The organism is Proteus appendicitidis, from assembly GCF_030271835.1.
GTDB lineage: Bacteria > Pseudomonadota > Gammaproteobacteria > Enterobacterales > Enterobacteriaceae > Proteus > Proteus appendicitidis.
The window spans coordinates 3,569,877-3,627,547 of the sequence record NZ_CP127389.1 but is presented as its reverse complement, the minus strand read 5'-3'; the positions used below and the strand labels follow the sequence as shown (position 1 = coordinate 3,627,547).

Below are 57,671 nucleotides of genomic sequence, written 5' to 3'. Positions count from 1 at the left end.
AGGGAAACAAATGAGTATTGATGCTGATTTAAAATCCGGCATTATTACTAATGACGAAGTAAAAATAAGAAGAAAAGAGTTAGGCCAAGAAAGCCAATTATATGGATCTTTTGATGGTGCAATGAAATTTATTAAAGGTGATGCCATTGCGGGCATTGTCATTATTTTTGTTAACTTAATTGGCGGAATTTCTGTCGGTATGGCGCAAATGGATCTCTCAATTTCACAAGCGTTACATACTTATACACTTTTGACCATTGGTGATGGGCTTGTTGCCCAAATTCCTGCATTGCTGATTTCTATCAGTGCGGGTTTTATTGTCACGCGTGTTGGTGGTGAAAATAATAATCTTGGTTTTAGCATTATGAATGAATTGCTTGCTCAAGATTTTGCATTATTAGTAACTGCCATCCTTGCTTTTGTTATTGGCTTTTTACCTGGCTTTCCAACGCCTGTTTTCCTTATTTTATCGGTAATATTAGGAGGCTATTTCTTTAAAAAACAATGGAAAGGTAAGAAAAAAGAAGCCGCTACAGAAAATGAGGATGAAAAAAATGAAGATAATGCTTCCGATCCTGAAAGTAAAAAAGGTATTATTTCAAACCTATTTTCAAATAAAAATGAATTAGATGATGAAAATAGTTTATTAACTGAGAACATTACTTTATCTCAAGCAGAAACATTACCTTTAATTATTACCGTATCCTCAAAGAAGAAAGCGTATCTTTCAAAACTAGTTTTCGAAAAATGGTTGAAAAAAGAATTCATTTTACAATATGGTGTATTGCTTCCTGATATTGTTATTCATTACTCTGATAAAATTGATGAAAATAAAATTATTATTTTAATAAATGAAGTTAAGGCTGATGAATTTGATTGTCCTTTTCCCTTTGTTTATATTGAAAATCCTAATGATGAACTTTTTTCTTTAGATTTTAAAATATTAGAAATTAAGGATGATGATATTAGCCATTATTGGGTTAATAAAAATGAGTCGGATAAATTAACATCGTTAGATTATAAAGTAGAATTACCAGAAAGTTATTTCTATAGAAAATTCTCCAACTTGATTACATTAAATATTGTTGAATTTCTCGGAATACAAGAGACAAAAAATATCCTTGATAAAATAGAGGAAAATTCTCCAGAGCTATTAAAAGAGTGTTATAGACAAGTCTCTATTCAACGAATTAATGATGTTTTACAACGTTTAGTACAAGAAAAGATCCCTATTAGAAATATAAAAACAATTATTGGAGGATTAGTACAATGGGGAAGTAAAGAAAAAGATCCTGTGCTTTTAACGGAACATATCCGATCACTACTTTCACGTTATATTAGCCACTTTTTTTCAAAAGATGGAAAATTTGATGTGATTATTTTATCTCATAATGTAGAAGAGATTATTCGTGGTGGAATAAGACAGAGTTCTTCAGGGACATTTTTAAATTTAGAACCTGCAGAGCTTGATATGATAATAGAAAAAATATCTACCGCTATTGATGAGATTAAATATATTCAAGATTATGTCTTTTTAACAGCAATAGATATAAGACGATTTGTTAAAAAACTAATAGAAACACAATATCCACAGTTATCTGTATTGTCTTATGATGAAATTACATCTGACATTGAAATTAACGTTTTACAATCTATTTAGGAGAGATTATGTCTGTTGATCTAGCAAGTTTAATTATGGATGCTATGAATGTAATTGGGCGCAATGATTTATTTCCTGAGGGAAAATCTGTCGATAATCATTCAACAATAACAATTAGTTTAGGTGATATGCCTGATATTAATTTATTGGTTGTTGATGAGGTTCCTATGATCTGGTCTGTGCTTGGTGAATATGATGAAAACTTATTATCACAAAGCAGCACATCATTATTATTAACCAGTATTAATAATCAAATGGAGAGTTTTTATCCGGGACAGCCTGCTTTAGTGAAAGTAGAATCTGAATTAGAACTACGCGCCTCATTTATGCCTATTGCTCTACAAAATGGTGAGTCAATGGCAAAAGCGATTGATGAATATTTCCAAATGATGAATAGCGTTCATCAACAGTTTATTGGGTAAAAAATGAATAACGTATTTTCAATATTTCATCACGCAGCTCATCCTATGCGAATACAAGGTAATATTCTTGAAGTTACGCTGCGTGATGTATTTATTGGAGAAATTTGTCTATTAAAAGATTCAATCATTAATGGTCAAATTATTGGTGAAGCTATTGTGATTGGTTTCCGTAATGGTATTACGATTTTAAGTATGATGGGAAGCTCACAAGGTTATTCTTTGCAAATAATCGTAGTACCGACGGGAAATGCTTTTTCAGTCGCTTTAAGCCCCAATGTTTTAGGGAGTATGATTGATATTAAAGGTAACTATTTATTACGTTTTAGTAATAAAAAAATAGAAGAAGAAAACTTCTATTCATATTTACCTATTGATGGTCATCCTCCCTTATTTAGTGAAAGACGTCCTATCACCACAATTTTTGAATCAGGCGTTCGTGCCGTGGATGGATTATTAAGTTGTGGGTTAGGGCAGCGAATGGGAATTTTTGCCAGTGCAGGAACGGGTAAAACAATGCTTATGAATATGTTTATCCGTTTTTCTCAAGCCGATGTTTTTATTATCGGGTTAATTGGTGAAAGAGGACGTGAAATCACAGAGTTTGTCGAGGAATTAAAAGCAGATAAACGATGTGAAAAAACAGTATTAATTTGCTCAACCTCAGATCAACCCGCAATAGAGTGTTGTAATGCGGCATTAGTTGCCACGACCGTTGCTGAATACTTCCGAGAACAAGGCAAGAATGTCGTATTATTTATTGACTCAATGACACGTTATTGCCGAGCTTTAAGGGATGTTGCTCTTACGGCAGGCGAACTTCCTGTTCGCAAAGGTTATCCGGCTTCTGTTTTTGATAAATTGCCCGCGATCCTAGAAAGACCTGGAGTGACTCAAAAAGGTTCAATCACGGCATTTTACACTGTCTTGCTTGAAAGTGATGATGAGCCTGATGCTATAGGAGAAGAAATTCGTTCTATTTTAGATGGACATATTTATCTTTCACGAAAAATTGCCGCTTCAGGTCATTATCCAGCGATTGATATTTTAGGCAGTGTAAGCCGTATTTTTCAGCAAGTAACCCATGTTGAGCAACAAAAAGCAGCATTGAAAATAAGACAAATATTGATGCGTTTACAGGATATTAAATTATTACAAGAGGTGGGGGAATATCGTACAGGTGAAAATGAATTAAACGATCTTGCTGTAAATAAACAATCAGCAATAGAGGCTTTTCTTGTTCAATCTTTTAAAGAGAAAGCCGATTTTCAACAAACTTTAAATCAACTTTATGCGCTTACCTCTTAATCAACAGGTGTTGATGAATGCTATTGCTAAGCGCCAGCAAAGAATAGAAAGAGAGCAACAAAAGTATCAACAGTTAATAAAAGAAGCTGAAGTTAAGAAAAAAGAACAAATGCTATTAGCTTCTGCGCTAGAAAATGAAATCCCTATGTATGAAAAGGCAGGGCATTATTCTACTCTTTCATTAAATCAACAAAAACGTAAACAAGCTATTGTCTTAGCGTCATTGAATATTTCTATTACTCAAATTAAGGAAATAGAGTATCAATTAGAAAAATTAAAAAAAGGGAGCCTAAAGTTACAAAAAGAAAGGGAAGTGGTGATCAAAAAACAAAATAAAATAAAGCTTTATCTTGAAAGAAAAGCATTAGAGAAAGAGTTATATATTGAAAGATTAGAACAGAACGAAATACAGGAGATGGTATTGTATGATATTAATAAAGACAGATAATGTTATCTTGAATACAAATTTATCTAATGAAAAAAATAGTGAGAATAAGTCTTTTTTTTCTAAAAAATCATCACTTTCTTCTGCTGATTTGGAATTATTAATGTCTGATGATGAAAGTGTTTCCTCTAAAAATCTCAGTAAGATAAAACAAAAATTAGATGATTTTTATCATCTAAATCATCAGGGTGATATTGATCTAAAAAATCATCTAAAAATAAAATTCAATAAGATAAAATCTAAAGATGAAAAAGAAGAGATCGATTTTTTAAATTTAGAAGGATTATTATTAACACAAAGAAAAATATATTCACAAATTTGCGCTCATACAAAGAAAGTGAAAATAGAAAAAAAAACACTATTAAATTATGAAAGTAAAAAAATACCGATTTCTTCTAATATAACAGTGGCAAGTGATCTTAAATCAACTAAAGGCATAAGCATTAGTCCTTCTGATGGTAAAAAGGAAAGTAGATTAGATATTAATGAGTTAGGTTTAATTGGTGAAAGGAATGTCGTCAATCAGAAATTGGAAAGCGTAGAGAAAAAAAAAGACATCGATCCTAATCTAGTAGAAATAGATAACAAAATTAAAACGCATAAGGCTATCAAAAACAATGAAAAACAAGTAGAAAACAAAATAGAAAAGCAAGTAGAAAATAAACAGTACCCTTATGAAGGAAAACGCTCTTTTTCTGAAGGTAATACTGCATTTAAAATAAAAGAGAATACATCGGGTATTCATAATAATAGAATAGAAAAATTATATCATTCAGCCTATGAAAATAATCATTCAAGCAGTAAAGAAATAGAGAAAAATGATTTTTCATTTGATACTGCAAGACAAAAATTGAATATAGATAAATTGGATGAAAAAAAAGTACAAGAAGAAGTTAATGATATATCTATGTTCAATAATATAAAACCAGAGTATCAACAGAAAATACAAGAGCCTTTAATAGATAAAAAACTGCTTGATATACCCGCTTTAAGTCTTCTTTATAAAGAAGTATCAAAGATGACTCAACCTCCTAGCATTACTTATGTTTTTAAAAAATGGGGAAGTGAGCTTCATCAGATGAAAGTTAATTTTGATATTAATAAAAAGATCGAATTGATTGCTTCTACTGGACGTGTTTATCAATCCTCTTTAGACAATTTTAATCAATATCAAGGGCGATTAGCGCTTTCATTAGAAAATGATAATTCTCATTGGCAGATTAATGCAATTGATGCTTCCGATGATAAAGAAGATGAAAAATGATCTTATCAGATGTTAAAGAAAGTGTTAATCAGAACCAAAATAGCCAGGATCAAAATAGCGATTCAATGAGAATTCTATCTTCTTTATATGAAGCGCAATTACCTATCGCATCTGCTTATTATTTTAAAATAAAAGGTCAGAATACATTAGGTTTATTTACAGGGTTTGTTGCCGTTAACCAAGTCATGGATAACCTATATGCTGAAAAAAAAATAGATTGGGAAACGGTTCCAGAAGCTTATCTTCGTGTTCTATTTTCACAGAAATGTTCACAATTATTGTTTCCTTTTTCGAAAGAAGAGATGTCAGTAACTGTAGACAATATCTGTTTAGGAGAGCAAAAAAAAGTTAGTTATCCCGTTGTTAATACCTCAATAGGAGATGTATTTATTTGCTCTTTTGAGGGGCATTATGAATGGATGTTGTCCTCAAAAAATAAAATAAATGCTATTGCTCAATTCCAGCTCGGTAATAGCAAAATATCTGTTTCGTTATTAAAAACCCTTTATTTGGGCGATATTGTGTTGATTGATAGCATTGATTTTTCACTTATTATTGGTGAAAAAAAATGGATGCGTTATCAATGGCAAGAAGGAGAAAACGCGGTGGTTTTAGATGAAAAGTTACCGACTAATGAGGTAGAGAAAGAAGCATTAATAGACGATATTGATACAAACACAGCGACACAAGAAAATGAGGATTTAAAATCAATTGGTACTATTCCTATCACCTTATCTTTTTTACTCGCAAGTAAAATATTATCTATTGAAGAAATTGAAAAACTAGCCCCAGGACAACAAATTATATTACCTGATAATGCTTCGCGACAAATTACATTAGTTGTTAATGGTGTTCCTATTGCTCAAGGGGAATTAATTAAAGTGGGTGAGCGATTAGCTGTAGAAATTCAACATTCCCATTTACAGCAAGATTAAATATATGGAAAGCTCAACAACGCTCATTTTAACGTTAGCACTAGCAACATTAGCGCCCTTTATTATTGCTGCTGGAACCTGCTACTTAAAATTCTCTATCGTACTTGTTATGACTCGTAATGCTTTAGGTGTTCAGCAAGTGCCGTCTAATATGGTACTCAATGCGATTGCATTAATGATGGCTTTGTTTGTTATGACACCAATAGCAAAAAATACCTATCAATATCTTATTGAAAACCCAGTTGATATAACCTCTCCTGATTCTTTTGAGCGATTTTCTGACGATGCATTAGGGGAGTATAAACAATATTTGTACAAATATTCTGATCCTGAGTTATTAGATTTTTTTGAACAAGCACAAGGAAACCGACCTGATAGCTATGGCGAGAAAGAAAATATAGAAAAATCGTTGTTATCACTGCTTCCCGCGTATGCATTAAGTGAAATAAAGTCTGCTTTTATTATTGGTTTTTATCTTTATCTACCTTTTATTGTTATTGATTTAGTTGTTTCTTGTATTTTATTGGCGTTGGGGATGATGATGATGAGTCCAGTCACATTATCAGTGCCGTTAAAATTAATTTTATTTATCGCTATGGATGGTTGGACTCTTTTAGCTAAAGGACTAATTAATCAATATCTTGAACTCATGGCGGTAAGGTAATGGATATGGTTTATGCGGCCAATAAAGCCGTTTATTTAGTGATATTACTTTCAGCGGGACCTATTGCCATTGCGACATTTATTGGATTGGCAATTGGTTTATTACAGACCATTACACAAATACAAGAACAGACATTACCTTTTGGTGTAAAACTTGTTGGTGTTTTTGTTTGCTTATTAGTCACTATGGGGTGGATGGGCGATAAAATATTAGTGTATGCAAAAGAGATGATGACGTTAGGATTTGCAGGATAAATAATATGTTAATACTGCTAGGGTATATACAGACTTATTTAGTTGATCTTTTTTTACTTGTTGCAAGATTATTTCCTATCTTTCTTTTTATTCCTTTTTTAAATAGTCGAGTTCTTAATAGCCAATTATTAAAATATATCATTATTTTTTATATTGCTATGGGAATTAGACCCAGCATTATTATTACCGATGAAATAAGAAATATATGGGAAATTATATTATTAAGTGAATTACTTCTTGGCGTTTTAATAGGGCTTCTTTTTGCTACACCATTTTGGATCGCGTCTGCATTTGGCGAGTTTGTGGATAACCAACGGGGCGCTAGTATTGGGGATACTATCAATCCAACTACGGGAATTGAGTCTTCTGAATTTGCTTCATTAACGGGGTTATTTTGCGCTGCCTATTTTTTATCAACAGGTGGCCTAACTTTATTGATGAGTACGATAAAAGATAGCTATGACGTATTTCCTATTGGCTATTTTAACAAAGAAATTGGTTATTCTTTTATTGGGCACTGGCTAAATAATATGGTTCGTACGGCGCTTGTTTTGGTTTCACCTGTACTGATTATTATGTTTTTGAGCGAGGTGGCATTGGGCGTTTATTCTTTATTTTGTCCTCAACTAAATGCATTTTCACTATCATTATGTATAAAAGGAATTATTGCCTTTATATCATTACTTCTTTTCTTTACTTCGGCAATGACCACAGAGCTTTATGAATTTTTTAATAATAGATACTTTTATACGATTTTTATGAGTATTTATCATGGCTGAAAAAACAGAAAAACCTACCCAGAAAAAACTCGATGACTCTGCAAAAAAAGGGCAAAGTTTTAAGAGTAAAGAATTAACATCAGGGCTTGTTTATCTTATTGGTGTTATGTATTTATTTCATCAAGTTGATCTAAGTGAATTTAGTCGTTTTTATCAATCTCTTTTACTCCATCCAACGAATATCACGTTAAAAAGTTATGTCGATGTAATATCAAAACTATTCTTTGATATTGTTTTACCTATACTTGTTGTTGCTTTTTTATCTGGCGCGATCCCTTCTTTATTTAGTTCACGATTTAAGCTTGCGACTGAAGCTATTAGAATTGATATTAATCATATTAATCCAATCTCTGGATTTAAAAAAATATTTAGCATAAGAACAATAAAAGATCTGTTAAAAACATTATTATTTATAGTTATATTTTTAATTACTTGTTATGTTTTTATTATTTTACATGGTACGGAAATATTTATATTATACCGCTCGAATTTAAATATTATTGTTGATAAATGGTGTTCACTCGTCGTTAATTTTGTATTTGTGTTTTTTATTCTTTCAATACCTATTCTTATTTTAAATATTATTGCTGATTTCTTTATCTTTATGAAAGATATGATGATGGAAAAACATGAAGTTAAACAAGAAAACAAGAATATGGAAGGTGATCCTGAAATAAAATCAACTCGTCGGCAGTTCCATAAAGAATTGCTTGATGAACCTACGAAAAAAGTGATCCAAGATTCATCTGCCGTTATTGTCAATCCAACTCATGTGGCTGTTGGTATCTATTTCGATCCTGATAATGGCATTATGCCTTTAGTTTCATTGAGCTGTATGAATGAAAAAGCATTGGCAGTAAAAGCCTATGCTAAAAAAGTGGGAACACCTGTTGTTCGTTATCCTGAGCTTGCGAGAAAAATTTATCATAAATATCATTTATTTGATGTAATGATAGATCAAGATTTATTAGATGTTATGGATATTCTTATTTGGCTTAAGAGAATAGAAAATGAAGGATTATTAAGAGAAGAAATGGATTATATAAATTACTAATAAGTCATCCTAACGCATATATATTTTAATTATAAAAATAATATATTTGTTTTGATAAAAATAGGCGTGTGTTTTATTAAAGCAAATAATTAATAGTTAATTTAGAATTTCATTATTAATTATTCATCATAGATGAAAGGATTAACATCATGTCAGTATATGAAAAAATGTCAGAAAAAGAAATTGATCAATTAGCAAACTATATTGTTTCTATTGTTCAGAATGGGGCATCACTCAAGGATGAAGGCGCTATCCCAGAAGGATTTATGGAAGGAATCTATTCATTTGCTTATGACTTTTACCAGAAAGGAAAACTGGATGAAGCTGAAGCGATTTTCAAATTTTTGTGTCTCTACGATTTTTATAATGTTGATTACATTATGGGGCTTGCTGCTGTTAAGCAATTAAAAAAACAGTATCAAGCAGCAATTGATCTTTATGCTTTAGCTTATCTCAATGCGAAAAATGATTATCGACCTGTCTTTTATGCAGGACAATGTAATTTATCGCTGGGTGAAAAAGAAAAAGCCAAATATTGTTTTCATCAAGTTTCAGAAAATATTAATGATCAAGCTATAAAAGAAAGAGCCAATATTTATTTAGAATCATTAAAAGATATTCCCCTTGTTGTTCTTAATACAGATAAAGGAGATAAGGAAGAACAGTATGAATGATATTAAGAAAGTTAATGATAACATGGTATTTTCCACACCTTTACCTTCTAAGGAAGTGGAAAATGTCGTTAAAAAGACAACGCAACAAGCTCAAAGAATCAATACTGTAAATGAAAGTATTGTTTCTTCACAAATTAAAGATAAAGAAAATAAAGCTTCTGCACCTGCTCTTAGAGCGCCTATTGAGCAGAAAAAAAATAATCAAAGGATTAATATTCAGGATGATGTGCAGTATAAAATAAATACTTTCTCTCAACAAAATATAAAGACTAATAATAGAAATATATCTCAAGAACAACAATCATCACCAACCCCTTCTGTTATCATCTACTCCCCAAATAATAAATCAAGTAAAGAGTATGATTTTTTATACTTACAATTATCCTATCAAAATGTCATTCACCAAAATGTGTTAGATCAAATTAAAGATCCGGATAAACTCGATTATTATATAGATAAGCTAAATACCTTATCGAAAGGTGTTGATGGTTTAAGAGATAAATTTAAATCAGTGATCAATGAATTTAAAAATAATAAAGATGCTTATACTGATTATTGGATGGAGGTCTATAATCAAATAAAATCGAATAACTTTAAAACGAAATCTGAAGTTGAAAACTTTTTAAAAAACAATAATATTCCTAGCGCATTAATTAAAGGATTATTATCAGGAAAAATTAAATCTAAAAATGATATGGAAAAATCACTTGAAAAGATATTTCCATTTTTGAAATTACCTGATGATCTCTCTAAATTATCCTTAGATAATTTGGACAAATTATATAGTAGCCTATCTCAATTCTTTGATAATATTTTTAAAGTTATGCCCAATGTTTCTATCAGTGAAGATAGAATTAATACAATCACTTCACATAAAGATGAACTAAGAGCATTAATTAATAAAAAAGAAAATGAGTCAATAAAAGAAAAATTAGAGCAAATAAAAGAAGTATATCGAGCGCTTACGGCGAATCAAAGTACATTAGAACTTAAAATAATGTCAAATTCTTTATCTGGAATGGCGTTATTAACTTTTTTATTAGCGAAAACACGAGAATTAACATTAAAAGTGATGTTGCAGCGTTCTGAAAATGAGCAAAAACTCTTTGAGGAAATGCAAGAAGTGACGAAAAAATCACTTAAAGAAAAAATTGACGATCAAAAAGCCCAAATAAAAAAACAAGAAGAAATTCGATTTTGGTCAGGTATTGGGTTAAAACTGTTAGCTGGATTAATCGCCATCGTTGCGGGTGTTGCTTCTATTTTTACAGCAGGTGCATCCATGGCCTTAATGGCGGTTGCCGTTGTATTAATGGTCGCGGATGCCGCATTAACTATTGCAGATGAAGTGTACCAAGCGATACATGGCACATCGTTTATGGATGAATTAATGCAACCTATGAATGAAGCTTTGATGGAGGCTTTAGATAAGGTGGTCGATTTTCTAGCGGATGTGATTTATGGCTCTTTAGATGAATTAAAGAAATTAGGTATAGATAAAAAAATTATTGAGGATATAAAAAACTCAATACAAAATAAATTAAAAATGGGGCTTAAGGCTTTAATTACCGCGGTTTTATTTATTGCCGCAATTGCATTAAGTTTTGTTGCTGGTCCCGCCGTAAATGGTATAACAAATGTAGCGAAGAAAATAATTAATCAACAAGTCAGAGATCTATTGAAAAGAGTCTTCAATGAAGCACTTGAAATTATGATGGAAAAAATGATTAAAGAAATCATTATTCAAGCACTTGAAGAAGCGATGAAGAAAATTAATGCACTACTTGCTAAAGAGATCAGTCAGAAGGCAGGTGTGATGTTAAACAGAATCGTAGTTATTTCTAAGTTAGTTAATGCAACAGCAACAAATGTAGTTAATATTTATAGTAGTGTTCTTTCTGCAAAAATTATGCAATCTATCGCTGACAGTAAAAAATTAGATGCCATATTAAATCTTATTCAAAACTTAATGGATAAGATAATGGAAAGTTATCATGAGAATATCGATAGTATCACTGAAATTTTAAAAAATATGAGTGAAAAATCTTCTATAAGTAATCGAACTAAATCAGACATGATCAGAAATATATCTATTTAATCAAGTTTATCCTTAATAAGGTATTAATATGAAAATAAGTAATGATAATGTATCTAATGACTATAAGTCTAAATTCAATGAAATCATTGATAACAAAGTTATTATTAATGATAGTAAACTAAGTAAAGAGATTGATAATAAATTAAATAGCATTTTAGAAAAAACAAGAAATAAATCAAAACCAATTCTAGATGAACCAGAAGTAAAAACACCGGATATAAAAAAGATATTAAAATCACTCGAAGTTGATAATGATAATGATATTTATGATAATATAAAAACAGAAAAATTGGGTATGTTTAATTTCATCTCTACGGATATGATGAAATTAATCAACTTAATTGTTAAATATTTAGAGTCTATGATTAAAAAGTTCGAAGCATCTAGAGAAATGGGTGTGATGCTGATGAATATTGAATTAAATATCGCTGATCAAATAAAAGATAATCTTAATAAAAAAGCCAATATTATGATTGGTGCTGCAATTACGAGTGCCGGTATTTCAATGGCAGTTCATGGTATGGGGGCTTTTGTTTCAATTAAAGGGATGGGGAAAGATCTTATTGGTCATTCTAACCCAACGATGATCACCGGTAACTTAGTGACTTCAACTGCGGACCCTTTGGCACGAGTGGCAGACCAAACTTTGCAATCTCAAGGAATTGTACTTGATGGTAAGCAAAAAGTATTGGAAGCAAGAGGAAGCATTAATAACCATGTTATTAATAATAATAATGAGATGCAACGCGAAGTAACGGAAGTGATAAAAGCATTGTTACAAGCTATTGAAGCAATTATTCATGCGCAGCAGGATGCGGCTTCTGCAATTGGTTCGAATGTAAGAGGATAATTTATGGCTAAAGCTATTGATTCAGGGATGTCTAATATAGCAAGTCATTCGAAAATCTATTCTTCAGATAATGATGTTGTTTCTACATCTAAGAATGGGAAATACATTTTAGATGATATGAAAGAATTATTAATAAATATAAGGCGAGAAAAAAAAGATTTTGATCTTGATAACTGGATTAGTTGTAATAATTTAAAGGGAAAAACGGAGAGGGAAATATATGTTTCTCTCTCTGCACAATATGATAAAAATATTATTTCTCATAATCAATGCTTAAACATTATAAAAAAACTAGAGCCAATTATAAAAGATGAAATTGCGGATTCTGGTTATTCTACGGATTCATTGAGTGATTTTTTTTATGAAATTAAGCAATCAATAGTTGTGGGTAAAAATGATTATTTAGATGTTCTAAAAGATGTTTTTTCCAATTATATGGATTATGTAAGAGACTTAAGAGCGGCAATAACATCCATTATCCAATATACTAAAGCAGGTAAGAAAGATGGATGTATAGCAATTAATTATATTGAATTAAAAAAAACATTGGAGAATGTTAAAAAAGAGTATCAGGAAAAATTAGGAGAGAAATCATTTTTTCACAATACACTTTTATTTGAATATCAAAATGATGGAAATTACATTAGAAAAATAGGAAAACACTTAATAAGTTATAAAGATAAAGAGCAAATTCATCAATCATTAAATGCAATAGAAAAATTATTAACAGATATAAAAGGCATTAAGGTAAGAAAGGAAAATCACGCATCAGAAATAAAAAATGATATTGGATTAAATTTTATTGGCTATATTGATTTTGATGATCTTGATAATTTCCTGAGTAAAATAAATACGGATATCTCTATGGATGGCGTATTATCAGATGCTGAAATAGAGAAAAAAAGAAAACAACTACTTTATGATAATACATCTTTATTTGGTTTAGTTAGACCTGGTTTTGATATTGAAGAAGAGATGAGAAAAGTAAAAAAAGATAATGAAAATAAAAAAGAAGAAGTAAAATATAAAAATATTTTACAAACTGAATTTGATTTATTTAAAAAATCGCTTGATTCATTAGAAAAGAGAATGAATTCTAATCTTGATGAACTCTCTAAAAAATACAGCTCAGCAAATAGCAATTATGATAATTTTGTTAAAATAGTGAGTAGTACAATGAATACATTATTAGAAATGGCGAAAGGTTTTTTACAATTTTAATTTTTTATAGAGATTAAAAGTAAAGTTTATATTTTTAGAAAAAATAGCCCAACAGTGCTAACGTTTATGTGTTGTTTTAAGTTTTGTTAAAATATTAGTTTTATTTTTTTCTTGAAACAACTTCTTTTATTTTTATATAAAAGGTTAATGTTATGGCTACTGCTATTAATTTTGATGTACCTAAAAGTAATCATAAATCACATATAGAAAATAGGTTCTATAATGTGCAAGCACATAATCAAGGTGAATTTTTAAATAATTCAAGTTTTTTATTAGAAGACATAAAGCGAGAATACCAAGAACTTTATCTTAATGATGGTAAAGATGATAATAAATTTGAACATCTCTCTAGTAAAGAAAAAGGTTTTTACCTTGATGAACAATATGTAGAAAATAATATTAATCAAAAGAAAAGTTTAAATGACATTAGTTATGCTGCTGGTGCCATAGAAAATGCGCAATCAAATGACAGTTATCCAACAGATTCATTAAGTGATTTATTTGATGAAGTAAAACAATCCATTGTCGCGGGTAAAAATGATTATTTAGATGTTTTAAAAGATATTTTTTCTAAGTATATGGATTTTGTAAAAGAGTTAAGAGAGATATTATCTGAATTAAGTCAGGCAACAAAGGCTGGGAGTAAAGATGGATATATCAATGTAAATGTTGATGCTCTATACGATAGATTAAATTTATTAAAAATAAAATCACAAAGACCTGGTTTTTTTAGCTTAGGTATGACTTTTGTGAAAGAGGATGATGGTCGGTTTTATCGATTGATTAATGGAGAAAAGATATATTATCAAAGTAGTACTGAAGTAGATAGTGCGATTAATGCAGTAGAAAAATTACTTAGCCAAATTAAAGGTGTGAACTACAAAAAAACTGATAATTCGGGGGGGATTAGACCCAACATTGCTTTTTTATTTGAGGCTAGTTTGGATTTGTCAGGAATAGATAAATTACTTGATTATTTCGATAAAATGCCGAGAGGCGGGCATGATATTTTACAAACGGAGTTTGATTTATTAAAGAAAACATTAGATGCAGTTGAAAAAGGTGTTAATACTAATTTGGATGAATTATCAAAAAAATACAGTTCTGCAAATAGCAATTATGATAATTTCGTCAAAATAGTGAGTAGCACTATGAATACATTATTAGAAATGGCAAAGGGATTCTTACATTTTTAATTTTTTTAGAGTGATATTATGGAAAGTAACGTTATTTTAGGGATAAAAAAGAGCTGATATTAAAATAAATATCAGCTCTTAAATTTATTAATAATAATTTAAATTAGAATTTATACTCTAGGCCTAACCAGTAATTACGACCGTCTTCCATATAACCTTGAGTGTATTCATAAGATTTATCAAACAGGTTATTAATAGAAGCATTCGCAGAAACACCATAACCAAAGTCATAATCTAAACGAAGATCGGTTTTTGCATAGCCTGCGAGTTTGTCATCTTCATCAATACGGTTATAAGTCCAGCCTTGTGCTTCTTCCATAATGGTAAAGCGAACTTGTTCAACTGGAATAAACGTCATCCACATATAAGCTTTATGTTTTGGTAAGCCTTCAATATGTTCGATTTTTTTCGGGTCACTGTGAATATAGCTATAATTTACGCCAAGTTCTAGCCAATCAGTGACGTTGCCTTTCGTGCCTAAATCAAGACCCACGTAGTCAATGCGTCCACTATTTTGGTTTTGGAAGAACGCGTTGCCATTACGATAAACTGTGTGTGCCATAATTGCATCACTGACACGGTTGTAATAAATGCTGGTTTGGTAACCCCATTTATCGGTAATGTGCCCTTCATAGGTTAAGTCGAACGATAATGCACGTTCAGGATCTAAATCAGGATTAATAATCCCTTTTGATCCATCTTTCGGTTTCTCAGTGGTATAACGCTCTTTTTGTGTTGGGAAGCGACTACGATCAGACACCGAGAAGCGGACAGCATCATCATTGGCTAAAGAATATTTCGCCATCATTTCCCAGTTAAAAGCGGTTTGTTTGTTGTCATCAGCCCCTTTATCAGTATCAACACTGTCACGCCAGTCATAGCTAATGGCACCCACTAAATCGAGATCATTGGTGACAACCCATTGGTATTCTGTGGCTAAAGACCATGTTCTGTCTTTATAACGCATCCAATCACCGCCTTTCTCTTTTTGAGCGCGATGAACATCATCTTTCCAATGTGCAGCAAAAGAGAGTAGGTCACTGTCGCGTGTATCTATACCTAATTGCAATGCAGCGCCTGTGCTGTAGTCGTCATAGTGGCTATAGTCAGGAGTATCCCCTTTTTTTGGATACATATAGAGGGTATTTTCAAATTTATCGTGATAAGCACGGCTTTGTAGATTAATACCATCGGTGATTTGTGTTACACCGCTATAGTAATAGCTCTCTTTGTTGTAATCTGGCCACGCCCAATATTTAAATTTACCCTTACCTAATGTTGACGGTGGGCTATTTTTTTCACCGTCTTGTTTTACATAAGTCAGGGTATATTCGTCAGAAGCGCGTGGCGTCCAGCCTACTTTAATCATGCCGCGCTTATCGTCAGTTGCTGAATTATCACGACGTCCATGTGTACCGGCTGCTTGATTATTTTCGTCAGCCCCCGGAATTGGTGTAAAGCGTTGTTTTAATTGGCTACCACTGATTTGAATAAAACCTAAATCATTGCGAGCGCCTAAACGTGCACTCATGTTATGTGCATAATCAGCACCGCGAGCAAAACCTTGAGAATAAGCAATGCTTCCTTCTAAGGGTTTTTTCGGTGTCGCAGTGGTGATATTGATAGCGCCGCCCATTAAGTTAGGGCCTTGCAGTAATGAGGTATAGCCTTTGTTGACTTCGATGCTTGCCAGATCGTTAGTGGTAAAGCGCGCTAAGTCTAAGTTGCCATCATAAGGAACATACGTTGGAATACCATCAAAGAATACAGGTACTTGACGACTATCAAAGCCACGCACTTTGATGGTGTATTCATTACGGTTGCCCGATTTTTGCATCACAACACCGGGTAATGTTGCAATAGCTTGTGCCGCATTCACTTTATTTTGTTCAAGCATTTGTTCTTGTGTTAACACATCTGGATTGGCCGCAATCGGGCTACTCCAAACGGTTAATAGATCAGGCGTTGATTGCCCATAAGTAGTGTCAGCAAGCGCAATACTTGGCAGCAGAGCAACAGATAAACAGTAGCATAGAGGTTTTAATTTCATCATTCCAATCTCAATTTGCAGTCCGTATATAATTTTTTATATAGCGATATGCGTAAAAATAAATGAATAAAATGAGTGCTGACAATACGTTAGCACTCGGTTTGTTTATTATTGATTAAATATGTAAATACTTACTTACAAGTAAAATGCTATTTTTATTTAATCTTTTGGGTAAAGACGAACTTTAATATCCGTCGGTGGTGCATAATAAGGCGCAGACGTTACCATTAAACGGATGCCTGTTTGTGCGTATTTTTCAATCGTATTCAGGTTAATGCCGCCAGCCAACGAAAGATGGCATTGAGGTGCAATTTGAGGCGCTTCATGTTGGAGTTGAGCAATATCTTCAACGGAGAATTTATCTAGCTGTAAGATATCCGGTTGAGCTTTTAGCGCTTCTCTCGCTTGTTCAATATCATCAGCCTCTACCACGATGCACTTTTCAGGTGCAGCTTGGCGTAACTGTTTAACGTGTTGCGCCCAATTATCAGGCTCTGATAAAAATCGGCGATGATTCGCAAAGAGTAAAATAGTTTCAGAACAACCTTGGCGATGGATCACACCACCGCCCGCAAGTACCGCTTGTGTTGCCAGTAACTTGGTATTTGGGATATTTTTACGGGTACACGCAATTTGTCCTTTTGGTTGATAGCGGTGATAGATTTCTAGCATTTTCGCCATATAGTCACTCACACCACAACTCCACTCCAGCACGTTTTGTACCACTTTCCAGCCTTGATGCAGTGCATCAGCACGACCTTCTGCTGTGATTAAACAATCGCCTTTGTCGGCAAAATCACCGTCTTGTCGATGTGCTTTTACCTCTAACCCTAACTTTTCCAATAAACGGCAACCTAGCGTGATCCCACTGACACAACCCGCTTCACGGCGTGTAAATGTCATCGTACCTAATTGATCACTAATATTCAGGGCGCGACTTGTTAAATCACCATACTGAATATCTTCCATCAATAAATTATCAAGAAAGGCATCAGGGTAATAAATCATAGCGTTAACTCACTTTCAGGTACTACATCCCAAGACACCATCGCCCAATCACGGGTAGGCGAAATCAGTGAAACACCATTTTTAATGCTTTCATGATAATAATGGGTTAAGCGAGTGATTTCGTCTTCGCTTAGCGGCCCTACAGAGAAGTTGATGCCTTCAATAAATTGCTCAAGGCTATTGAAATTACTCTGGCAATTACGGCTACGGATATAATCTACTTTAGGGTGAATGCCCATTTGATTCAGCATATTCACCGCATAAATGTACGTCGGAAGTGTAGGAACCTCTCGACCCAGTAAGCGAATAATGCGTTGATCAACAAAGGTTGGCGAAACCGTGTGAGTGGTATAAACACGGAGTTTAGCTTGGCGATTAAGTTTTAAGAGTGCGGTTTGTAAATCCATCACGAGTGTTGAACGTGAAGCAACCGCGATATCACAACGAGGAAGTGCATCCCAGCTATCTTCCCATGAGCAAGTGATAAATTCTGCATGATTGATGCCGGCTTGTTCGGCTCGGCGTTTAGCCACTGCGAGCATCCCTGTACTGTAATCAATACCAATGGTTTTTTTGAATTTATCCGCAACATGAATGCTGATAGAGCCAGGACCACAACCTACATCTAATAGGGTTTCTGCACCTGTGAAATCCATCATTTCACGAAATTTTATTAAATAAGGATCGTTAGGATTTGCACAGGTTTCTGCCATTTTCTCAGCACGTTTATCCCAATGTTCTGGCTCTTTTTTGGTTCTTTCAGCCTGTACCATGTGGTTTTTATAAAGTTGAGCAAAATCGGTGGTTTCAATGGTGTTCATATTCTTGCCTATGGTCATTGTTATTATCAGAGTAGGCGTGAAAATGCGCCTGAATATCTGTGGGTTGTACACCATAAAGGTGCGCTAAATTATCGGGTGTTAGCAAAATTTCAGGGCTATTTTGCAAAACAGGCGTATGAGGTGTCAGTAAAATAACATCATCAGCCAATGAAGCGGCATGTTGTGGATGGTGTGTTGACATAAACACACTGATCCCTAACGCTTTTAATGCCTTAACTTGGGTAAGCAGTTTTATTTGATTACCAAAATCAAGGCTGGCTGCGGGTTCATCCATAATCAGTAATTTGGGCTGTTGCACTAAAGCACGGGCAATCAAGACCATCTGTTTTTCACCACCACTTAAGGTATCAAAAGTGCGGTAAGCAAGGTGAGAAAGCGAGAGCATTTCTAAGGTTTCCATTGCCATTGCTTTATCTTGTGAGCTAGGCATTGAGAAAAAGGATAAATGTGCGCCTCGTCCCATCACAACCATATCGATAACATTGAATGAAAAGGGGATATGTGTGGCTTGAGGAACATACGCCACCACTTTAGCCAGTTCTGTTGGTGACCACTCACTTAGTTTTTTACCCGCGATATTAATCTCACCATCAATACAAGGTATTAACCCTAATAGCGTTCGCATCAGTGTGGTTTTTCCACAGCCATTGGCACCTAATAAGCAGATGATTTGCCCTTGTTTGATGTGGAATGAGAGATCTTTAATTAAGATTTTGCCTTTATAGCCAATGGCGAGCTGTTTTGCATTAGCAATGATCATGCACCTTTCCTTGTTCTAAGTAACAACATTAAGAAGAATGGCGCACCAATGGCAGAGGTTAAAATACCTAATGGAAGTTCAATATTGGCTATTGTCCGCGCTAATGTGTCAGTGATTAGCAGCATAATGGCACCCACAAGTAAGGATACAGGCAGTTGTTGACTAAAGTTAGCGCCTACTAACAATCTTGCAATATGCGGCACTATTAAGCCGAGCCAGCCAATAATACCCGCGATAGAAACCGCACTTGCGGTGATTAATGTGGCTGACAAAATAAAGACAAGTCGAGTAACTTCGACGTTTAAACCTAATGCTCTGGCTTCTTCATCAGATAAACTGAGAATATTCATGCGCCAGCGCAGTAAAATCAGTGGAATAAAGCCAATCAACATTAAAGGGGCGACAGAAATTAAATCAGAAGCCGTAATGGTCGAAAGCCCCCCCAAAAGCCAAAAGGTAATTGAAGGCAATTGTGTATAAGGATCAGCGAGAATTTTCATTAATGAGATCGCAGAGCCACATAACGCACTAATCGCAATACCAACCAAGACAAGCGAAAGAACAGGATCGTGTTGTTTAGCAAGCCTTGCAATAAAGTAGACTAAGGCAACCGTTGCCAAACCGCCTGCAAAGGCAAATAGCTGAATAGACAACATCGATTGCCCAAGGAAAATACCTAAAACCGCACCCACGCCTGCACCTGATGAAACGCCAAGAATATCAGGTGATACCAATGGATTACGGAACATGCCTTGATAAGCCGCCCCTGCAATCGCAAGCCCGCCACCAATTAAGATTGCCGCCAAAACACGGGGAAATCTTATTTGCCAAAAGACGGTTTCAGTTCTGCTGTATTCCACATTGCCTATTAATTTATTACTTACCAGTGTCCACAGTTCATTAGCAGTAAGTGAATACTTACCACTAGTGATGGCAATCAATGTGACAATTGAGAATAACGCAAATAAAAGCGTGATGCGTACTGATTGACTCATGAATACCCCAGCAATTGCTGACATTGTTCAGCACTTAATTGCGTATGATAAAAATGAGCAAAGTAATTTTGTAGATCTTGATCGGCTTGTTTTTCTATTCGAGCGTCAAAATGGCTCTGTAAGCGACGCATCCCCATTAAACGGTTGATACCTGGAGGACCATCTAACCAACCAAATGGTAATCCTTTAAACAGTAAAACTTTGTTGTTTTTAACAGCTTGGATGCTTTTCCATACCGCGTCGTGCATAATTTGCTGATAGGCATTTTCATCTTGTGTGATGATAATTTCAGGGTCCCACATCAACAGTTGTTCTGGTGACACATCTGTTAACCCTGTGAAATCAGGAATATCTACCACATTTTCAAAACCTAATGTTTCAATAGCTTCGGTATGAATAGAGCTTCTAGCACCTGTTTGTAACCCTTTTGCACCTCGAGCAAGGTAAAAACGAGGGCTTATTTTTTGTGCCGCAGCAAATAAGGCTGCATCACTAAGATATTGCTCTGCAATGCGTGCTAATGTTTCTGCTCTTTCACTAACACCTAATAAAGCCCCTGTTTGACGTAACTGCGCTGGGCTATCTTTTAATGTGCCATCAATTAACACATAAGGCACACCAGCTTGATCAGAAACACGCTTCGCTAGTGAACGATAGGTTTCATCCACATTACCACTATCAATAATGATATCAGGCTCTAACGTCAGTAACGCTTCTAAAGAGAGTGTACTACCTCGTCCTGATAAGCGCCCTAAACGAGGTAATTTACGCAGTTCATCTGAAAATAAAGGGCTTTTTTCTAAATTAAGTGATGAAAAACCCAATAATTTTTCAGGCGCTAATGCGAGTAACAATTGATCAGTTGGAGGCCCCGCACTTATCACGCGGTGGATCGCTGTTGGTGCAGGAATATGACCAAATTGTGCTGCTATACGTGAGGTTATTGCGGCTCTTACCGAATGTGGAAGTGCTGATAATGTCGCAATGGTTGTGAGGTAAGTTAGAAATTGTCGTCTACAGATCGCCATAAGTTCACACTGTTTATTGTTTTATATTGAGAACGTTGTTTCATTTATTATATAGCGAAGAATACTATATTTCCTTTGGCTTAAGTCAAGGGATCATCAGTCAAAATCAAATCTAGGCTCATATCTGAAAAACTTTATTCGAAATAGTGTATAACCTAGGGCTATAATCAGCGTTCTTGGAAAATTAAAGCGCGTATTAATACGAGTGTTTTTGGATAGTTGCGATATAAAATGAAGAAAAAACGCCCCTCATTACAGGATGTAGCTTCACGAGTTGGTGTTACCAAAATGACGGTTAGCCGATTTTTGCGTAACCCCGAACAAGTCTCTGAAGCTTTACGAGAAAAAATTGCGCGTGAATTAGATAGCCTTAATTATATTCCTAATCGCGCCCCTGATATTTTATCTAATTCAACCAGTCATGCGATTGGGGTATTGCTACCTTCTTTAACTAACCAAGTTTTTGCCGAAGTTATTCGTGGTATTGAATCAGTCACCGATAAATACGGTTATCAAACCATGTTAGCGCACTATGGCTATCGTGCTGAAAAAGAAGAAGAACGTCTGCTTTCATTACTCTCTTATAATATTGATGGGCTTATTCTTGCTGAAAGAACGCACACGCCAAAAACCATGAAAATGCTAGAAACCGCGGGTATTCCTGTGGTGGAGATTATGGACAGCGTTTCTCCTTGTTTTGATTCAGCGGTAGGATTAGATAACGTTGCAGCCTCACAACAGATGGTCAGTGAAATGATCAAGCGTGGCTGTAAACGCGTTATCTACCTTGGCGCAAGACAAGATGAACGAACCTTAATGCGTTTAAATGGCTATGAAAAAGCGATGCAAAATGCGGGCTTGCCTGTTGGTAATGTGATGACGCCAAAAAGTTCTTCTTATTCATTGGGCGCTGAATTATTACATGCGGCACGTAAGCAATATCCTGATTTAGACGGGCTTTATTGCACCAATGACGATATTGCGATTGGTGCTGTTTTTGAGTGCCAGCGTTTAGGCATTTCAGTGCCAGAGGATATTGCGATATCAGGTTTCCACGGGCACGATGTTGGACAAGTTATGACACCTCGCCTTGCCAGTATTTTTACTCCGCGTGATGAAATGGGGCAGCAAGCAGCTGATTTATTGCTTAAACGAATGAAAGGTAAAATTGCGCGAGGTCAAGTGATTGATGTCGGTTTTCGTATTATCACCGGTGAAAGTATTTAAACGTTTAACCTATTGATATTACTCTAAATTGATAATTTACTAACCCTATTGTTATATGATGAACAATAGGGTTTTTTATTGCGCCCTAAGGATGAAAATGGGGCTATTAGTCGGATATTTTGTTGTCAGTTTGTAGATCATCTTACTTTCATTTGAGAGTCGCTTCACATTTTCGCTCCTTAGTTGATCTTGGTTGTTGTATTCACCTTATCACTTCGGATATGTTACCCGTAACAGTTACGGGTAACATTACAAAAAAGACTTAATATCTGCCTTAAAGGAGCATTCTATGAACGATACCCAATCCCTACACCATGTTTTCATCTTAATGGGGGTATCAGGCAGCGGTAAATCTGCGGTCGCAAGTGGTGTAGCACAACGTACAGGTGCTGCTTTTTTGGACGGTGATTTTCTGCATCCTCGCTCAAATATTACTAAAATGGCATCAGGTCACGCTTTAAATGATGAAGATCGTAAACCTTGGCTACAAGCATTAAATGATGCCGCATTTGCAATGCAAAGAACTAATAGTGTTTCGTTAATTGTTTGTTCTGCATTGAAAAAACAGTATCGCGATATGTTAAGAGACGGCAATAAATGCCTGCACTTTTTATATTTAAAAGGTGACTATGAGCTGATTGAAAGTCGCTTAAAAGCACGTAAAGGACACTTCTTTAAACCTCAAATGTTAGTGACTCAATTTGAAACCTTAGAAGAGCCAACAAAAGCTGAAAACGATGTGTATGAAATTGATATTTCAGTGCCACTTGATGATGTGATTGAAAGTGTAATTAAGACAATAAATTTAGTCACTCAAAAGACTTTTGAAGAGGAAACGGTATGAGTACATTAACGCTTGTGCTAACCGCGGTTGGCTCGGTTTTATTACTGCTCTTTTTTGTAATGTATGCACGTTTACATGCTTTTATTGCATTAATGATTGTTGCCATTGGCGCGGGTATTTTCTCAGGTATGCCTTTAGAGAAAATCACACAAACCATGCAAAACGGTATGGGCGGTACTTTAGGTTTCCTCTCCATCGTCGTCGCGCTGGGGGCAATGTTTGGTAAGGTGCTACATGAAACAGGGGCATTAGACCAAATCGCGGTGCGATTATTAAAATACTTTGGTGAGAAACGCGCCAACTACGCATTAGGTATTGCGGGTTTAATTTGTGCTTTACCTCTGTTCTTTGATGTTGCCGTTGTCTTATTAATTGGTGTTGTATTTGCTGTTGCTCGCCGTACGGGTGGCAACGTGGTGAAAATGGCAATCCCTCTCTTTGCGGGTGTTGCAGGTGCTGCCGCTTTCTTATTACCAGGGCCAACACCAATGCTATTAGCCGACCAAATGAATGCTGACTTTGGTTGGATGATCTTAATTGGCCTGTGCGCAGCTATTCCGGGAATGTTATTAGCCGGTCCTATTTTCGGTAATTTTATTAGCCGTTATGTCACCTTAGAATTACCAAAAGATTTATCAGAGCCTAGTTTAGGTCAGAATAAAATGCCTTCTTTTGGTTTCAGTCTTGCTCTGGTGTTATTACCTTTAGTCTTAGTGGGATTCAAAACCATTGGCGCTCGTTTCGTTGAGAAAGGTTCAGAGCTGTACAATATCCTTGAATTTGTTGGTCATCCTTTTATCGCTATTCTTGTGGCTTGTTTAGTGGCTATTTATGGCTTAGCAATCCGCCGTGGTATGAGCAAAGAAAAAGTGATGGAGATTTGTTCTGCTGCAATCCAACCTGCGGGGATCATTTTATTGGTTACTGGTGCAGGTGGCGTCTTTAAACAAGTGTTAGTCGATTCGGGTGTTGGCCCTGCATTAGGGAATGCGTTAATTGGCGCAGGTATGCCAATTGCGGTCGCGTGTTTTATTCTGGCAGGTGCAGTACGTGTTATTCAAGGTTCAGCAACGGTGGCTTGTTTAACCGCAGTGGGTTTAGTTTTACCGGTTATTAATGAGTTGGGCTACAGTGGCGCTCAAATGGCGGCATTATCTGTCTGTATCGCGGGTGGCTCTATTATTCTTAGCCACGTTAATGACTCTGGTTTCTGGTTATTCGGTAAATTTACTGGGGCAACAGAAGCGCAAACATTAAAGACATGGTCATTAATGGAAACGATTCTTGGCACAACCGGTGCTATCGTAGGTATGATTTTCTTCGCTTTTTTATAAAATTAAATCTTTATCTTCTTGTAATTAGCGCGTCTTTTGACGCGCTTTTTTTCATTGCTATAAATGGCTATCAAATATGACAGAAAATATCCCGTTTCTCATTAATCTATAGGTTTCTTTATTAAGTGGGCAAACTAGGGCTGTTATTTTATGGTTGACTATAATTCGCTTTTTATTAAACACACGGATTGTAATATCCACACTATCACGCTAATTCGAGATTCAATTTTAGCATCAAGTAATAAGCTACAAGATAAGCTCAGTTTGCTTGATGAAATGGAACATCTCTTTAGCCAAATGTTGGATAATTCGCAATCATTGACTCAATTTCTAAATGAAGTGGATGCGCATTTTACGCATAGCCGAAAAGAGATAGATGATTTTTCAAGTTGGCTGAAAAAAATTAAAGATAGTGCTAGCAATATTGATAGGCTTTCTAGTCAGGCGAATCTTTTATCAATTAATTCAGCAATTGAAGCTGGACATATCGGGCGTGAAGGGGCGGGATTTTCAGTCTTAGCCCAAGAGATGAAAAAGTTATCATTAGAAATCCAGAAACAAGCTTCTTCTATTGCCAGCATTAATAATAATTTAGGCGCTCGTTTTATTCCTGTTAAAGAAACTACAGAAAAAAACCAACAGCAGGTTCAACAAGTTAAAACACTGGTTGAAGAAGGGCATCAAAATTTAACGTCACTGTCAGAACAAGCTAGCGAGCTTAAACATATTTTTACCTTTCTTTCGATGCAACAGTTTTTTAATACGGTCAAACTTGATCATGTTTTATGGAAAGAAGCGATTTATATCCATTTATTAAATAATGATGATGAACACTGTGTTAATCAGCATACAGAGTGCCGTTTAGGCAAATGGTATTATCAAGGTGATGGACGGAAATTTGCTGGTACAGAGGCTTTTCGGCGTTTAGAAGAGCCGCATAAGTTAGTGCATGAATGCGGACGTTTAGCATTAAAGGCCAATATAGAAGATAATCAAGAAGCGGTTGCACACTATATAGAGAAAATGGAACAAGCCAGCGTTGATGTTATCAAATATGTCGATGTTTTATTAAATTTAGATAATTACTAACTTGATGAATAAAACAACAAAAATAAAAAGGAGCGATAAGCTCCTTTTTGTGTGTTGAACCGCGTGAATTAGCTCTTGTTTATTAAGGTATTCAATTGGCTATAAAGTGTATTGGCACTGCTTTCATAACCTTCACGAGAAAGATGAACACCGTCAGGTCTTGCTAAATCATACAGCGCCCATGCTTTTATCGAACATTCGCCACCCATATAATCACGCCAATCCCAAAAGAGCGTCTTTTCCTGTTGAGCCACTTCTTTTTGAATTCTGATAATATCACTTAGCCATTGAGGCTGTTGTGAACGGCAATCAGGTGCCTCTTTATTTTTAATAGAGTCCGAAGGTCCAATTAATAAAATGGCGCTATTAGGCGCTTGCTGGCGGATCTGACGAATTTTATCGGTTAGCTGTTGGCGATAGGCGCTCAAATCGAAAGTGTCATTAAATGCTTCATTGGTGCCATACGCTAAAATCACCATATCAGGATTTAATTGACCGAGTGTTTCAGTCCATTGCACACCCCATTTATCCATCATATTTATGGTGGCACCATTAATGCCTAATGAGGAAAGCATTACGCCAGGCTGTTGATTGGTTATCAACCAACCGCCTAATTTAACGGGCTGATTTTTGCTGATGGTAATACTAACAGGGAATGTCATGGTTGTTGGGTTTGAAAACTGCCATTTACCTTGCGTTTGCGATAATGAAAGGACTTTGTTTGTCGATGACTGTACATTCACTTGAGCCGCTGTAGGGGCTTTATAGAGCGCTTGTAATTGATAACGTTGTTGAGTAACTGGATTTTCAGATAACTGTAATTTTGCCCATTTCGCTTGAGGTTCACTAATAAAACCCCCTAAAGGAAAATCAGGATCGCTATCTTTTCTGCTTGAAAGCAGTGTCCATGCTTTTTTGTCACTTTGGTATTGTACGTTTGCAATACGCTGACCTGCGATACTCGTCGGAGGAATAAAACCAATACCCCCATTACCATAGTCAGCCTGAAAACGTTCACGCAACTTACCACTGAAAAAATCAGCCGCAGTATGGGAATCCCCTAACTGAACAATGTGTACAGTTTGACGACCTTGCTGTAATTTCTTAACAAAGCCTGCAAAATGCGGATCGTGATAGTTGTAAAGTTGTCTTGAACCATCAGCAGGTAATACTGAGGGGGTTGGTAACTTCACTGTTTTTTCAGTTTCTTGGTTACAAGCGACTAAGAGTGAAACCAAGGCCAGTATGATTGAACTACTGACTAAGGTTTTACGCTCAAGGATGTGCGTTAGTTGTTTCATTTACAATAACCGTGTTTTTATCTTTTACATCATCAACTGCATTATCTTCTTTTGTTTCTTCTTGAAGATGAATACGTGAGAATACGTGTTGAGCAATAATTTGCTGACCTTTTAAGCTAAAATGAATGCCATCACCGGCTCTTAACTTAACACGACTGCTACCATCCCCCATATAATCAGAATAAATATCTTTTTCATATTTAAACATATCATTGACGGAAAGGTAAATTTCGCCCATTTTTTCAGCTTCTTCACGGTAAAGTTTATCAAGATATGCCATACCTTCAGATAACTTCTGCTTACGCATATTAGGTGGTCCAACCCAAATAACCGTGACATTATTCTGTCTGGCATTTTCTATAATGCTGGCAATTCGCGCTCGGTAGGCTGATTCCCATGCTTCACTTGCAAATTTTAAGTAACGCCCTCCACCATCAGGTGGCATATCCCAAGGATCGTTAGGACCTAAAAAGACCACTAATAATTTAATGGAATCGTCACTGGCTAATCGCGTTGCAATCGTTTGAGGCCAATTGAAAAAGCGAGGATAGGCAAGCCCTGTACTTTGCTTACTTAAATCAATACTGCTGATGTTGTAATCCGTTTGCAGTTGACGCTTAAGTAAAGGAGCAACGCCTTGCATCATTGAGTCGCCAGCAAATAAGACTTTATCTTGAGGTGACAAGATAATTTCTGTTTTCTGAACGATAGGCTTTAAGGCTTCCAAAGCAGCATCAGACACATCCGTAACTGAATGGTAAGGTAATCCCCCCATTGCTTGTTTACGCTGTAATAATTGCGGAAAGCGTTGCGTTAATTGGGATGCTGGTCGTGTATAACCATTAAAGAAATGCAATCCCACCGCAAAGCCTTCAGGAAGTTGCTCCAACGTAGAGCTTTTTTCTATTGGCTTTGCCTGATTATCAGGATGATTAACTTGTAGATAATCACCATAGCTTTCTATCGCAACAAATACGCCATCACGCAGTTGTCCTCCCACTTGCCAAGCATAATAGTGAGAAAGCCCAGACCAAGGCGCAGGGCGATGATATTGCTGTTGCCAAAAGCGCTCTAGTGATGTTTGGTTTAGCCAAATCAGCAAGAGGGTGCTAAATAGCACCATTAAAGCGACTTTTGCTGTCTTTTTTAAGTTTGAGCAGAAATCAAAAGCTGGCATAAATAAATCCTGGCACCCCATCTGGAGACAACATAAAAATAATTGTGAGGATCAACGCAAGTGGCAGAGGATAAACATACCACGGCACTCTTTTCTCAAGACGAGCTACAATATCCTTTAAGGTGACAAAGCAAGGGTAAAGTAAGAAAAGTCCCCAGAACATAAAGAGGGTTAAGCCTTCTGCTTGTAATGATGCCCAAGCACCCGCACTAAAGAGTTGCTGTATTAGGATCAAAGCATCTCCCACGGTTTGACTGCGGAAAAAGATCCACGCAAAGCAAACAAAGTGGAACGTGATGATCCATGACAACAACATATTTAACGAAGATAACGCAGTAGGTGGCGCATTTTTCTTCACCGGGAACAGGCGGTGTTTAATATTTAATAACACCACACCAATACCGTGAATGGCACCCCAAATAATAAAGGTCATTGCTGCGCCATGCCACAATCCTGAAATCACCATCGCAGCAAAAGCATTGAAGTTTTGTCTAATGACTCCTTTACGATTACCCCCTAAAGGAATATAGACGTAATCGCGAATAAAGGTAGATAAACTAATATGCCAGCGACGCCAGAAATCAGCCAAGTTTATCGCTAAATACGGGGCATTAAAGTTACGAGGTACGGCAAAGCCAAGTAATAAGGCAATACCTGTAACAAGATTGGTGTAACCCGAGAAGTTGAAATAGATATGCCACGCATAGGCATAGACAGCCGTTAGCACTTGTCCACTTTGCGCTAAATCGGGGGCATTAAATACCGGATCGACATAGTTTGTTGAGAACCAACCACTTAACCAAAAGAGTTTTGCGATAGCTAAAACAATTAGCATTATCGCCCCTTTATAATCAATGATTTTACGTGCCGGTGCCTGAATTTGCGGGAGAAATTCTTTCGCGCGATTAATTGGCCCTGCAACTATGCTTGGGAAAAAGCATAAATAAAGAACGACATCTAAAAAAGGCGCTTTAGGGATCTCTTTTCGACAAACGGAAACCACATAACTGACCGAGTGGAAAATATAGAAAGAGAGTCCTAATGGTGCCAGCAATTCAATCAGAGGAAGCTCAATACTGAGTCCCCATTGTTGGAAGGCTTGAGTGAGGCTTTCTTGGAAAAATGAATAGTATTTAAAGGCAGTAAAATAGACAGCAACCAATAATCCCAATAGCCAATAGATGACTTTAGAAGATGTGTACTTAGTTAATATATTTGCCAGTAAATAAATAAAGAGCGTATAGCTTAATAAGATAATCGCAGGACGATAATCCGCATAAAAGAGAAAAGCATAACTAACTGTAATTAGTAGGATATTTTGGATCTTGACCTGCTTTTGGAAGAGCCAGTATAGAATAAAAAAGCTAACAAAGGCTCCGAGAAACTCGAATGAAAAAAAATTCATAAATGGCTCTAAGGGTGTGATTTAAAAGTCATACCAAACGTGTTACCCCCTATATTATGAATTCTAAGCCGGCTTTCAATCAAAAGATTATCTTGTGATAAATAAAAGCCACTTTTCTCTAGAAAGAAAAGTGGCTTTTTACACTATGAAAGCCTGTTAAGGGCTAACTTTCTTGTTTCGACTGTAACTGAACTTGGGTGATCAGTTTTTTATTTGAGTCGAACATTTCGGTCAGATAATCGTTATAACTTGAACCCAATTCTGAGTAACCTTTCAAGTCAGTGATTAACTGGCGAGAGTCGAGTTGCTGTTGCGTCATTCTTTGCTGTGCTCTTGAGGAGCGCAATGAATTATAGGCGCGGTGCGTATTGAGATTACGCATATAAGCAATCACAGAGCCTTCAATATCAGGGTAGGCTGCATAGCCTTTGGTTTTCCCTGGTACATTATTGCAAGACTGACTCCCACATCGCATACCGAATAAGTTATTGTTTTGCTGTGCCAACTTCGATGTGCCCCAACCTGATTCTGTAGCGGCTTGCGTTGCGACAAAGTGTGTCGGAATAATGTCAACGCGAGTCAATAACGAATCCCAATTTACTTTTTTGGGGCTGGTACATGTAACGCCATAGTATTGACAGATCTCACGCAGTTTTTTTAACTCTGCGCTGCCCCAGTGCTGGGCTTTACGTTGAGCGAGTAACCACTCACGATCTCTCAAAATCTTATTATTAACGTTGTCAATAATAGGAACTACGACATTTAAAAACGCTTTCTTACGCTGTGTTCCCGATGGATATTTTTTCAAATCTGGCAACGGTGTGGACGTGCTCTTGAAAGAATATGCCTGCAGAATCTGGGAACTGCCGGTACTGGTTGAAGCAAAGCTTACACCAGTAAAGAGTAGTGAAATCAAGAAAGCGAAGACGGCACTTGTCCTCATCAATTGAGAGGGCATTGCTTCTCCTCGTTTAACTGGATAAAAATCGAACGAATACTAGCAAATTACTTTTTTCATAGCTACAAAATATCGCCTCACATTAGGATAACTACGAGTGATTTGTTAAATAAATGTATAAGGTTTACTGGAAAGCCTCGTTTTATAATCTCTTTTTCTCTTTAACAAAAAGTGCTTTTTTTATGTAAACTTAAATTTATCTTATATAAATAGGTGTGACTTAACCCAAATTTAGCAAAAATAAGGGTTTCTAATGTGTCAATTTTGTTTATTATTTAGTCAAATTTTGTTGTTTTTGGTCTGGTTTTATCATCAATTTCGTGTGCTTTTTCTGTTAAATCAGTAAAATCCGCTTCACGCCAATAGCTTTTGGGGCGAGGTAAATCTTCCATATGATTTGTTGGCCAAAGCTGAAATTCTGCTAATTGTTCTAAAATATAACCGGAATAAGCACTAGGTAATGTGAGGTAATGAGGCGATGCTATTTCCTCAAAAGGTAAGACCGGATAGCGTTTATCAGAAATATGATAATCACGCATTAAAACTAAAAATTTATCGGGTACACGTTGCTGACTATCCCACCATTGCCCATCAATCACATCAAACCATTGCTGAGTTAATTGACGAGGCTGAGCCTCTAATTGATAAAGTGCAGAAGGGATAATGCCCTGCATCGATTGGTTATATTGCTCAAGGCTGGTGGTGTAACCATTAAGGATCAAGGTAAGTGAAAGACGAGCGCCAATCAAGTTAGAGTAGAGATCTTCGGGTGAAAATGCGGATATCCCTTCTGAAAACCCGGGCACCGAACGAAAACCATACCACTGTGCAATCTCATGCCATATTGCAAGACGATAACCTAATCGAGCAGCAAGATAGGCACTTAAGGTATAACGCTGTGCTTCATTTTTAGGTGGTGTAAAAGCATTAAAGTGTATTTTACGTTGTGCGAGTTCATCACTCAGAGTCAGTGTCCACTCTTGCCCTAAATTAGGATAAATATGACTAAAGAGATAATAAGTATAATCTGCGGTGTCACGAATATGGGCAATATCAAGAAACCCACCTTTATGAGAGTAAACTAAACCCGATCTTTCGCTGCCAATCCCTAATACTGCTGCAGTGCCGAGCAAAAAACTGTCGTTATAACGATGACTACCGAGTTTTGAGGCTTCAACAATATTATCAATACGATAAAAAGGAACGGGTATTTCAAATACTTTAACTTTTAAGTCATAGCCAAAAGCACAGCAAGGTCTTAAGCCATTAGGTGCGGTAAGAGGCGGTGGTGTTTGCCAAGCTTGGGCTGCTTCTTCATTAGTGACGCTTTCCATATTGGCGTGAATGGAATTAACAGGTGTGACTTGAGTACAACCTGTAATAAATAAGAAGAAGGTCATGGTGTTGATAAAAAGAAAACGCTTGAACATCAAAATGCTTCACCTACTTGAAAATAGAATCCTGTACTTTCTTTACCTATACCAAAATCGAGACGTACATTCATGCGTGGCTTAAATTCAAATCGATAACCCACACCGACACTGGGTAGCCAATGACCTTGACCTAAATCACGGGCTTGATCACTTAACGTACCGCCGCCAATCCAAAGTGCAATGCCGTGACGCCAATCAAGTTTTTGGCGGTACTCTAATTGCGTTGAAAAGACGTGATTATCTTGATATCGCCCTTCGTAATAACCGCGCATCTGGTGCCCATTACTTAACTTAGAAAGTTGGCTCCAAGGCACATCGCCTGATGTGAAGCGGGCATAATTATCAAAAGCTAAAACCGCACTGTCACTTAAAGGATAATAGTAGTTATATTGCATTTGTGTCGCATTAAAGCGGTTATTACTACCTGTATCCGGAGAATAGTGAGTATAACTAATATCAAATGCCTGCCCTTGACTCGCATTAGGCAAAAAATCACGGCTGTCGTAAGTAAAGCGGAGACTTAACCCAGAGCTTGTGGAGCGCAAAGGTAAATCGCGTTTATCCATATACGCTTTAAAGGGGGCGTCTGGGGCTGCGGCTTGTAAATTTGAATAGTCCCAGCCTAATCCGATATAGGTGTTTTGGGCGATTTGACGCAATAAAGTCGGTGTTAAATGTAATTCTTGAGAGCGGTATTCACCAAAATGATCTTTAACACGACCTTCATGATAACCCTCTCCCCAATAATTGGTTGGCACATTGTTTAACGAGCCTGTGAGATAAAAGCGCCAAGTATCATCCGCGAGATAAGTGTAGTTGCTAAAGGTCATCCCAAAAGCGCCCGTTGATGAACCAAAGCCACTTAAAGAGAGTGAAGAAATTTTGCTATCAGGGCGACTATCGGCTTGATAAAGCCCGACAAGGGCAATGCCCACACCAAGCTCTAATTCTGGCGTATAAAAGGGGCCAGGCAATATTCCCCAGTCGATCGTTTTGTTGCGGTCGAAGCTATTTTCTCCCCCTAAGCCAACTAACCATTGGTCTATTTGTTGTCTATCTGGAAAATGTTGTGCTTGTGCTGTGTGTGAAATAAAGAGGCTGGCAAATGCCAGCCCCAAAATAAAAGGGTATTTAACCATTAAAAACGGAACTCACCAGAAACAAAGAAGCTATTACGGTTGTTGAAACCAAGTTCTGTGATCACATTAAAATTACGTGTGACTTCTAAACGCGCACCCACTGTTTGGCTCCATTTATGGGCAAGATGCTGTTCAACATCGAATTTCATGCCAGGATCATCTAATGCTTGGATTAAGCCTGCAAATGCTGGTGGAAGGTTTAACTTATTAATATCCCCTTTAAAACGTTGGGTAATATCTTGGTACATTGCACCTGTCCACACTTGTAATTTAGTATTACCTTGACCAGAAATGAGAGGAGAAAAAACAAATTCATAACCCACACGCGGTGAAATCACTAATGCTTTAATATCACCATCTAAAATATCAAGGTTGGTTTTGGTGTAGTTTAAATCGAAAGTAGCGAAATATTGGTTATATCCTCCCGCCAAAGTAAAACCACCACCATAAGTATCACCTTTAAAATCAAGGTCAAAAGGCATGCCTTCTATAAACGGTAAAGGAATACCACCAAAACTACCGCTATTCAGGGTTGTTTTTGATGTACCTTTAGTTCGACCATATAGCCCATAGACATTCATAAAAGGGAATACCCAGCTATCGAGTTTTAGCATATGGGTTTCACTTTTTTCACGCGTATGACCTGCATCTATTTTTAACGCGTCTGCTGTTTCTGGATTTTTAGGCATGATAAAACCAATTTTATCTACGATGATATCTTGGCGTAGATTCATATAGCTATAGCTGGCACCAAAAGGCTCTGGTAAATCATAACCACGGGCGCGGGCTTCATCGCCCCAAATAGGTAAAACGCGAGATTGGCTTGCTGGGGTGCGAGTATCTAACGAACCTTCGCTATTTAAGGCAGTACCGCCGGATTGGCTCACACTTAAAGAGAGCAGAGGGCGATCGCTATCAGCATAAGAAAAGCCAGTAGCAAGAAGAGAGGCAGTTAACACCACCTTATTTAAATTGGAAAAGTTCATACATAACCCACAGAAAATGTTTAAAAAGAAAGTAGTAAGTAAAAGAATAGCCAGAAATTTTAATCTTTTTCTTATTAATGGTCACCAGCTATAAGTGCGATATACAGTAAGAGATGCTTATATTTAGCGTTATCATAGGATTATTAAGGGTTTATTAAGGAAAAAACGCGATATTTTCTAAGTTAATCTTAATAAAAGTAGAAGATCTTTTTATAAAGAAGAATGATAACGTTTCTTCTTATTATTCTAATTCTGTAATTTTTCTTTTTATTGACTAAATAAACATCGGAATAAGATATTCGTGTGATAAACGGTTATGATAATGGTCGCTTCAGACGGATTATTTTTAATAAAGGAACGTTATGACCTATCAAGAGCTTTATCAGTACGCTATTTTTATGCTCTCTCGCCGTGATTACGGCACCGTAGAGCTTCAACGTCGCCTAGCGCGAAGAATAAGAGAAAGTGATCGAGAAGCACAAACCGTCACTGATGAAACATGCTTACCTCAAGTGATGGAACATTTATTAGAAAATCATTATCTTGATGATAATCGTACTGTTTATGCTTTCTTTCGCAGTTATTTAAACAAATCTTATGGTCCTTTGCGTATTCGTCAAGAATTACGCGTAAAAGGTTTCCCTGGTGAAATTATTGAACGCCTCTTCGAAGAAGATGAAACTGACTGGTATACCCTTTGCCAAGAGGTTCATGAAAAAAAATTTGGTGGTGGTCAACCCAAAGATTTTAAAGAGAAAGCGAAACACATTCGTTATCTACAATACCGAGGGTTTACCTCTGACACGATTAATGCGCTGTTTTAAGTCATTAACGTAGTGTCATTGCGATATCGGCTAATTTCTTATTATTCTCTTTTTTAAAATAGACTTTTTGATGTAAGAAAATATCAAAAGGAAAAGGAGAACGAATAAACTGCACTTCATCGTTTGTAATGGTTGAAATATAATGAATATTTTCAGGCATAAAGCAGTAACCCGCCCCCTCATCAACGCAGTGCAAAACATCCGCCATTTCTGTTAAACCTAAAGTATGGTATTGATAACCTTGATTTTTTAGCTTACTAAAAATCGTTGAGAATATTGGGTTTTGTAAAGTGCTGTTTCTTTGTATCAAGGTTTCTTTGGCAAAAAATGTTTTGGTATTGGGATATTGTTCAAAGAGCTTCTTATTTACTAATAAGCCGACTTTTTGTGTGCATAAATTGATTGCGTTGATATTTTTTTGTGGATAGTCAAACTCAAGAGAAGAAATCACAAGATCAAACTCTTTATCAAAAAGTTCCTCTTTAATATCATCGATATAACCGTCTTCTAAAGACAGGCTGTATTGATTATTTTTTTGTCGGATCTCTAACAATTTTGTTTTTAAATCAGGGTAATAAAGACCATCCAATTTAATGGAGAGTGAGATTTTATCCTCATTTGAGGTCAGTATCTGATTTTCAATTTTTCTAATTTTTTCATAATAGGGATATAAACGTTCATAAAGTGTTTTTCCCGCAGGGGTAAGATCCATGCCGCTTTTGGAGCGTTTAATTAGAGACTTACCAATTTGGTTTTCGAGTTCATTAATACCGTGGCGTAGTGCGGATGGGGTAACATTGATTTGTTCCGCTGCTTTTACTAGGCTTTGACAAGTCGCAACGGCAAAGAACTGATTTATTTTTCGTGAGAAAAACATGCAGACGTTCTCCATATTTATTTGTATATATATTTAAAATGAATAATCCTCTTGAATGAAATTTTTATATTGATATTTATCAATAATCATTTTAGCGCGACTAAAAATAAAAAAAGCATAACGAATAATTTAAAAAATAACATTACCGACTAATATTGATAATAAATCAGAATATTTTTGATAAAAATAAAATCAAATGATTGATTGTATTATGCTGCCATATTTTGTTTGTTATTTACATCTCTTTTCTTGTTTTTTTTCTTATTTAGAATCGCATTTAGCCGACAAAGAATAAAAAAACTCAATAATAGGTTATAAAAAATTCAATTTTCAATTTTTATTTTCTTGATATTTTAATTTTCGAGATGAAATGATGATTCCATTCTCTTAATTTTAAATTAAATTATATTAGGAAAATATTTAATGAAAAACATTAATACACTTTTAACGAAAATGAACGCTTCTACTTCAGAAGTGATTACATTAAAAGAATTAGCACCATTGTCACTTCATGAAATTCGTGCATTAAGCGAAGAGAAATTAAGTTGGCATGAGGCAAAAATATTATATACACATGCACAAGAAGCAACAAAAATTAATAAGCTTAATGAAGCTCATCATTTAGCACGTAATAACCCACAAGTGCAAAATGCCGTGATGTTAGGTGTTCAACCACAATCAGCACAAAGCCGTGCATTAGGTGATTGGCTCCCAAATCGAGACAACCATTATGTTGATTCTAAATCGGTTGCATCGATGTTTTCACCGGCTGGTTATTTAACCGAGCTTTATCGTGAAGCAAAAGCCTTAGATGCAGAAAATTCAATTTATCATTTGGATAAACGTCGCCCTGATTTAGCGCAATTAGTGTTATCTCAAGATAATATGGATAAAGAAGTTTCTACCCTCTCTTTATCAAATCAAATTTTAACCACAGCATTGCAGAGTAAATTAGGTAGTGGTAAAGATTTATTTCAAGAGTTAGCAACAACCCGCGTAATGGGTGAAAATCCTTATCATCGACCTTATGAAACTATTCGACAAACATTATTATTACGTGATGGCTTAGTTGATAAATTGGTAAAAGCTAAAGATCATCTAGATATTTTAGATACAGAATGGATCTCAACGATTAGCTCATCTATTTCTCCTGAATTATATGCTATTTTAACAGAGGTAATCTCTGATGATAATATTGATGAACTAATAGAGAAAAATTTTGGCAATAAATATGTCAGTTTAAAAAATAATTTAAAATTCCTATCGGAATATTATTCTATTGCAGAAGAAGAAATATCACTCTTACTTAATACACTTAAATTAAATGATGAATTATCTTCAAAAGATATGTTGTTCTTAAATAAGATCATTCGCTTGCATAAAGCAACGGGGATCTCTTTTGATAATCTAATTATTTTAATTAAAACAAAAAATAATGATAATAATATTGATTCTGAGATTATCCGTTCTATTCTTCATGTGCAATATATTATGGAGAAATACAATATTAATGTTGAGCAATCTATAGTACTTAATGGTGCTAATATTAATCAATACACATTGAATAACTCTTTATCGCTATTTGATGTTTTATTTAATTCCCCTCCATTAGGTGAAAATAAATTTATTGCAGATAATAAAGCACTTGATTTTAATTCATCATCTCCAAATGACATTATACGTATTAATACCTTAAAACGCGCATTTCATGTCGATGATATTGGCATTGTCGCTATGTGGAAATTAGCTTTTGGCAAGCCAACTGAATTTACTTGTTCTATAGAAAATATATCACTTTTATATCGAGTGTATTTATTAGCAACGGTACATGATCTAGATATTTATTCTCTTTCTTTATTACTTGATATGTTACCTGAGCCTTTCAATAAACCTATTAATAAACAATCTTTATCAGATGATGCAGGTAATTTAATTTATACAATAGATAATTATTGCAAGTTTATTAAAGAGTATAAACTGAGTGTTTCAGAGCTATATTTAATGACAGCGAAGAAATATGATTTATCTTATACAAATGAAATGAAAAACATTATTGAAGAGCTAATGAATGTTAAGTTTTCTGATGATAATGAATTAACTGACCGGGAAATTATTCCGTGCTATTTGCCTATACTAGGTTATCATTTATCCTTTCCTTCTTTAAGTGTTGCCAATGCTGTATGGAAATATCTCGATAGTAATGGGACATTAAACTTATCTATTGATGATTTTAAAAACTTGGTAAACAAGGATGATAAAACATTGGATGACAAAAATAACCTTGTCACTTATATACAAATGTTATGTCAAATAATTTCTATATTTACTAAGTTAGGATTAAATGAAAACGAAATATATATATTGGGAGAAAAACGTTTACTTAATTATAAATCTGTCCTTCCTAATATCGAATCAATAAAAGATATATCTGAATTCCATCGTTTCTATTTAGATAAAATAAATAATAAAGATGAGCTAATTAACCTTTTTAGAGGTTATGGAACAGTTTCAATTTTATCAAAGGCATATGGAGTCTCTGATGCGGTAATTGAGCAAATTATCTCTTTATTAAAACTGGGTGATGAAATTAAATTTGATAATATCAAAGAAATCTCTAGCTATATTGATATGATTAAAACATTTAATATCACACCAAATAATTTTAGTCTATTAACTCAGTTAAAATTTTCTACAAGTGAGAATAAAGAAAAAGACTACTTAAATTGGGATAGAATTAGTAAAGTTTTACAAAGCGGGTTAAATGCTCAACAAGTTATTTTGCTAAAAGATAAAGTGGATGAAAAAGAAAGTGTTGTATTCAGTGCGTTTTATATTCATCAATTTAGTGAATTAAACTTATTAAATAGCGATGATATTTATAATTATTTATTAATTGACAATAAAGTTTCATCTGAAATAAAAACCACAAAGATAGAGCAAGCTATTGCAAGCATACAGTTATATATTAATGAATTTTTATCGTTGAATGAAAAAAACACTAATACACCTGTTGCTTCTCGTCAATTTTTCAGAGATTGGGATAAATACAATAAGCGTTATAGCACTTGGAGTGGTATCTCTTTATTAGCATATTATCCTGAAAACTATGTTGATCCTACAGTACGTATTGGTCAAACTAAAATGATGGATACGCTGTTACAGACGATCAGTCAAAATAGTATTAATAGTGATACTATTGATGATGCATTTAAAACATATTTAACGTCTTTTGAGCAAATAGCTAATTTAGAAGTAATTAGTGGTTATCATGATGGTGTGACATTAAAAGAAGGATACACTTATTTTATTGGTTGTAATGCATCAGAAAAAGCCAGTTATTATTGGCGTAGTGCGGATCATAGTAAAATCAAAAAAGGCGTCATGGCAGCCAATGCTTGGACAGAGTGGACTAAAATTGAGAATGGTGCGAACCCTTACAATAATTTAATTCGTCCTGTTATTTTTAATAATCGATTATATGTTGCTTGGATTGAACAGAAAGAAATTGAAAATAAAGAGTCTGAAAATAAAGAAAAAAGTACATCTACACCACTTTCTAAGCAGACAAGTTATAGTTTGAATTTATCACACATCCGTTATGATGGTACTTGGAGCACATCTGTTAATTTCCAATTGTCTGATAATATTATGGACAATAAAAAAGGTAATTTTCATTTAAGCTACGACCAAGAACTTGATAAGTTATATTTTTTAACTTATATCACCAGTGATAGTTATAAAGATGAAAATAAGGAGTATCAAGTTTATTCTATTAATAATGAAATGGTATTTTCTAATGTCTCAGATTCAAATAAGGAACATGCAAAAAACATTTATATTAATGTGAAGTCTGAATTTGATATAGCTGGTGAAGAACTTACTAAGAATATTAATAATAGTTTTGTATTAAGAGGTGAATTAGCTTACTCAATATCTCATGATCCTATCGATGATATAAAAACAACTGATTCTCAAAATGTTTCTCTATCAGGAAGTCTAATTAATGGCGTAAATGTAGAGTCTAAAAATGAAACATTATCTTGTTATCTTTCTGCTTTTATTAACTGTAATATCGATTATGGTCATCTTGCTCCTGGACCTATTCAAGATATCTTTAAAGGCTTATTAAAAGATGGCTCTATGTTAGAAGATATTGTTTATACTTCAGGTAGTGTTGGTAAATTATTAACTCTTTCTTTTAGTGGAAAAACGGATTATAGCTATTATTTAGGTTTCGATATTAAAAAGAATACAGTTTACTTTTTTATTTATGATAATGCTAAAGGTACGCTAATTAAAGGTTCAGATATTAACAATGGAGGAGATTATAATGTAGAACTGTCGTTCTTCACTAAACAGTCAAATGGTTTATTAAAATATACATCGAAAAACAATGTTGCCTTTACGCTTTCTAATGAATTGGGTAACTTCTCGTTACAAAGTTTTCTAAATAAAGAAACACCAAGATTTATTTTTTATATTTCAGGAGAAGCAACGAGTCAATTGCTTATGGGAGCATATGGGAAACAAATATCTTACCCATTAACTATTAATAAGTTAAATAAAGTTTCCTATAGCGATAAAGAAATAGTTAATGATATTAAGATAACATTATCTTCTAGCCCAGATCACAAAGTGACCTACTCTCTTGAACAATGGTCTAACGCGAATACTTCTTTAATTGAAGGTAGTAACAGCTTTAATAGTAAAAATAAAGAGCTTAAGCTTGATGTGCCTCTGAGTGAATTTAATGACAATGGTGAGTTTATATTAACTGCAAATGTAACTGCGGTTAATAAGAGCCAAAAAATTATTTCTGAAAGCCAATGTTACTTTAAAGTCAGTGAATTAGAACATATAAACGAGAGTATTATTAGCCTAAAAACAAATAAAAAGCATGCTCAATATATTTCAATGACAGTAGAAAATGAACCTGTGTTAGTGCGTTTAAATACATTATTTGCACGTCAATTAGTCAAACGTGCGAATAACGGAATTGATGCTATTTTAACGTTAAGCTCTCAGAGACTGCCAGAACCTGCTTTGGAAAAAGGCGCTGATGTACCGATGGATTTTAATGGTGCTAATGCTCTCTACTTTTGGGAACTGTTCTATTACACCCCGATGATGTTAGCCAATGTGATGTTAGAAGGACAAAATTACGATGAAGCTAGCCGTTGGTTGCGTTATGTATTTAATCCAAACGGTTATATTGATAGTGATACTCATTCTTATCGTATTTGGAATTCACAGCCATTATTAGCTAATACAGCTTGGGACAAGGAACAACTGGATTCAACTGATCCTGATGCAGTCGCGCAAACTGATCCTATGCATTATAAATTGGCTACCTTTATGAAGTGCCTTGATATTTTTGTGGCGCGGGGCGACAGCGCTTATCGCCTATTGGAGCGTGATACTTTAAATGAAGCTAAAATGTGGTATATGCAGGCGCTGAAATTATTGGGTGATGAAACTGAGTTATTAGGCAATAACGTTTGGTCAGCACCTAAATTAACCGATGCGGCATCAAAAACAGAACAGCCAACACGCGCTATCAATGAAGAAAGCGAAGAAGCGGCATCACCGCGGACAGCAAATTCATTAACATCGCTGTTTTTGCCACAAATTAATGAGAAGTTAGCGCAATATCACAACACGTTAAAAGCGCGTTTATTTAACTTACGTCACAATTTATCGATTGATGGGCAACCATTGTCGTTGCCAATGTATGCAACGCCAGTAGATCCTAAAATGTTGCAAAATACAGCAGTGAATCAATCACAAGAGAACGGTGTATTGCCAAAAGTGATGGTTCCCGTTCAGCGTTTCCCTGCTATTTTGACCAGTGCAAAATCGGCAGTAAATCAATTAATGCAGTTTGGTAACTCATTATTTAGCATAACTGAACGTCAAGATGCTCAAGCATTAGCTGAATTATTTGCCACACAAGGTAGCGAAATTATTCTGCAAAATATTAAATATCAGCAGAAAACTTTGGAAGAATTTGAATATAGCAAAAAAGCATTACAGGATCTGCGTTTAGGTACTAAAAAACGCCTTGATTATTATAGCAAATTATATAATCAGAATATTAGTACGGCAGAGCAACAAGCGATGGATCTCTATTTGAGTTCTTCTGTGCTCAATACCGCCAGCCAAGGGTTAAATATGGCTGCCGCTGCTGCAGATCTTATACCCAATATTTATGGTATGGCTGTTGGTGGCTCGCGTCTAGGCGCTATCTTTAATGCTACATCGATTGGTCTACAATTGTCTGGCTCTGCAACTCGTATTGCGGCAGACCGATTAAGTCAATCAGAGGCTTATCGTCGTCGTCGTGAAGAGTGGGGTTCATTACGTGATTCAGCACAATCTGAATTAGATCAGTTTGATGCTCAACTTGCTGCATTAGCCGTTCGCCAGCAAGCCATGAGTCTGCAATTAGATAGTGTGAAATTACAGCAACAACAAACGCAAGAGCATTTAACCTTCTTACAAAATAAATTTACCAATAAAGCGCTGTATAACTGGTTACGCGGTAAATTAATGGCGATTTATAAGCCTTTCTACGATTTAACGGTATCTCGTTGTCGTATGGCAGAGTGGGCTTATCAGTATGATTTAGGTGAAACACAAACCTTTATTCGACCTGGTGCATGGCAAGGTAATTATTCTGGTTTAATGGCGGGTGAAAGCTTAATGCATAACCTGACTCAAATGGAAAATAGCTACCTTGAAAAAGATAAACGAGTGTTGGAAATCACCAAGATTGTATCGTTGGCCGATGTGTATCAAGGTTTAGGCAGTAATAAGTTTGGCTTTGAGCAAGTGGCAGAGGTGATTAATAAATCGAAAACTCAGCTAGGTACGGCAGAAAATGGTATCACGCTGAAAAATGGTCAATTACAGGCATCGATTAAGCTCTCTGATTTAGCTATCGACAAAGATTACCCTGCTGATTTAGGTCAATTACGCCGTGTTAAACAAATTAGTGTGACATTGCCAGCGTTAACAGGCACATATCAGAATATTAGAGCTGTACTGAATTATGGCGGTAGTGCGGTGAAACCACGAGGTTGTAGTGCAATTGCGATTTCTCATGGCATGAATGACAGTGGTCAATTCCAACTGAATTTCAATGATGATCGTTATCTACCATTTGAAGGTTTACCAGTGAATGACACCAGTACACTGACTTTAAGCTTCCCTGATGCGACAGATAAGCAAAAAGAGATGTTACTGACACTGAGCGATATCATTCTCCACATTAATTACACCATTCGTTAATTATCCAAATCTTAATTAATTACAGGCTCCTTAGGGAGCCTGTCAGGAGCTTTACATGCAAAATTCAGAGAAATTGACCTTTGATGCGCCAAATTTACCCAAAGGGGGCGGCGCAGTCACGGGATTAACCGGCAATATGGGCGCTGTTGGCCCTGATGGCGCAGCCACTTTTAGCTTGCCGTTGCCCATTAGCCAAGGCCGTGGTTATGCCCCTTCTTTAGGCCTAAGTTATCAAAATCAAGCCGGTAATGGCACTTTTGGCTTTGGTTGGTCTGTGGGTGTGATGTCGATTCGTCGTCGTACTTCAAAAGGTGTGCCAACTTATACTCAATTAGATGAGTTTATTGGTGCTGATGGCGAAGTTATTGTGCCGATGATGAATAAAAAAGGTGAAGTTGAAGCAACACATCACAATGAATTATTAGGCGTAAAATTAGCCCATCAATATCAAGTGATCGCTTATCGCGCTCGTATTGAAAAAAGCTTTAGTCGTTTCGAATATTGGTCACTCAATGACAGCAAATCACCAGCGAATACGCCAACCCAATTTTGGGTAATGTATAGCGCAAATGGGGATGCACATTTATTTGGTTATGAAACCACAGCACAGATTGTAGATAGTCAAAACAGTGCGCATATCGCTCAATGGAACCTAAATGCGTCAGTTTCAGCAACCGGTGAACAAATTGAATATCACTATCGCCCTGAAGATGAACAAGGTTGTGATAAACAAGAAATTCAATCACATACCAATGCCAATACACAACGCTATTTAGACAAAGTGTATTACGGTAATTCTATCGGTGAGCGTGCTTTTTCTTGTGTCAAAACCGATAACACATTACCTAACAATGCGTTATTTACACTGGTATTTGATTACGGTGAGCGTAGTAGTGCATTAGCCACCTATCCACAGTGGCAGAGCAATTCAACATGGGCATTGCGTAAAGACTGCTTTTCACTTTTCCATTACGGTTTTGAAGTTCGTACTCGTCGTTTATGTCGCCAAGTGCTGATGTATCACCGTATTGAAAGTTTAGAAAAACAAACACCACTAGCAGAAACGCCAGAATTAGTTGCCAGATTAACGCTCACTTACGATGAGTCAGCATCAGGGACTGTTTTAGTTTCAGCACAACAATCAGCGTTTAATGATAATAAAGACACTCAATCGTTAGTGACATTACCGCCAGTAAAATTTGATTGGCAAAGGGTCGGTGCGACTCAACAAGCACAGTGGCAATCACTTGATGAACTTGCGTCATTTACGCCACAACAACCTTATCAATATGTCGATCTATTTGGCGAAGGGCTTGCGGGGGTACTTTATCAAGATAGCAGCGCTTGGTGGTATCGCGCACCGATTAGAAAAGAAGATAAGCAAAATCCTAATGCCATAACATGGGATAACGCGAAAAAGCTTCCTGTTATTCCGTCATTGCGAAATTCAGCCATACTGACCGACGTGACGGGTGATGGAAAACTGGAATGGTTAGTTACCCAAGGTGATGTGAATGGTTATTACACTCAAGATGAAACCAATGCAGAAAATTGGTTGAATTTTGTGCCACTTGATGCAATCCCTGTGGAGTATTTTCACCCGAGAGCTGAAATCACTTCATTAACAGGTAGTGGTTTTGCTGATTTAGCTTTAATTGGTCCTCGTAGTATTCGTCTTTATGCAGGCTCTGCGCAAGGCTGGAAAAAAAGTAAAGAGGTAATGCAAACAGATGGTGTGATTTTGCCGATTAAGAATATTAATCGTCGTACTTTAGTGGCATTTAGTGACGTGTTGGGTTCAGGTCAACAACATCTAATTAAAGTGGATTATCAAGGTGTAACCTGTTGGGTGCATTTAGGTGAGGGTAAATTTAGTTCACCTATTACTATTCCTGGTTTCTCTGCGGATCGCCTTAAATTTAATCCTAATCAGCTCTATTTAGCCGATTTAGATGGTAGTGGTACAACCGATATTATTTACGCCCAATCGACCCATTTAGAGGTTTATTTTAACCAAAGTGGCAATCAATTTGTGCGTGGCGATGATATCGCATTACCTAAAAATATGCGTTTTGATAGCCATTGCCAGCTACAAGTTGCCGATGTGCAAGGCCTTGGTGTTGCCAGTATTTTACTGACTAAATCATATCCTGTGCCACAGCATTGGGTGCTGTCTTTGCAAAATCAAAAACCATGGTTATTAACATCGATTAATAACAATATGGGGCTAATTCAAAATCTGCATTACCGCAGTTCAGCGCAATATTGGTTAGATGAGAAATCAACTCGCCAACAACAGAGCAAAGGCAAAGCGGTTAGCCACTTACCTTTTGCATTACATACATTGTGGAAAATCGACACAGTGGATGAGGTAACCCAAAGCCAGTTAACACAAACGTTTAATTATCGTCATGGTGTTTGGGATGGTAAAGAGAAAGAGTTTCGTGGTTTTGGTTGTGTAGAAGCCACCAATGCAGAATCCTTTAAAAGCGAAGAAAATACCACGGATAAAACACCGAGTGCGTTAACGCGTCAGTGGTTTTTAACGGGTAAATCTGTGATTGATGCCGAGTTTTATAATGAGTTTTGGCAAGGTGACAGTGCGGCATTTCCTCACTTCTCACCACGTTTTACCCAAGGTGCAGGAAGCCGAGAAAAGATCTGCGACGACTCACTACATCAACAATATACGTATTGGTTTGAGCGTGGGCTACAAGGTCAGTTACTCAGAAAAGAAGTCTATAGTTTAGACAATACCGTTGTATCCGATGTGCCTTATGCCGTTACGGAACAACGCCCACAAGTGCGTTTAATTGAAACACAAGGGCGCTCACCAGTGGTGATGCCTTCAGTGGTGGAAAATCGTACATACCATTATGAACGTATTGCCGCTGATCCGTCTTGTCATCAACAAATCACATTAGAGCAAGACGCCTATGGTGTTGTGACCAAAGCGGTTGCAATTGATTATCCAAGACGCGCTAAAGGTGCAAAAAATCCTTATCAGCATTATGAAAGCTTGCCTGAAACGTTATGGGCATCCAGTTATGACGAACAGCAACAAAACTTACGCTTAAGCTTATCGCGTCAAACATGTGATCATATTAATCCCCCTGAAAAACAGGTTTATCAACTGGGTATTACTAACGCAAGTCGTCAGGATATTTGGACATATGGAGCAGAAAAGCAGCCTAAGAATGGCTTGAATGTAGAAGCCTTACTAGCAACTGACAGTTTGTTGGCACAAAAAGCAGCTTCGGTATTTGCTGGGCAACAACAGTTTGCTTATCTGGATGCGAGTGGTAATGCGACATTAGCAGAACCCGATTTCCCTGTGCGTTTAGCGTATAGCGAAACCGCAGAATTAGACGAAGAAACCGCAAAAGCTATTTCACAACCTTATCCAGATTTAAAACTGGATGAAGTGATGAAAAACGCGGGTTATCAGCAAAAAGACTATTTATTTGCGGATACGTCAGAAAAAGGCAAAAAACTGTGGGTAAAAACGTTATTAGGCGTTAAAGCCTATGGCTCATTAGCTCAGTTTTATAAGCCACTGGTGTACAAAAAAACGACACTCTCTTGTGACTATAAGCTGTTATGGGATAAGCAATTTTGTGTATTAATGGGGAAAGAGTCCCCTTTGAGCGTACAAGATTTCCATCTTACTTATGATTGGCGTTTTTTATCACCTAATTCAATCACTGATGAAAACCACAATCTTCATCAAGTGACCTTTGATGGCTTTGGTCGTGTTACCACAACACGCTTTTCAGGTACCGAAAATGGTCAACAAAGTGGTTATAGCGATAAAAGCTTCATTATGCCGACAACCGTAGAAGATGCTTTAGCATTGACTTCGGCACTGCCTATCGCCATGGGGTTTGTGTATGTAACAGACAGTTGGATGTCAGCATCCTCAAAAATGCCACCTCATGCGCTGCAAATCATGACCGACCGTTATGACAGAGACTCACAACAGCAAATTCGCCAACAAATCACTTTTAGCGATGGTTTTGGTCGCTTATTGCAAACGTCCGTCAGAGTTGAAGCGGGCGAGTCCTTTTTGCGTAGTGAAAAAGGTGGATTAGTGGTTGATCGTACGCAACAGGCACAACAAAAAAGTACCACAACACGTTGGGCAATTTCAGGTGAAACAGAATATGACAACAAAGGAAATGTAAAGCGTGTTTATCAGCCTTATTTTCTTAATGACTGGCGTTATATTTCGGAGAGTTCATCTCAACCCAATCGTTTTGCGGATACCCATTATTACGATGCATTAGGTCGCTTATATCGAGTGAATACCGCAAAGAACTATCAGCGTAATACGATAGTGACACCGTGGTTTGTGGCTCAGGAAGATGAAAATGACACCCTAGTGTAGGTGATTTATTTTGCGGATAAATGGGGGCTACCGTTTTATCCGCTTTATTTAGGAATTTTATTATGCTGGTAGCAATCACATCTGAAAGCGATGCGCTGGCTTGGATGATTATCGGTGGATTTTCAGCCTGGGGAGGTATCGTGAGGTATTTAATGGAAATTAGACAAAAACAAATTAAGTGGTCTTGGTGTGGCATTGGTAGCCAGATCGTGATTTCAGTGTTTACAGGATTATTAGGCGGATTATTAAGTTTTGAAAGTGGTGCAAGTCGCTATATGTCTTACATGATTGCAGGGCTTTTTGGATCAATGGGGAGCACGACATTGATTTGGCTATGGAATCGTATTTTTGGCATGAACAATCTTAAGGAGCCTAAATGAATACCTATACATTAAGTCAACGTAGTCAAAATAATTTAAACGACGTACATCAAGATTTAGTACGTATTGTTTATCTGGCTCTGACATTCAGTGAATACGATTTTGTGGTGATTGAAGGAGTGCGTTCATTGATTCGACAAAAAGAGTTGATGAAAGAAGGTAAAAGCAAAACCCTCAATAGCCGACATTTAACGGGTCATGCCGTGGATATTGTCCCGTTAGTGAATGGTGTTATTCCTTGGCAAGATTGGTCAGCGTTTGAATCAGTATCAAAAGCGATGAAGAAAGCCGCTTATCAATTAGGTATTTCAATTAATTGGGGCGGAGATTGGGTGTCGTTTCGTGATGGACCTCATTACGAATTATGTCGCGGAGCATATCCATGAATATGAGTGCTTTTTTACGTTTAGGTATTAAAGGGGGGATAGCGATCATGATTGTTGTTGCTTTATTAGTACTTCGCTATCAATACAACCAAATTAATCGACTTTCAGAGCAAAACAGTCAGCTTGAATATCAACAACGCACATTGCAATCACAATTAATTCAATGGCACAAGCAAGCAGAAAAAGTCTCTGAAACACTTACGCACCAACAAGAGGAACAACGTTATTTAGAGGAAGAAAATCATGCTATACGTCAAGAGTTACGGCAGCTTTTGGCTCAAGCGCCTTGTGCTAATGAGCCTGTGCCTAATGCTGTTATCCAGCTGCAACAAAGCACCCTCAACCGTCGTGGAAGCGCCCAATAAGTTTGTACCCACACACTTGCTACAGCCGTGTTCTGCACCATTTTTTAATGTGCAAGTGTGGGGGGATTATCCCGATTATGTGGCGCGGTTATTGTTGATATTAGAGAAATGTAATACCGATAAAAAAGCGATCGCAGAAATATTAGCAGCCAAAAGTCAGCAAGTCAGCTCAGTGCTTACGAGCTAATTTATAAAAGAAAGCAAATTAAGGAATTAAAAAGATGTTAAACCAACAATTACACACAAGCACCCCAACCGTGGTGGTGCTTGATAATCGCGGATCAACAATTCGTGAAATTAATTATTGCCGTCATCCTGACACAATTAATAAAACCGATGAGCGTATTACGCGTCACCATTATCATGCGCGCGGCTATTTAGAACGCAGTATTGATGCAAGATTGTATAAAACACAACAATCAGACTCAACTATTCAAGCGAATATTCAGCAAGTGGTGAGTTTAGGCGGATTATTGTCTGCAACTAAAAGTGTAGATAGTGGTAATAGTGTCAATATCAGTGATATTGAAAACAAAAAAGTGATGGATATTAATGGGTTGGGGCTAGTGACGGAATATCACTATACAAAGCCAGAGTTTGTTTCACAACTTATGGCGATTATGGAGTCTTCCCCGACGTCCAAACAGATATTAAAAGAGCGTTTTACTTGGGGTGGGGCTGATAATAAAAATATTGCCAATAACTCCGTCGGTAAATGTACTCATCATGACTTTCTTGCTGGAAGAACAGAATATGGTGCTTATGCCTTAACAGGGCAACATTTAATTGAATTACGGTTTATCACTGCGAATACCGTTAAAACACCCGCACATTCTCAATATCAAACGCGCAATATTTATGATGCTACAGGTCAGTTATTAAAACAAATTGATGCTGCCGGGCATGAGCGTGAATGGAAATACGATAGAGCGGGTTTTTTAAAACAAAGTAGTGTGCAATTACAAAGCGATAAAAAACAACTCGTGATTAAAGCGATCGATTACTCGGCAGCAGGGCAAAAATTACGTGTAGAGCACGGTAATGGATTAGTCACCACTTATGAATACGAGCCTGAAACTCAGCGCTTGCTGCATGTCAAAACCCAGCGTCCTCAAGAGCATGTTTTGGGTGCGAAGATAATGCAAGATCTGCGTTATGAGTACGATCCGGTCGGCAATATTATCTGTCTGAAAAATGATGCTGAAGCCACTCGCTACTGGCGTAACCAGAAAATAGTGCCTGAAAATCGTTATGTGTATGACTCTCTGTATCAATTAGTGAGTGCCACAGGGCGTGAATCTGCCAATCAAAAAACACCCGCTTCAATGCAATCTCAATCAGTCACTACATTAGTGAAAGATGCACAAAGTTATACCAATTATACGCGTTTATACGCTTATGATCGTGGGGGTAATTTAACGCAAATTCGCCATAACTCTGCTATTGCACAACAAAGTTTTACCCAAAATATCAGTGTCTCCAATAAAACCAATCGGGCATTACTTGAAACACAACAGGTGGCTATCGAACAGATTGATCAGCAATTTGATGCTTTAGGTAATCAGAAATATTTATCAACGGGCGATGCATTGCAGTGGGATCTTCGCGGTACATTGGCACAAGTGAATAAGAGCGGGAATTCAGAACACTATGTTTATGCAAGCGCATCTCAACGATTAATAAAACAACAGGTACAGAGATTATCAGGACGGCAGATTATCACGGAAACTCACTATTTACCGAATTTAGAAATATGGCAATCAACGGAAGGGGGGCATCTTACCGAACATCGAGAGGTGGTTGATATAACAGGAAATGTAAGAGCCTTATGTTGGAAAGTGGGTTTCCCAAAAGGGATCAAGAATAACCAACTGCGTTATAGCTATGATGATGGTGTGGGTAACAGTGGATTAGAAACCGATGGTCAAGGGCAATTAGTCAGTTATGAAGAGTATTACCCTTATGGGGGTACCGCGATTTGGTTTAGCCAAAATGCAGTAGAAGCCAATTACAAAACTATTCGTTATTCAGGCAAAGAAAAAGACGCTACGGGGCTTTATTACTACGGTTATCGTTATTATCAACCGTGGATTGGTCGTTGGCTAAGCGCCGATCCGGCAGGTACGGTGGATGGGCTGAATTTATACCGCATGGTGCGTAATAACTCTGTGACATTGCGTGATCCTGATGGGCGAATGCCTAGTAGCAGCTTTTCTCTTTTCTTTTCATCAGATGATACGAAACTACAAAAGGGATCTATTACTCCTCTACGAAATCGTGGATTATTTGTGGGGAGTAATAACGAGAGTGCTGAGGCGACATTGCCATTCGTCATTAATCGATTTGATTCGGTTGGGCATAATCCCGTAGTAAGAGAGTACAGTCCGCAATTATTACAAGAAGGAGGTAATTTTTACAATGCTGTTCATATTTTCTATGGCTCTAAGGTTACGTCCAACGAATACGGTTCTGGAACAATAGGAACTTATTGGGGGCATAAAACACTTTCTGATAATCTTACCGCCATTAAAGTTATGAGTGGTATGTCTGGCAGTGTAGGTATTAGCATTCGGTTGAATGATATTAAGGAGGGGAAACCATTAGTGATCACTTCAGGAGCTTTGAGTGGCTGTACAATGCTATACGCTGTAGATAAAGAGAAATTCTATGCGTTACATACTGGACAAAGACCTGGTGATAATAACTGGAAAACGGGGATTCAGGGAGTGAAAACAGCACAAACCAGCCTTAATGCCTTATCAGGTAAGAATTTATCGGTATCAGGGGATCACAATAATGACTTGATTGGTACATTAAGTGAGTTTGAAAATTCGGCAATAACTTATCTTGGGAAACAAGGCACGAAGATCGATCATGTCCAAGAAAATGTCGCTGCATTTGATTATAATCTTGAAGCTAAGTTGCCTAGTTTCTCCGGCAGGGCTGGTTATAGTTATGCTCTATTGGCCAAGAATTCAGGAAAAGTTAATGTGAAAGTATTGTCGGAAGATGTGACTATCGATATGAAGACGAACAAAATTAGTGTTCTTAACTCAATGAAAACTCGTTTACATTAATACATCGCAATTACAGAATGACATCAATTACGACTGTATATTGCTATATTGTAATCACGTTAAAACATATCCCAAAATATACAACCCAGTGAGACAGTATTTCTGTCTTATTTGGGTTGTTTTTATTTTATATCGATGATTTTATTTCTTTTAATAAAATATAAAAAAGTAATGAAAATAATTTAATTTATTATTTTTATTATTGATAGTCATTTAATAAATATTAAATAACAGTGTTAGTTCCATTTTAATATTAAATTAAATCGCGATATTGCTCACAGTCCTTAATAAATGGATATTCAATTATCTATTTTCGACTAATATCTAATGTGATTGATGCAATCATTATATTTAAAAATATTTATTAATAATTATTGAGGATTTATTATGAAGAAAAATAAACTTATGGTATTTACTGCAACATTATTATTATCATCAGCTAGTTTTATTTCAACAGCATCAGAGGATGTCACATTAAAACATGGCTATATTGATAAACCACCAAGCCGTGCAGTGTTATGCAGAACTACAATTCCTAATAGTAATAATATAAAATTTAATAAAAATTGTGGTCCTGTAGAATATGAGCCTCAATCAGTTGAAGGACTTAAAGGCTTTCCTAAAGATGGACCTGAAAATGGTAAAATTGCCAGTGGTGGAAATGAAGCATTTTCTGCATTAAATGAGCAGAGTGCTGATCGCTGGCATAAAGTCGCAATGAAAAGTGGAGAAAACACCTTTAAATGGACATTAACTGCGAGACACAGTACCGCATCATGGCGGTTTTTTATTACTAAACAAAATTGGGATGTAAATAAACCGCTTACCCGAGATGATTTCGATTTAAAGCCTTTTTGCCAGAGATTTGATAATGGTAAAATACCCACGGCAACAGTAGAATTAAATTGTAATATACCAGAACGTTCAGGTTATCAGGTTATTTTAGGGGTTTGGGATATTGCGGATACGAAAAATGCTTTTTATCAAGTGATTGATGCTGAATTTAAAGAATAATCAATTTAATTTAATGCAAATAATTATTTAATATCAATAGTAGTATTGTTTTTAATACTGTTTATTTTAAAGTATAAATAAATTCTTAATCTAAATTTAAAATTTAGATGAGAGATTATATTTTGTATTAAATAAAAAATATAACTATTTATTATCGTTATTTAATTAATGGCGCCTTGATATAGGCGCTATTTTCATTAAATCGACTAGAAATCCACCGCTCACAATGTTATTTTCTATGTTATATCTATAATTATTTAGCTTAAACCAACATCATTGAGGTGCGATTATGGAAATCTATTTAGATACAGCGGATATTGAAGAAGTTAGAAAACTCTCTCAAGTTCTTCCTATTGCGGGTGTGACTACCAATCCTTCCATTATTGCTAAATCTGCACAAAATATTGAAACCCTATTACCTGAATTAAAAGCCGCCATGGGGGGTAAAGGTCGTATATTTGCACAGGTCATTGCCAATGATGTCGATACGATGATTGAAGAAGCCTTACGTATTGGTAATATCGCAGATAATACGGTAATTAAAATACCCGTTACTGAAGCGGGTTTAGTCGCCATTAAACAATTAAAACAGAAAAATATGCTGGTATTAGGCACGGCAATTTATAGTGTTTCCCAAGGGTTAATGGCAGCATTAGCAGGCGCTGATTATATTGCCCCTTATGTTCATCGTATGGATAGACAAGGTTCTGATGGAGTCAGAGTAGTAAAAGAGTTACAAACGCTGATCACCATGCATAATTTACCCACAAAAATCCTAGCTGCGAGTTTTAAAACGCCACGCCAAGTGGTTGATTGTTTATTAGCCGGGGCTTCGTCGGTGACATTACCGATAGAGCTTGCTTACTCAATTATCCGTTCACCAGTAGTGGATGATGCAGTAAATAGATTTGCTGACGATTGGCAAACTGCATTTGATCGTCGTTTTTTATAATCAAATTAATAATATAAGATTAAGTGCTATATCGCTATATACCGCAATATGGCACTTTATTTATCAATTTCGGTATATGTCGATATTTATCTTCACTTTTACTAATGTATTAATAACTAGGTTAATATAGCTTAAAATAAACGAATATTGATTTACATCTAATAATAAGCCACCTTTCTGGCAATCTAAATTTAGATCTATTATTATAATGTTAGTCTATAAATGGATTATTAATACAATCTATTCTGTTTTTTGTTTTGTTGTTAAAAATGGCTTTTATATCAATAAATTATTGTTAGTTACTTAAAGTGTTTTTTATATTTTAATATTTTATTAATTTTTTGTTTTTTACTCGGTTTAATTGTTATTACTTTGGATTTAATAACAAAATAATAAATTGTGACGGGCGTGTTAATTAAAGAGTTTGGTTGTTAAAAATAAACTAATATTATATTGATGGGGTAGTTAACTTACCTAATTAACAGGGAAAACCGATACTCCGCGGTGCAATGATAATTAACATATTCAGTTATTATCTTTATTTAGCGATAAATAAAACTTTATTTGTGATACTGGAGTAAATATGTGTGAAGAATACATGAATAAGCCACTCTATCTGTCCATTGCTGATTGGGTTCAAGAGCAAGAACGCTGGGTAAGCGCAAAAGAGATTGCTAAGAAATTCGATATTCCTCAATGCAATGCGATTAATATCGTCTCTTACATTCTTTCTGATGTAAAAGAAATTGAGTGTGAAACAAAAAGCGTGCCTAACCAGCTTGAAGGTAGAGGCTGTCAATGCCAACGCATGATCAAAGTGAGTCATATTGATCCTCAGCTTTATTCTCGCATAAAAGGTCATGTTCAAGGCAAAAGTAGTCAAAGCTCACCTGAAAAATTAGCAACGATGATCCCTCATGGATTAAATCATGAGCAAAAATGGCAATGGATGTTGTCAAAATCGCAACGTCGCTAATCTGAGAAATTGCGTTTTACTCAAATCGAATAAATACGACAGGCGTTATTGACGCCTGTCGCCATCTGTGACTAACCTTTTGGCTTAACGTCTGTTGTGCCACGTAAACGTGGGCGATTAAGTTCGGGCGCTGTTAACGGTGTTGTTTCTACCAAGCTTTTGCGACAACGTACCGCTAAATCTTGGTATTCACGGGTGTTCATCCGTTTCCACTCCATATCTTGATCGGTAATATCACGCACATGTTTTGCAGGGCTTCCTATTAACATTTGTCGCGGTTGTCCTTGAAAGCCCGCTTTTACAAAGCTCATGGCGGCAACAATACTTTCCTCACCAATGACGGCACCATCCATAATCACGCTATTCATGCCAACTAAGCTGTCACGCCCGATAATACAACTGTGAAGGATCGCACCATGCCCAATATGTCCGTTTTCTCTCACAATGGTGTCCATATCGGTATAACCGTGCATGATACAGCCGTCTTGAAGATTTGCGCCTGCTTCAACAATTAAGCGACCATAGTCACCTCTTAGTGAGGCTAAAGGGCCGATATAAACGCCAGCGCCAATAATCACATCACCAATTAGTACAGCAGATGGATGAATATAAGCTGTTGGATGAACCACAGGAACAAGACCTTCAAATGCGTAGATACTCATCAGTTTTCCTCTTTGTTGTATTATCGAGTTGTATTCTCGAAATACGGGATAATTACCGTCCTTTCCATTCAGGTGTGCGCTTTTCAGCAAAGGCTAGAGGTCCTTCTGTAGCATCTTCTGAATGTAAAACACTTGGGTAATGTTTTAATACGCCACTGCGCATTAATTTGTAGCCCTCTTCAATAGAAAGCTCGCTAGTGGCACGATAAATCTCTTTTAAAGCCGCCACAGCCAGTGGAGCGCTATTTGCGATTTGATCGGCAAGTTCGCGTGCGCTATCCATTAATTCAGCAGAACTGACAACGCGGTTAGCAATACCCCAACGTAGTGCCTCATCGGCATTCATACGACGACCTGTCATCAGCATTTCGTTGACGATAGCGGGCGGTAAACGTTTAGGTAAACGAAGAACGCCACCGCTATCAGGGACAATGCCTAATTGTGCTTCAGGTAAAGCAAAAGAAGCATTGTCTGAACAAATCATCATGTCGGCAGCGAGTGCTAATTCAAAGCCACCACCAAAAGCATAGCCGTTAACGGCGGCAATGACAGGTTTATCAAGATCAAATAATTCAGTTAAACCTGCAAAACCACCCGCACCAAAGTCTGCATCAGGGGCTTCGCCTTCTGCCGCGGCTTTTAAATCCCAACCCGCGGAGAAAAAGCGTTCGCCCGCGCCCGTAATAATGGCAACGCGTAAGTTGGGATCATCACGAAAACGCAGAAAGACTTCACCCATTTCATGACTGGTTTTTGCATCAATAGCGTTTGCTTTTGGTCTATCTAATACAATTTCAAGTACTGAACCACGCGTTGTTAGGTGTAATGATTGGCTCATGTTGTATTCCTTTTCGTCATCAAAAATAAGCATTTATGATTGAGGTTATTAATTTGTGGCTAAACCGACCTATGGCTTATTTCAAATGCTTTTTAATCACTTTTCCTGAGCAATTACGTGGCAAACCCTCTTTAAACTCAACCGCTGAGGGAACTTTAAATTTCGCCATATTTTGCTCACAGAAATGGAAGAATTCTTCTTCACTCAAGGTTTCACCTTCAACGAGCACCACAAACGCTTTAATGGCTTCATCACGAATATCATCAGGCACACCAATAACCGCCACATCTTGAATTTTAGGATGTGAACTAATGATGTTTTCAATCTCAACGCAAGAGACGTTTTCGCCTCCGCGTTTGATCATATTGCAACTGCGATCAACGAAATAGAAAAAACCTTCATCGTCTCGGTAACCATAATCACCAGTATGTAACCAACCTTCAGGCTCTAATGCTTTTGCTGTTGCATCCGGTCGGTTGTAATACTCTTTGAATAAGGTTTTTCCGGGTTCGCCTTTTACGCAAATCTCACCCACAACGCCATTAGGAACTTCGTTGTTTTGTTTATCTCTGATTTGAGCTTGATAGCAAAAACCGGGTCTACCAATTGACGGCCAGCGGCGTTTATCGCCAGGCCTGTCACCAATTAAACCCACGATAGTTTCTGTCATGCCGTAAGAGGTGAGTAATCGCACATTAAAGCGTTCGATAAAGGCGTCTTTCTCTTCATCTGCGAGATTGAGATAGAACATCACTTCGCGTAATTTGTGTTGCTTTTCTTCTGATGAAACGGGCTGTGCCATTAAGGTTCTCATCATCATTGGAATACATTCAGTGACCGTCGCTTGGTACTTGAGTATTTGCTTCCAAAAGGCTCTGGCACTGTATTTTTCTAACAAGACAAAAGTCGCACCCACAGAAAATGCAGCCAGTGATGCAGTACATTGGCAATCAATATGAAATGCAGGCATAACAGTAAGATAAATATCATCTTCGCGTAATGCGTTTTGCCATGATGAGTAATAACCCGCAAAGCGTAAGTTATAGTGTGTGATAACCACACCTTTAGGTTGCGATGTGGTACCAGAGGTGAAAAGAATTTCAGCAGTGTCATCCACACTTAATGGTGTGTGATGATTAAGCGTAACAGGATGTTTGGCTTTTTCTTTTAAAAAGTCGATAACGCCTTTTTCAGCAGCGATTGTGTTTTCAGAAATTAAAAATAGCTGTGCTAAAGGGTTTTGTTC

The 57,671-nt window shown here is 36.4% G+C and carries 47 protein-coding genes (2 of these 47 cut by a window edge); 30 read left to right on the top strand and 17 right to left on the bottom strand.

The features are described from left to right. From QQS39_RS16585 to QQS39_RS16515, 15 genes are all read left to right on the top strand, one after another. Nucleotides 1-1,660 carry the 3' portion of an EscV/YscV/HrcV family type III secretion system export apparatus protein gene (locus QQS39_RS16585; protein WP_285804979.1) on the top strand. It extends 446 nt beyond the left edge of the window, so the window shows 1,660 of its 2,106 coding nt (coding positions 447-2,106); its start codon lies beyond the left edge, outside the window; its stop codon occupies nt 1,658-1,660. Between the two features lie 8 nt (nt 1,661-1,668). Beyond that, nucleotides 1,669-2,082 carry an InvB/SpaK family type III secretion system chaperone gene (locus QQS39_RS16580; protein WP_151436210.1) on the top strand — a complete coding sequence of 138 codons (414 nt, stop codon included), beginning with the start codon at nt 1,669-1,671 and terminating at the stop codon, nt 2,080-2,082. Nucleotides 2,083-2,085: 3 nt separating this feature from the next. Then, entirely contained in the window at nt 2,086-3,387 is a 1,302-nt protein-coding gene (gene sctN, locus QQS39_RS16575; RefSeq protein WP_285804978.1) for a type III secretion system ATPase SctN, read from the top strand. Between the two features lie 13 nt (nt 3,388-3,400). Continuing rightward, complete coding sequence (locus QQS39_RS16570) at nt 3,401-3,835, top strand: type III secretion protein (protein ID WP_285804977.1); 435 nt, start codon at nt 3,401-3,403, stop codon at nt 3,833-3,835. Then, a complete protein-coding gene (locus QQS39_RS16565) occupies nt 3,813-5,096 on the top strand; it encodes a hypothetical protein (protein ID WP_285804976.1) in 1,284 nt (427 codons plus the stop codon). Before QQS39_RS16570 ends, QQS39_RS16565 begins: the two co-directional genes overlap by 23 nt. Next, the gene (locus QQS39_RS16560) at nt 5,093-6,031 is read left to right on the top strand and encodes a FliM/FliN family flagellar motor switch protein (protein WP_285804975.1); all 939 of its coding nucleotides are present in this window, start codon (nt 5,093-5,095) and stop codon (nt 6,029-6,031) included. Before QQS39_RS16565 ends, QQS39_RS16560 begins: the two co-directional genes overlap by 4 nt. A gap of 4 nt (nt 6,032-6,035) precedes the next feature. Beyond that, complete coding sequence (locus QQS39_RS16555) at nt 6,036-6,695, top strand: EscR/YscR/HrcR family type III secretion system export apparatus protein (protein WP_109373252.1); 660 nt, start codon at nt 6,036-6,038, stop codon at nt 6,693-6,695. Then, nucleotides 6,695-6,949 carry a type III secretion system export apparatus subunit SctS gene (sctS, locus tag QQS39_RS16550; RefSeq protein WP_072069116.1) on the top strand — a complete coding sequence of 85 codons (255 nt, stop codon included), beginning with the start codon at nt 6,695-6,697 and terminating at the stop codon, nt 6,947-6,949. The genes QQS39_RS16555 and sctS overlap by 1 nt, the downstream gene beginning before the upstream one ends. A gap of 5 nt (nt 6,950-6,954) precedes the next feature. Beyond that, complete coding sequence (gene sctT, locus QQS39_RS16545; RefSeq protein WP_151436206.1) at nt 6,955-7,728, top strand: type III secretion system export apparatus subunit SctT; 774 nt, start codon at nt 6,955-6,957, stop codon at nt 7,726-7,728. Next, nucleotides 7,721-8,782 (top strand): EscU/YscU/HrcU family type III secretion system export apparatus switch protein, encoded by a 1,062-nt coding sequence (locus tag QQS39_RS16540; protein ID WP_285804974.1) that lies wholly within the window; start codon nt 7,721-7,723, stop codon nt 8,780-8,782. Before sctT ends, QQS39_RS16540 begins: the two co-directional genes overlap by 8 nt. A gap of 149 nt (nt 8,783-8,931) precedes the next feature. Then, on the top strand, nt 8,932-9,456 hold the full coding sequence (gene sicA / locus QQS39_RS16535) for a type III secretion system translocator chaperone SicA (protein WP_285804973.1): 525 nt from the start codon (nt 8,932-8,934) through the stop codon (nt 9,454-9,456). Then, entirely contained in the window at nt 9,449-11,554 is a 2,106-nt protein-coding gene (sctE, locus tag QQS39_RS16530) for a type III secretion system translocon subunit SseC family protein (RefSeq protein WP_285804972.1), read from the top strand. The genes sicA and sctE overlap by 8 nt, the downstream gene beginning before the upstream one ends. A 28-nt stretch (nt 11,555-11,582) precedes the next feature. Then, nucleotides 11,583-12,404: a type III secretion protein gene (locus QQS39_RS16525; RefSeq protein WP_285804971.1), complete on the top strand. Its 822-nt coding sequence runs from the start codon at nt 11,583-11,585 to the stop codon at nt 12,402-12,404. 3 nt (nt 12,405-12,407) lie between these two features. Next, nucleotides 12,408-13,625, top strand: coding sequence for an IpaD/SipD/SspD family type III secretion system needle tip protein (locus QQS39_RS16520; protein WP_285804970.1), 1,218 nt, complete (start codon nt 12,408-12,410; stop codon nt 13,623-13,625). 152 nt (nt 13,626-13,777) lie between these two features. After that, complete coding sequence (locus QQS39_RS16515) at nt 13,778-14,821, top strand: IpaD/SipD/SspD family type III secretion system needle tip protein (protein WP_285804969.1); 1,044 nt, start codon at nt 13,778-13,780, stop codon at nt 14,819-14,821. Nucleotides 14,822-14,924: 103 nt separating this feature from the next. Here the strand turns inward: QQS39_RS16515 and QQS39_RS16510 are convergent, their stop codons facing one another. The 6 genes from QQS39_RS16510 to QQS39_RS16485 all read right to left on the bottom strand — a co-directional run bounded on the left by QQS39_RS16510 (nt 14,925) and on the right by QQS39_RS16485 (nt 21,504). Next, nucleotides 14,925-16,871, bottom strand: a complete 1,947-nt coding sequence (locus QQS39_RS16510) for a TonB-dependent receptor plug domain-containing protein (protein WP_285805907.1) — start codon at nt 16,869-16,871, stop codon at nt 14,925-14,927. 159 nt (nt 16,872-17,030) lie between these two features. After that, nucleotides 17,031-17,879, bottom strand: a complete 849-nt coding sequence (gene modD / locus QQS39_RS16505; protein ID WP_151436198.1) for a ModD protein — start codon at nt 17,877-17,879, stop codon at nt 17,031-17,033. After that, nucleotides 17,876-18,700, bottom strand: a complete 825-nt coding sequence (locus tag QQS39_RS16500; protein ID WP_151436197.1) for a class I SAM-dependent methyltransferase — start codon at nt 18,698-18,700, stop codon at nt 17,876-17,878. Before QQS39_RS16500 ends, modD begins: the two co-directional genes overlap by 4 nt. After that, nucleotides 18,687-19,481 (bottom strand): ABC transporter ATP-binding protein, encoded by a 795-nt coding sequence (locus tag QQS39_RS16495; RefSeq protein WP_285804968.1) that lies wholly within the window; start codon nt 19,479-19,481, stop codon nt 18,687-18,689. Before QQS39_RS16495 ends, QQS39_RS16500 begins: the two co-directional genes overlap by 14 nt. Beyond that, nucleotides 19,478-20,476, bottom strand: a complete 999-nt coding sequence (locus QQS39_RS16490) for a FecCD family ABC transporter permease (protein ID WP_196571218.1) — start codon at nt 20,474-20,476, stop codon at nt 19,478-19,480. Before QQS39_RS16490 ends, QQS39_RS16495 begins: the two co-directional genes overlap by 4 nt. Then, nucleotides 20,473-21,504 carry an iron ABC transporter substrate-binding protein gene (locus tag QQS39_RS16485; RefSeq protein WP_285804967.1) on the bottom strand — a complete coding sequence of 344 codons (1,032 nt, stop codon included), beginning with the start codon at nt 21,502-21,504 and terminating at the stop codon, nt 20,473-20,475. The genes QQS39_RS16490 and QQS39_RS16485 overlap by 4 nt, the downstream gene beginning before the upstream one ends. A 231-nt stretch (nt 21,505-21,735) precedes the next feature. Here QQS39_RS16485 and gntR point away from each other — a divergent pair, with 231 nt between their 5' ends. The 4 genes from gntR to QQS39_RS16465 all read left to right on the top strand — a co-directional run bounded on the left by gntR (nt 21,736) and on the right by QQS39_RS16465 (nt 25,998). Further along, complete coding sequence (gntR, locus tag QQS39_RS16480) at nt 21,736-22,731, top strand: gluconate operon transcriptional repressor GntR (protein WP_151436193.1); 996 nt, start codon at nt 21,736-21,738, stop codon at nt 22,729-22,731. 289 nt (nt 22,732-23,020) lie between these two features. Beyond that, nucleotides 23,021-23,575, top strand: coding sequence for a gluconokinase (gene gntK, locus QQS39_RS16475; protein ID WP_285804966.1), 555 nt, complete (start codon nt 23,021-23,023; stop codon nt 23,573-23,575). Further along, nucleotides 23,572-24,909, top strand: a complete 1,338-nt coding sequence (gene gntU / locus QQS39_RS16470) for a gluconate transporter (RefSeq protein WP_196571215.1) — start codon at nt 23,572-23,574, stop codon at nt 24,907-24,909. Before gntK ends, gntU begins: the two co-directional genes overlap by 4 nt. Before the next feature lie 150 nt (nt 24,910-25,059). After that, nucleotides 25,060-25,998: a methyl-accepting chemotaxis protein gene (locus tag QQS39_RS16465; protein ID WP_151436190.1), complete on the top strand. Its 939-nt coding sequence runs from the start codon at nt 25,060-25,062 to the stop codon at nt 25,996-25,998. Nucleotides 25,999-26,066: 68 nt separating this feature from the next. On the opposite strand, the gene QQS39_RS16460 is transcribed toward QQS39_RS16465, so the two are convergent. The 7 genes from QQS39_RS16460 to QQS39_RS16430 all read right to left on the bottom strand — a co-directional run bounded on the left by QQS39_RS16460 (nt 26,067) and on the right by QQS39_RS16430 (nt 34,397). After that, the gene (locus QQS39_RS16460) at nt 26,067-27,299 is read right to left on the bottom strand and encodes an SGNH/GDSL hydrolase family protein (protein WP_285804965.1); all 1,233 of its coding nucleotides are present in this window, start codon (nt 27,297-27,299) and stop codon (nt 26,067-26,069) included. After that, on the bottom strand, nt 27,274-28,476 hold the full coding sequence (locus QQS39_RS16455; protein WP_285804964.1) for an SGNH/GDSL hydrolase family protein: 1,203 nt from the start codon (nt 28,474-28,476) through the stop codon (nt 27,274-27,276). Before QQS39_RS16455 ends, QQS39_RS16460 begins: the two co-directional genes overlap by 26 nt. Next, nucleotides 28,463-29,881, bottom strand: a complete 1,419-nt coding sequence (locus tag QQS39_RS16450) for an MBOAT family O-acyltransferase (RefSeq protein WP_151436187.1) — start codon at nt 29,879-29,881, stop codon at nt 28,463-28,465. The genes QQS39_RS16455 and QQS39_RS16450 overlap by 14 nt, the downstream gene beginning before the upstream one ends. A 163-nt stretch (nt 29,882-30,044) precedes the next feature. Continuing rightward, nucleotides 30,045-30,839, bottom strand: coding sequence for a protein bax (locus tag QQS39_RS16445; protein WP_151436186.1), 795 nt, complete (start codon nt 30,837-30,839; stop codon nt 30,045-30,047). 275 nt (nt 30,840-31,114) lie between these two features. Beyond that, nucleotides 31,115-32,269, bottom strand: a complete 1,155-nt coding sequence (locus QQS39_RS16440) for a DUF4056 domain-containing protein (RefSeq protein ID WP_285804963.1) — start codon at nt 32,267-32,269, stop codon at nt 31,115-31,117. Beyond that, entirely contained in the window at nt 32,269-33,411 is a 1,143-nt protein-coding gene (locus QQS39_RS16435) for a BamA/TamA family outer membrane protein (protein ID WP_285804962.1), read from the bottom strand. Before QQS39_RS16435 ends, QQS39_RS16440 begins: the two co-directional genes overlap by 1 nt. Next, nucleotides 33,411-34,397, bottom strand: coding sequence for a hypothetical protein (locus tag QQS39_RS16430; protein ID WP_285804961.1), 987 nt, complete (start codon nt 34,395-34,397; stop codon nt 33,411-33,413). Before QQS39_RS16430 ends, QQS39_RS16435 begins: the two co-directional genes overlap by 1 nt. Nucleotides 34,398-34,759: 362 nt before the next feature. Here QQS39_RS16430 and QQS39_RS16425 point away from each other — a divergent pair, with 362 nt between their 5' ends. Next, nucleotides 34,760-35,221, top strand: coding sequence for a regulatory protein RecX (locus QQS39_RS16425; RefSeq protein ID WP_285804960.1), 462 nt, complete (start codon nt 34,760-34,762; stop codon nt 35,219-35,221). A 4-nt stretch (nt 35,222-35,225) separates the two neighbouring features. Here QQS39_RS16425 and QQS39_RS16420 read toward each other — a convergent pair whose 3' ends face one another. Beyond that, a complete protein-coding gene (locus QQS39_RS16420; RefSeq protein ID WP_285804959.1) occupies nt 35,226-36,098 on the bottom strand; it encodes a LysR family transcriptional regulator in 873 nt (290 codons plus the stop codon). Between the two features lie 423 nt (nt 36,099-36,521). On the opposite strand from QQS39_RS16420, the gene QQS39_RS16415 reads away from it, so the two are divergent. From QQS39_RS16415 to caiF, 10 genes are all read left to right on the top strand, one after another. Continuing rightward, nucleotides 36,522-43,388, top strand: coding sequence for a Tc toxin subunit A-related protein (locus QQS39_RS16415; RefSeq protein WP_285804958.1), 6,867 nt, complete (start codon nt 36,522-36,524; stop codon nt 43,386-43,388). Nucleotides 43,389-43,443: 55 nt separating this feature from the next. Further along, entirely contained in the window at nt 43,444-47,775 is a 4,332-nt protein-coding gene (locus QQS39_RS16410; protein ID WP_285804957.1) for a SpvB/TcaC N-terminal domain-containing protein, read from the top strand. A gap of 62 nt (nt 47,776-47,837) precedes the next feature. After that, a complete protein-coding gene (locus tag QQS39_RS16405; RefSeq protein ID WP_285804956.1) occupies nt 47,838-48,155 on the top strand; it encodes a phage holin family protein in 318 nt (105 codons plus the stop codon). Beyond that, on the top strand, nt 48,152-48,541 hold the full coding sequence (locus QQS39_RS16400) for a M15 family metallopeptidase (protein WP_109373280.1): 390 nt from the start codon (nt 48,152-48,154) through the stop codon (nt 48,539-48,541). Before QQS39_RS16405 ends, QQS39_RS16400 begins: the two co-directional genes overlap by 4 nt. Then, nucleotides 48,538-48,906 (top strand): hypothetical protein, encoded by a 369-nt coding sequence (locus tag QQS39_RS16395; protein WP_285804955.1) that lies wholly within the window; start codon nt 48,538-48,540, stop codon nt 48,904-48,906. The genes QQS39_RS16400 and QQS39_RS16395 overlap by 4 nt, the downstream gene beginning before the upstream one ends. Then, entirely contained in the window at nt 48,836-49,093 is a 258-nt protein-coding gene (lysC, locus tag QQS39_RS18745; protein ID WP_432711545.1) for an Rz1-like lysis system protein LysC, read from the top strand. The genes QQS39_RS16395 and lysC overlap by 71 nt, the downstream gene beginning before the upstream one ends. A gap of 34 nt (nt 49,094-49,127) precedes the next feature. Beyond that, nucleotides 49,128-51,983, top strand: a complete 2,856-nt coding sequence (locus QQS39_RS16390; RefSeq protein WP_285804954.1) for a cytotoxic necrotizing factor Rho-activating domain-containing protein — start codon at nt 49,128-49,130, stop codon at nt 51,981-51,983. Nucleotides 51,984-52,370: 387 nt separating this feature from the next. Next, the gene (locus tag QQS39_RS16385; RefSeq protein WP_285804953.1) at nt 52,371-52,997 is read left to right on the top strand and encodes a lytic polysaccharide monooxygenase; all 627 of its coding nucleotides are present in this window, start codon (nt 52,371-52,373) and stop codon (nt 52,995-52,997) included. Between the two features lie 289 nt (nt 52,998-53,286). Continuing rightward, complete coding sequence (fsa, locus tag QQS39_RS16380) at nt 53,287-53,949, top strand: fructose-6-phosphate aldolase (protein WP_151436172.1); 663 nt, start codon at nt 53,287-53,289, stop codon at nt 53,947-53,949. Between the two features lie 583 nt (nt 53,950-54,532). Further along, entirely contained in the window at nt 54,533-54,925 is a 393-nt protein-coding gene (caiF, locus tag QQS39_RS16375) for a carnitine metabolism transcriptional regulator CaiF (RefSeq protein WP_023582988.1), read from the top strand. Nucleotides 54,926-54,996: 71 nt separating this feature from the next. On the opposite strand, the gene caiE is transcribed toward caiF, so the two are convergent. The 3 genes from caiE to caiC form a co-directional block, all read right to left on the bottom strand. After that, entirely contained in the window at nt 54,997-55,587 is a 591-nt protein-coding gene (gene caiE, locus QQS39_RS16370; protein WP_151436171.1) for a carnitine operon protein CaiE, read from the bottom strand. A gap of 52 nt (nt 55,588-55,639) precedes the next feature. Continuing rightward, on the bottom strand, nt 55,640-56,425 hold the full coding sequence (caiD, locus tag QQS39_RS16365; RefSeq protein WP_151436170.1) for a crotonobetainyl-CoA hydratase: 786 nt from the start codon (nt 56,423-56,425) through the stop codon (nt 55,640-55,642). A 76-nt stretch (nt 56,426-56,501) separates the two neighbouring features. Further along, a protein-coding gene (gene caiC / locus QQS39_RS16360) for a crotonobetaine/carnitine-CoA ligase (RefSeq protein ID WP_285805906.1) crosses the window boundary here: on the bottom strand, nt 56,502-57,671 show its 3' portion. The gene runs 387 nt beyond the window's last position; 1,170 of the gene's 1,557 nt are visible here — the last part of the coding sequence; the start codon falls outside the window, past its right edge — the gene reads right to left on this strand; the stop codon is at nt 56,502-56,504.

Excerpts from the sequence above, each read along its gene's own strand:
- QQS39_RS16425 (WP_285804960.1), top strand. The coding sequence starts at position 34,760 with ATGACCTATCAAGAGCTTTATCAGTACGCTATTTTTATGCTCTCTCGC.
- caiF (WP_023582988.1), top strand. The coding sequence starts at position 54,533 with ATGTGTGAAGAATACATGAATAAGCCACTCTATCTGTCCATTGCTGAT.
- caiE (WP_151436171.1), bottom strand. The coding sequence starts at position 55,587 with ATGAGTATCTACGCATTTGAAGGTCTTGTTCCTGTGGTTCATCCAACA.
- QQS39_RS16540 (WP_285804974.1), top strand. The coding sequence starts at position 7,721 with ATGGCTGAAAAAACAGAAAAACCTACCCAGAAAAAACTCGATGACTCT.
- QQS39_RS16525 (WP_285804971.1), top strand. The coding sequence starts at position 11,583 with ATGAAAATAAGTAATGATAATGTATCTAATGACTATAAGTCTAAATTC.
- sctN (WP_285804978.1), top strand. The coding sequence starts at position 2,086 with ATGAATAACGTATTTTCAATATTTCATCACGCAGCTCATCCTATGCGA.
- gntR (WP_151436193.1), top strand. The coding sequence starts at position 21,736 with ATGAAGAAAAAACGCCCCTCATTACAGGATGTAGCTTCACGAGTTGGT.
- QQS39_RS16415 (WP_285804958.1), top strand. The coding sequence starts at position 36,522 with ATGAAAAACATTAATACACTTTTAACGAAAATGAACGCTTCTACTTCA.
- modD (WP_151436198.1), bottom strand. The coding sequence starts at position 17,879 with ATGATTTATTACCCTGATGCCTTTCTTGATAATTTATTGATGGAAGAT.
- QQS39_RS16515 (WP_285804969.1), top strand. The coding sequence starts at position 13,778 with ATGGCTACTGCTATTAATTTTGATGTACCTAAAAGTAATCATAAATCA.
- gntU (WP_196571215.1), top strand. The coding sequence starts at position 23,572 with ATGAGTACATTAACGCTTGTGCTAACCGCGGTTGGCTCGGTTTTATTA.
- QQS39_RS16435 (WP_285804962.1), bottom strand. The coding sequence starts at position 33,411 with ATGGTTAAATACCCTTTTATTTTGGGGCTGGCATTTGCCAGCCTCTTT.
- QQS39_RS16565 (WP_285804976.1), top strand. The coding sequence starts at position 3,813 with ATGATATTAATAAAGACAGATAATGTTATCTTGAATACAAATTTATCT.
- QQS39_RS16385 (WP_285804953.1), top strand. The coding sequence starts at position 52,371 with ATGAAGAAAAATAAACTTATGGTATTTACTGCAACATTATTATTATCA.
- caiD (WP_151436170.1), bottom strand. The coding sequence starts at position 56,425 with ATGAGCCAATCATTACACCTAACAACGCGTGGTTCAGTACTTGAAATT.
- QQS39_RS16445 (WP_151436186.1), bottom strand. The coding sequence starts at position 30,839 with ATGCCCTCTCAATTGATGAGGACAAGTGCCGTCTTCGCTTTCTTGATT.
- sctS (WP_072069116.1), top strand. The coding sequence starts at position 6,695 with ATGGATATGGTTTATGCGGCCAATAAAGCCGTTTATTTAGTGATATTA.
- QQS39_RS16510 (WP_285805907.1), bottom strand. The coding sequence starts at position 16,871 with ATGAAATTAAAACCTCTATGCTACTGTTTATCTGTTGCTCTGCTGCCA.
- QQS39_RS16520 (WP_285804970.1), top strand. The coding sequence starts at position 12,408 with ATGGCTAAAGCTATTGATTCAGGGATGTCTAATATAGCAAGTCATTCG.
- sctT (WP_151436206.1), top strand. The coding sequence starts at position 6,955 with ATGTTAATACTGCTAGGGTATATACAGACTTATTTAGTTGATCTTTTT.
- QQS39_RS16390 (WP_285804954.1), top strand. The coding sequence starts at position 49,128 with ATGTTAAACCAACAATTACACACAAGCACCCCAACCGTGGTGGTGCTT.
- QQS39_RS16490 (WP_196571218.1), bottom strand. The coding sequence starts at position 20,476 with ATGAGTCAATCAGTACGCATCACGCTTTTATTTGCGTTATTCTCAATT.
- QQS39_RS16485 (WP_285804967.1), bottom strand. The coding sequence starts at position 21,504 with ATGGCGATCTGTAGACGACAATTTCTAACTTACCTCACAACCATTGCG.
- QQS39_RS16410 (WP_285804957.1), top strand. The coding sequence starts at position 43,444 with ATGCAAAATTCAGAGAAATTGACCTTTGATGCGCCAAATTTACCCAAA.
- QQS39_RS16420 (WP_285804959.1), bottom strand. The coding sequence starts at position 36,098 with ATGTTTTTCTCACGAAAAATAAATCAGTTCTTTGCCGTTGCGACTTGT.
- fsa (WP_151436172.1), top strand. The coding sequence starts at position 53,287 with ATGGAAATCTATTTAGATACAGCGGATATTGAAGAAGTTAGAAAACTC.
- QQS39_RS16405 (WP_285804956.1), top strand. The coding sequence starts at position 47,838 with ATGCTGGTAGCAATCACATCTGAAAGCGATGCGCTGGCTTGGATGATT.
- QQS39_RS16430 (WP_285804961.1), bottom strand. The coding sequence starts at position 34,397 with ATGAACTTTTCCAATTTAAATAAGGTGGTGTTAACTGCCTCTCTTCTT.
- QQS39_RS16465 (WP_151436190.1), top strand. The coding sequence starts at position 25,060 with ATGGTTGACTATAATTCGCTTTTTATTAAACACACGGATTGTAATATC.
- QQS39_RS16395 (WP_285804955.1), top strand. The coding sequence starts at position 48,538 with ATGAATATGAGTGCTTTTTTACGTTTAGGTATTAAAGGGGGGATAGCG.
- QQS39_RS16495 (WP_285804968.1), bottom strand. The coding sequence starts at position 19,481 with ATGATCATTGCTAATGCAAAACAGCTCGCCATTGGCTATAAAGGCAAA.
- QQS39_RS16455 (WP_285804964.1), bottom strand. The coding sequence starts at position 28,476 with ATGCCAGCTTTTGATTTCTGCTCAAACTTAAAAAAGACAGCAAAAGTC.
- gntK (WP_285804966.1), top strand. The coding sequence starts at position 23,021 with ATGAACGATACCCAATCCCTACACCATGTTTTCATCTTAATGGGGGTA.
- QQS39_RS16460 (WP_285804965.1), bottom strand. The coding sequence starts at position 27,299 with ATGAAACAACTAACGCACATCCTTGAGCGTAAAACCTTAGTCAGTAGT.
- lysC (WP_432711545.1), top strand. The coding sequence starts at position 48,836 with ATGAGCCTGTGCCTAATGCTGTTATCCAGCTGCAACAAAGCACCCTCA.
- sicA (WP_285804973.1), top strand. The coding sequence starts at position 8,932 with ATGTCAGTATATGAAAAAATGTCAGAAAAAGAAATTGATCAATTAGCA.
- QQS39_RS16500 (WP_151436197.1), bottom strand. The coding sequence starts at position 18,700 with ATGAACACCATTGAAACCACCGATTTTGCTCAACTTTATAAAAACCAC.
- sctE (WP_285804972.1), top strand. The coding sequence starts at position 9,449 with ATGAATGATATTAAGAAAGTTAATGATAACATGGTATTTTCCACACCT.
- QQS39_RS16400 (WP_109373280.1), top strand. The coding sequence starts at position 48,152 with ATGAATACCTATACATTAAGTCAACGTAGTCAAAATAATTTAAACGAC.
- QQS39_RS16560 (WP_285804975.1), top strand. The coding sequence starts at position 5,093 with ATGATCTTATCAGATGTTAAAGAAAGTGTTAATCAGAACCAAAATAGC.
- QQS39_RS16580 (WP_151436210.1), top strand. The coding sequence starts at position 1,669 with ATGTCTGTTGATCTAGCAAGTTTAATTATGGATGCTATGAATGTAATT.
- QQS39_RS16570 (WP_285804977.1), top strand. The coding sequence starts at position 3,401 with ATGAATGCTATTGCTAAGCGCCAGCAAAGAATAGAAAGAGAGCAACAA.
- QQS39_RS16555 (WP_109373252.1), top strand. The coding sequence starts at position 6,036 with ATGGAAAGCTCAACAACGCTCATTTTAACGTTAGCACTAGCAACATTA.
- QQS39_RS16440 (WP_285804963.1), bottom strand. The coding sequence starts at position 32,269 with ATGTTCAAGCGTTTTCTTTTTATCAACACCATGACCTTCTTCTTATTT.
- QQS39_RS16450 (WP_151436187.1), bottom strand. The coding sequence starts at position 29,881 with ATGAATTTTTTTTCATTCGAGTTTCTCGGAGCCTTTGTTAGCTTTTTT.